Origin of the sequence: Rosenbergiella gaditana, from assembly GCF_018494065.1 — a bacterium.
Lineage (GTDB): Bacteria > Pseudomonadota > Gammaproteobacteria > Enterobacterales > Enterobacteriaceae > Rosenbergiella > Rosenbergiella gaditana.
On record NZ_JABBFR010000002.1, the window covers coordinates 228,872 to 281,832 of the forward strand.

Consider the following 52,961-nt stretch of genomic DNA (forward strand, 5'->3'; position numbering starts at 1 on the left):
AAAACCAATTCCGTAAGCCATGGATCATCAAACAAGGTCAATCCGTTCCGATAACCTTAGTCGGCAATGGTTTTCACATCGCAGGACGGGGTACCGCATTAGATAATGCCGCCATAAATCAATCCCTCAGGATACGCCTTGATAATGGCCAACGTTTAACCGCTACCGTTAATGCGAACGGCGAGTTAATGGTGAAATAATTACCGAATAAAATTTATAAAGTTTTTCGCTTTCTGGCCGATAAAAAAACAGCCCTCATTTAACATTGCTATTTTTTGCAAGGACAGAGTATGAGTATAGAAAAAATGCCACCTATTACAGGGATGAATAATAATACGGTGCATGGCCAAGCGCGCTCCCAAGGCCTGGTTGCAGGACAAAAAAAGTCCACCACGGCTCCTCGCGTCGATAACCCGAGCGACAGCGTTGATATCAGTCATTCACTGTCGCGCGTTGCCCATCTAGACCACGATGATATCGATAGTGCAAAAGTCCAACGCCTACGGCAATCGATCGCTGAAGGGCGTTACCAAACTGATAGCGGGAAAATCGCTGATGCTCTCATTGCTCTTAGGAAGGGAGGCGTGTGATGCACGACCGTTATCAATCGTTAAACACCGTTCTAAACAGCCTTTACCAAGTCTTAGCCTCGTTACACCATGTTATGGATGAGGAGCAACGACAACTCATGATGGCGACCCCTGATGGACGTCGTTTAATGAGTTTAAGCGAAGATAAACAGTCGCTGCTTGTTACCTTGACCTTTGTTGAGCAACGGCGAGCAGAAGCGGAAACACAATTAGCGTTACGTCCCCCCTACAGCGAAAATTCCGCCTTAACTGCGCTGTGGCAGAGAATCGCCCCCTTGGCCCAGCAGCTCGCCGAACAAAACCAACATACGGCATTGATGCTGAACCAACAGCTCACCTGGACAGAGCAGGTGCTGGGTATCTTACAGCCACTGCAAGCCCAGCGTTTTTATGGGCCGGACGGCCATCCGGTCATGGGACGATAAGGATTACGACAAACTCCGACGAGAGAAATCTTTTACACGGAACCCGAGTAGCGCAAGGGTAACAAAGAAACTCACACCGCCTGCGGCACAGACTGCAGTAAGACGCAGTAAGCGTTCAACCATCAACCCTTGGCCCCATGCTGGCATCCATTGCAAAACGCCATAAAGCACGGCGGCCATGACTAAGACGGCCACAATCAATCGGATCAGAAAAGTTGCCCATCCTGCTTGAGGAATAAAGAATTTTTTCTTACGCAGTTGCCAATAGAGCAGCGCAGCATTTAAACAAGCGGCTAATCCGATTGAAAGTGATAACCCCGCATGCTTCAGCGGACCGATAAAGGCTAAATTCATTACCTGCGTCATAATCAGCGTCATGATGGCAATTTTAACCGGGGTTTTAATATCCTGACGTGAGTAAAAGCCTGGCGCAAGCACCTTCACCACAATAAGTCCCACTAGGCCAATGGAGTAAGCCACCAGCGCACGCTCTGTCATTGCCGCATCAAAAGCAGAAAATTTGCCATATTGAAACAGTGCAGAGGTCAATGGCCCCGCTAAAATACCCAGGGCTACTGCACTGGGTAATGCCAGCAGCAAACATAAACGCAATCCCCAATCCATTAGACGGGAGTACTCGTCGAAGTTACCGCTAGAAAAACTGCGGGATAGTGAAGGTAATAAAATCGTCCCTAATGCCACCCCTAACACCCCAGAAGGAAACTCCATCAAGCGGTCCGCGTAATACATCCACGATACCGATCCAGAGACCAAGAAAGAGGCGAAAATAGTATTGATAATCAGGGAGATTTGACTCACAGAAACGCCTAAAATAGCCGGCCCCATCTGACGTAAAACGCGCCAAACGCCTGCATCCTTTAAGTTAATCCGTGGCAGCACTAACATCCCAATTTTTTTAAGATGGGGAAGCTGGTAGCCGAGTTGTAAAATACCCCCTACCACCACCGCCCAAGCCAGCGCCATGACCGGCGGATGGAAATAGCGCGACCCGATAAGGGCAAAACCAATCATACTGACATTGAGCAACGTCGGCGCAAAGGCCGGGACGGAAAAACGGTTCCACGTATTCAGAATAGCGCCGAGTAAAGAGGCAATGGAAATTAACAGGATATAAGGAAAAGTAACCCGTAATAATGCGGTGGTTAACGCAAATTTATCGGCCGTATCCGCAAAACCTGGAGCAGTAACATAAATCACCCAGGGGGCAGCGATAATCCCTGCGACAGTAACTAGCGCTAGCACTAAGGTTAATAATCCTGCCACGTAGGAGACAAAAATCCGCGTTGCCTCCTCACCCTGCTTACTTTTATATTCGGCCAAAATCGGTACGAAGGCTTGTGAGAATGCGCCCTCTGCGAAGATACGACGTAGTAAATTTGGTAATTTAAAGGCGACAAAGAAGGCATCCGTCGCCATCCCCGCACCAAATACACGCGCCACGATAGCATCGCGCGCAAAACCCAGCACCCGTGAGAAAAGTGTCATGGAACTCACGGCCGCTAATGATTTAAGTAAATTCATAAAAGAAAAAAATCCTGAATAATCGACAATTTAGGGTGTGCCACACTATTAATGCTGGCTAGTGTACTGCCATTCCTAGAAATAATCAGTTCCGATTGTTACCAGTCATGACGACTTAGCGCGCAGTAGGGGTGATTAATGCCGTCAATACATGATCTTCCCACTGCCCGTTGATTTTAAGGTAATCTCGGGCATAACCCTCTTTTTCGAAACCCAAGCGCTGTAAGAGTGCCCCACTTCGCTGATTGCGTGGCATATAGTTTGCCATAATTCGATGAATATGCTGCTGCTTTTGTAGATAAGGGATCATGACGGATAAGCCTTCGAACATTAGCCCCTTTCCTTGCTGTGCTGCCGCCAGTGAATACCCTAAATAGCAAGCATGAAAACAACCGCGGATCACTTGGGTAAAGTTCGCCACCCCCCATAGCTGTTGTTGGTTAGGATCCATCAGCAAAAAATAGAACGCCTCGCCCTGTTTTTGTTGTATGCCCATCAACTGTAATCGAGCATCCCAGCCGTGATGCTGGAAATAACTCTCATCGCGTAATGGCTCCCAGGGCCGGAGATAATCACGGTTTTCTTGATAATAATCGGTCAACAACCAACTGTCCCGTTCTGCGACGGTTCTGATATGCATCTTTTCAGAAGTCAGCGATATTCTCGGGCTAGATGAGCGATAGCCAAACATAATGTCTCCAGTGAAACCCAATAAGAGGTGATTATTTGCTAATTAGGTCAATGAGTAAAGTCGTGATGAGTATTTCCCCGTTTGGCAGAAACCGCAGCCTGACGTACAATTATTCTCTATAGAAGATTGATTCCCTTAAGAATAGGACTGACTATGCATCTTTATGTTTATGACCACTGCCCGTTCTGTGTGAAAGCGCGGATGATTTTTGGTTTACATCAGCAGCCGGTTGAACTCTCTTTCTTGCTCAATGATGACGAAGAGACGCCCAATAAGTTGATCGGAAAAAAGATGTTACCTATTTTAGTCAAAGACGATTGCAGTGCGATGGGCGAAAGCTTGGATATTGTCGACTATATTGAGTCGCGCTCAGCCACTCCACGACTCTCCACAACAACGTCTCCGGCTCTGGCTCAGTGGTTAGCAGAAGTGGGAACTTATATTAATAAATTGCTATTACCTATCATGCCGACTACCGACTTTGCGGAGTTCTCGACCCCGTCCTCTCGCGACTATTACTCGGCTAAAAAGCAAGCTTATATTGGGGACTTTGATTCTCTTCGTGAGCAACGCGCTATGCTGGTGGAAAAAATTAATCAGGACCTCATACGTCTGGCAGATATCATAAAGTCGCCTCACGCCGTTAATGGCACACTTTCCTATGATGATATCCACCTGTTCCCGGTTCTGCGCAACCTTACTTTGGTTAAAGCGATCACTTGGCCTGCACCGGTAGCCGCCCTGCGTGATTCGCTCTCGGCGCAAACAGCCGTTCCCTTACTGTTTGATTTAGCACACTAGAGGTTTATTAACATGCGTAAGTGTTTTTCAATTATGGTGATCTGCTGCAGTGTGCTGTTAGCCGGCTGTGATCACTTGGCGTCTTATTCGCTTAGCGAACAGGAAATTAACCAGAGCCTGAGCAAGCATGCAGCGTTTGAAAAAGATATTGGTATCAATGGATTAGCCAATGCGCATATTACGTTGGATACATTGCACACCGAAATTGGCCGAGCCGTCGACAACCAAGTGGTGCTGTCTGGCCATGCCAAGGTTGATTTTGCCTCACTGTTCGGGCAACAAAAAGCCGACCTAAACTTGAAAATGAGTGCGGTACCGGTCTTCAACCGCGAGCAAGGTGCGGTCTACCTTCATGACATCACTATTCTTGATGCGCAGGCCCAGCCGCAAAAAGTCCAAGGCGTGGTTGAGAGTCTTAAACCGTTATTGGCTACATCATTACGCGATTACTTCAATCAGCAACCAGCGTGGATATTGAGTAGCGACCGTTCGAAGGCGGAATCCTTAGCGAAAAAATATGCCACCGGTATTGAGGTTAAACCGGGTGAGTTAGTCATCCCATTAGCGCCCTAACCTCTCCTCACGCCTGCTCTCCCCCGCAGGCGTTTACCTTTACGTCCGGTTTTTATCAATTCTTTAAAGAGTGCCTTATAAGTCCTAATCACTTCCCGTAGTACCACTGTCTTTCAGTCACCCTTCCTCAACGAGCACCAAATGTATAAAAAAGTTAAACTAATGACCTTGCTAAACATATGTATTACAATAACGATACAAAAATATAATTTGTATAACTAATTGTGAGCATAATTACGATGTTGTTGCAGAAACCCACCAGTAGGAGAAAGTTCCTATTAGCCTCATTAATGGCACTGCCGCTAACCGAGTTAGTCCTTAAGGGGCTGACGGCGGCTGAGGCCGCTGAGCTAGCGGCCCCCGATCTAAATGCCTATCAACCGCACTTCTTCTCTACCGAGGAGTGGCAATTTATCCTTGCGGCAACCGATCGGCTGATCCCAGCCGGGGGACAAGGTAAAGCGCCTGGCGCTTTAGAAACCAACGTACCTATCTTTATTGACCAACAACTGCACGATCCCACTTTTGGTAAAGAGATCTACATGCAAGGTCCTTTCCCTGCCAATCTTCCCGCCACCTTAGGCTACCAGATCCCTTGTTACCCACAGCAAATCTATCAATTAGGGATCGCGGCAATCAATCAGTGGTGCCATCAACAGCACGGCAAAAGCTTTGCTCAATTGGCTCACCCCGAGCAACAGCAGGTGCTCTCTTTGGCAGAAAAAGGAACGTTACCTTTTGAGCAGAGCCAAGATAGCGCTTCTCTCAGCGCCTCACAGTTCTTTAGTCAACTGCTTAACGATACCAAACATGGCTATCTCGCCGACCCGATGTATGGCGGTAATAAAGGCATGAAAGCATGGATTGCGATTGGCTTTCCCGGCGCACGCGCCAGCTATCTAGAGTGGGTAAAGCAACATAATGTGCAATACCCTTTAGGCCCAGTCAGTATCCAAAGCGTGCAAGCATAAGCGGAGAGCGTTAACAGATGCCAAAAGTAACTAAGCAAGAAGTAGATGTGGTGGTGTGTGGACTAGGCTGGGCGGGGTCGCTAATGAGTATTGAATTAGCGCAAGCCGGACTGAGCGTTCGTGCCTTGGAAAAAGGCCCCGATCGCGACTATGACGAATTTGCCTACCCTAAACCCGCCGATGAGTACGCCTATGCGGTACGTAATAAGGTGATGACCACCCCCGCAGAGTCAGCGGTGACTGTTCGTTATGGACTCCAAGATACCGCCGTACCGACCCGTAAATGGGGCGCCTTTGTGCCAGGCGGTGGGGTTGGGGGATCCGGTATGCACTGGACAGGGGTATTGATCCGCCCAACCCCGACCGACCTTAAACTAAAAACCTATGCCGACCAAGCCTATAAACCCGGTATTCTGCAAGAAGATATGCGGATTATGGACTTTCCCTTTAGTTGGCAGGAGATCGAGCCTTATTACGATAAATTTGAGCGAATTTGTGGCTTATCCGGCAACACGGGTAACCTACGGGGTGAAATACAGCCGGGCGGTGACCCCTTTGAAGGCCCTCGCTCCCAACCTTACCCACTGCCCGCCTTAGAAGACACGTTAAATAATGTAATGTTCTCCGCTGCAGCCAAAAAGCTGGGTTACCACCCTTTTCCTAACCCCTCGGCAGCGGCCTCACGGGCGTGGACTAACCCCTATGGCAATACCATCACGCCCTGTAATTACTGTGGCTATTGTTCTAAATATCCCTGCTTGAACTATTCCAAGGCCTCGCCGCAAACTGCGGTAATGGATGCACTAAAACGTATGGAGAATTTCTCCTATGAAGTCAATGCCGAGGTGACGCGTGTCGTCTTGCATGACGATAAAAAGAGTGCGAAAGGGGTTATTTATTATGATGTCGACGGTAACGAGTGCTTCCAACCCGCCAAGATCGTCATTCTCAGTAGTTTCCAATATTACAACGTTAGATTGATGCTGCTATCCGGGATCGGAAAGCCCTATAACCCGATCACGGAAGAAGGCGTTGTGGGACGTAACTATGCGTTTCTGAGCAACGGCGGCGCAACACTGTTTTTCAAAGATAAAAACTTTAATCCCTTCGTCGCAGCCGGACCGACGGGGCAGATGTTTAACGACATCTCACCCGGCAATTTTGATGGACCGAGCTTAGGGTTTATCGGCGGCGCGAAAATACACAGTTCACAGGCCACCGGAACACCAATTAGTGCGGCCCTACCTAAAGATACCCCGAAATGGGGCGCTGGCTGGAAAGAAGGATTAGAAACCTGGTACGGGCACTCTATGAAAGTCAGCATTACCACCACGTGTATGGCCTACCGCGACAGTTATCTGGACCTCGACCCAACCTATACCGATAAGTATGGGCAACCTCTGCTACGCATGACGTTCAATTGGAAACGTAATGAATTACTGTTACAGCAACATTTAAAAAGCGTTGTCGGAGATCTGGTCAAAGAGTTAAATCCAGATAATTTCAGCATGAGTTTCCTCCCGATGGACGCTAACTTCGACCTCACGAAATATGTCTCGACCCATAACGTGGGTGGCGCGGTAATGGGCGACAACCCTAACACTTCTGCGTTAAACCGCTATCTCCAAAGTTGGGATGTCCATAATGTCTTCGTGCCTGGGGGTAACGCTTTCCCACAGAATTTCCAAGCTAACCCCACCGATACGATTGGCGCGATAACCTTGATGGCGGCACAAGCCATTAAAGATCATTATTTAAAAAATCCCGGCCCATTGGTAGAGGCTTAAGCTGATGAAATATTCTTTAATTGCCTTAGCATTATGTACTACTGTCTTGGCCAGCCTCCCTGCCAGAGCAGAGCCTGCTTCCTCCACCCTTATCCAGCAGGGGGAGTACTTGGCGCGATTAGGTGACTGTATGGCCTGCCATACCGTCGCAGGTAAAGATAATTATGCGGGGGGTTTAGCAATAAGCTCGCCGCTTGGAACCATTTATTCAACCAATATTACTCCCGATAAACAGCAAGGTATCGGTAACTTTACCGAGCAGCAATTTGCCGATGCGGTACGTAAAGGGGTCTTACCTGATGGTCGCCATCTCTATCCTGCCATGCCTTATCCAGACTATGCGAAGATAAGCGATCAAGATATCAGCGCCCTGTATCACTATTTTATGCAAGGGGTGAAACCAAGCTCGCAACAGCCGCCGAAAACCTCGCTAAGCTTTCCTTTCAACCAACGTTGGGGCCTCGCGCTCTGGAATTGGGCCTTCGTTGATGACCAGCGCTTCACTCCCCTACAAGGTGCCTCGCAGCAGGTGAATCGAGGGGCCTATATCGTTGAGAGCTTGGGTCACTGTGGCAGTTGTCACTCCCCTCGCGGACTCGCCATGAACGAGAAAAGTGTGAAAAGCAGTGAAGAAAGTTTTGTTTCGGGCGGAGAACTTAACGGCTGGGCCGTTCCGTCGCTACGTGGCATTGCCCGCTGGTCGAAACAAGATATCGTTGATTATCTGCAAACCGGTCGTAATCGCCAGGCAGGGGTTGCGGGGGAGATGACCTCCGTGGTGGCACACAGTACCGCTTACCTCACCGATGCGGATGCACAAGCCATCGCCACTTACCTGAAAGCCTTGGGGGGAAACCCTCCATTGGACACTGGCAATCCTCAGGCCGTGCAACAAACGGCGGATAAGTTAACCGCAGCAAAAAATTTAACCGCGGGCGAAACCCTGTATCTCGATAACTGTAATGCCTGTCACTTCGTTAATGGAAAAGGTGCCCCCCATGCCTTCCCCGCCCTTGATCAGGCATCGATTGTCAACGCCGATAATCCGACCGGGCTAATTCATATTATCCTTGCGGGGGCGCAGTTACCTTCCACCGCCAAATCGGCTTCAGCCTTAAAAATGCCAGGATTTTCCCAGCGTCTGACGGATCCGCAGATTGCCGAGTTGGCGACGTTTATTCGCCGAGGATGGAGTAACCAGGCTGACGCGGTAACCGCTGAACAAGTTAAGGCGGTACGCGAACAGTTAGCCAAGCCTTAGTTTTAGGGCACTGTCCTCTTATTCCAGCCTTAATCTAGAGTCACCTCGGGTTAAGGCTGTTCTACTCTCTACTCCCCTTAAGCTTTGCTTACCATTCTAGTGTCTGCCCTTGATAATCAAGATAATGATGTCCCCCTTTATTCGCCGCCGCGGTAATCACTTCTCTTAACCCTGAGCTGCTCTGTTCAACCGTTACGGGGGCCTGCCCACCCCCCATATCGGTCTGCACCCAACCGGGATGCAGCGATAAGAGGGTGACACCGGCTTGCTCCGCGGTAGGTTGTAACGCACGGACCAGCATATTGAGGGCGGCCTTGCTGGCAGCATAAAGCGGCATCTCTGCCTGAGGGTTTTCAGACAAACTGGCCATCTGCGAACTGGTAAAGGCCAATACTCCACCGTGCGAGGCCAATTGTGGTAATAACCGCTGTGCTAAACGCACGGGGGCAAAGCTATTGGTCAGAAATAACTGATTCAATTGCGCATCGGTGGCCTGATCTAACCGCTGCTCGGCCGGTCCATATATTCCAGCATTAATCACAATGGCCGAGAAGGTTTGACCCGCTAACTGTTCAATAAAGTGTTGCTGACTCGCGGGGTCGGTGATGTCCAAGGCTAACCATTGTGCCGAGCTATTTTGCGGAACCGTTCCGCGATAGGTTGCGGTCACTTGCCAACCTTGTGCGGAAAATTGTTCGACCAGCCCAAGTCCAATCCCGCGAGAGGCACCTATAATTAAGATCGTATTTTCATTTGCCATATACCCTCCCAAATAGCGTTAATTTATCCACTATAGCCAAGAAATTAAGGGGAGATGTTATGGATAGTGCGAAAAGGCGCTTTAAGAGTCGTTGAATAGAAAGCGAACGACGGGCGGCTAACAACACAACATCCCCGAAACCGGTAATTAGCCGGGAATCGCTAGGCCTCCTTATTTTTCTCTTCCTGTAGCCAGTTTGCAAACGCCTGCATCATAATATCGCGCTGCCGGCATTGGGTAAGTTATTGAGGGAAGTAATGCCTCGAGCGCTTTATTCTTACAAAGGTGACAATGCCAACGTTGTCACCTAAGGTAGCCGGTGATTTAAGAACAAGTCTTTTATTGTCGTGCCTTGCGATGAGAGGATTTCGGAAAGCAAAGAAAAATAAAAAATAGATAGGGCGCAAACAATACCCCTATAAACAGCCAATGAGAGTAACCCGCATCATTAATTCTTCTACTCGCCAATGAGAGTAATGGCAGTATAAAAAGTAATAAAGGCAAAACCCCAATGGTATTTGGGGTAGAGAATATATGCTTTAAATAAAGAGAAAACCAGAGGGATTGTAACAATAAAAACAACGTGTAAGCTGCCCTTCCTTCAACGCCCCGATAAGTAAAGGTCTTTCTATAACCCCCCAGCACGGCAATGAGCAATGCCATAACAGTCTCAATTTTTTCTATTTTAGACAAGTCAGCGCTTTCATTAGTAATGGAAGCTCATTAATAGGCTCAATAAATTTGAGTTGCTTTGTCTAACTATCATATTTTGCGGTGGGAAGTCTGTACTTATGCGTTAAAAATCTTGGGAGAATCTTTTCCTTAATGCCGGGAAAGCAAAAGGGTATGAAAAAGATTATCGAACCAGCATAATCCTGAGAGAAAATAGTGGAATTATCTAACGAAGGATTTGTAACCAAAGGATGGCCTAATAATACCTTAACCCTTTGCCATAATGAAATGCTCGATCCATTAAGTCTTTTTCCATCAAGGTAAATATCTTCTTTCTTATAGAGCTGATATATTATTCTGTGTACTTGAGTATTTGACATCCCAATGTTGTGCCACGTATTGCTCATGAAATCATACAACCGCTCTACAATAATATAAATCCCGGTCCCTTTAACATTACCAATGTCCATAAAAGCGTCCTTTTCTATTGAGATTTACTGAGCTAGCATTGTAATACATCAACTATTTCAAACCTAGTTGCCTCTTTTTATCGGTTCCTTATTTTTAATTAATTCTGACGCGGATCAATGATGAGAGTCCTTTGGGTTTCCCTCACTCCGTTAAATCACTCACTTCGATCATTTTTTAAAAAAAAGAGTGCAATCTGCAGCAGCGCCCTTTATTCTTGGTTCCCGGCCTGAATGCCCTAATCGTTGACCTTTTAGCCGGAGCCTTTATTGATGAAATCCCCTATTAACACGCTTACCCTTCGTCTTCCCGATGACTGGCATATCCATCTTCGCGATGATGAAATGCTCAACACTGTTCTTCCCTATACCAGTGCGCATTTTGGTCGAGCCATTGTTATGCCGAATCTGGTTCCGCCGGTCACTACCGTTCACGCCGCAGAACAGTATCGTCAACGTATTTTAGCGGCACTCCCTGCCGACCATCACTTTACACCGTTAATGACCTGCTACTTAACCGATAGCTTATCGGCCGACGAAGTAGAACTTGGCTTCACTCGCAAAGTCTTTACCGCAGCAAAACTCTATCCCGCACATGCCACCACCAACTCCAGTCACGGCGTCACCAGTATCGACCATATTGCCGGTGTACTTGAGCGGATGGAAGCGATCGGTATGCCATTACTGATCCACGGTGAGGTGACCGATGCGCATGTTGATATTTTTGATCGTGAAGCAAAATTCATCGACCAAGTCTTGATTCCACTTCGTCAACGCTTTCCTGCGCTGCGTGTTGTGATGGAACACATTACTACACGCGATGCGGCACAATATGTTCAAGAAGGCAACGAGCGACTGGCCGCGACTATTACCCCACAACACTTGATGTTTAATCGTAACCACATGCTAAGTGGCGGTATTCGTCCACATCTCTATTGTTTACCGATTCTTAAACGTAATATTCACCAACAAGCGTTGCGCGATGTCGTCGCCACAGGACATGCACGATTTTTCTTAGGTACTGATACCGCACCGCATGTGCAATCACGCAAAGAGTCGAGTTGTGGCTGTGCGGGTGTCTTCAATGCGCCGACCGCCTTAGCCGCCTACGCCAGTGTGTTCGATGAGCTGGGGGCACTTGAGCATCTTGAAGCATTCTGTTCAATTAATGGCCCGACCTTTTACCAACTGCCAGTGAATGAACAGACCATCACCCTACAACGTCAAGAATGGACCGTGCCACAGCATATTGCCCTAGGCAATGAGCAACTCATTCCGTTCCTCGCGGGGGAAACATTACCCTGGCAGGTCGTGCGCGAATAATCAGCAAGATGTAGAATCCATGCTATACTTCGTTCTTCCTGTGTAGCTAACGGGATACTTGTGACCTCAGTCTTCACACATGTTTGACGATTAAGGAGGTTAAGATGGAAAAAGAAAATAATGTGATCCAAACACATCCGTTAGTCGGTTGGGATATTAGTACTGTAGAAGATTACGATGCGATGATGATTCGTCTGCATTCCATCTCATCAGCCCAACAAACAGAAGAAGAAGCCGATATTGGTCCAGCGTATTGGATCACCACGGATGTGGCCAGGCAGTTTATTTCTCTACTCGAAGCCGGTATTGCTCGAATTGAAGAGTCAGAGACACAACCAATCAGGGCTAAGCATTAACTCTCCAAGGCACCTTTAGGGTGCCTTTTTCTGTCTCCTCCCCCTCGACTCTGCTATGCTGAGAAAAAAATAGCGGAGCAATGCAATGATTTACGATGTCATTATTGTCGGAAGCGGTTCAGTCGGCGCGGCAGCAGGCTGCTACGCCACCATTAATAACCTTAACGTATTAATGATCGATGCTCACCATCCCCCCCACAACCAGGGTTCTCATCACGGAAAAACACGCTTAATCCGCTATGCTTACGCCGAAGGTGATCGCTACGTTCCTCTGCTGCAACGCAGCAAAGTCTTATGGGAAGCGCTGGAAAAAACCTCTGCAACTACCCTATTTCGACGCAGTGGTGTCCTCTCTATAGCTCCTATCGACAGTCCGTTAATCCCAAAATTAGTCGATAGTGCTAAAACTTGGTCAATCGATGTCGAAACGCTAACTGCCAGTGACATTATGCAACGATGGGAAACCTTCGTCATTCCGCAGGAATATCATGGCGTTTTAGATAAAGACGCGGGCTATCTGTACAGCGAAAAAGCCGTAGAACAATGGATCCGCTTAGCACAAGAACAAGGCTGCGCGCAGCTTTTCAACTGTCCGGTCGAGTCAATCAGCCATTATGATGATCTCTATCGTGTCACCACGGCAGACGGTGACTACACTGCGCGTAAAATAATTATTACCGCCGGCAGTTGGGCGAAAAAGCTGTTACCCGATCTCCCTATCTCGCCAGTCCGTAAGGTAATGGCGTGGTTTCAATCAGATGGCCGCTTTAGTCATCATACACATTTTCCTGCTTTTACCGCACAGTTAACCGATGGTAGCCAATATTATGGATTCCCGGCTGAAGAGGATCAGCTCAAGGTGGCACGTTATGATGGTGGTCAACCGCTAAATGATGCCACAGAGTGTTTACCTTTTGGTCAGTATCCAACTGATGGCAGAGAGTGTTTCACCTTCCTCAAACAATTTTTACCGGGACAGAGCGCTTGTTTATTTGGTCAGGCTTGTAGCCATGATAACTCCCCAGACGGTGATTTTATTATCGATTATCTGGACGAGGATAAAACGGGATTAGTCATTAGCGGGCTGAGTGGGCATGGATTCAAATGCGCCCCTGCACTCGGAGAGATTGCGAGTCAATTCGCAATGGGAAATGAAATTGAAACTATCATATCGCCATTTCGTTTAACGCGTTTCGATAAAAGCTAAATTCCACTCCAGCGTTGCCATAAAAGCGTCACGTAACATCGGTATCGTGACGCTAACTTTTTCTTGTTAAGTACAAGGGTAATGCATGAAGTCGAAGAACGGAAACGCTTCCACGTCCCACTCAGCACATTCCACCGCGCCTGAAAATCCACAACGTCGTCGTCTATTGGCTGGTGCTTCGGCACTGGGAGTCAGTTCGACACTGCTTCCCCTTGGCGGGGCACAAGCTGGCCAGACAAAAAGCGCTGCAGCACGGCCTCTGACTGACTACACAGCCGCTAAACAGGCGGAGATCCTGCGTGAACAAGTGAAAAATATCGTGGTAATTTATGCCGAGAACCGAAGCTTTAATAACTTGTTTGCGAATTTTCCCGGCAGCCAACAGCCATTGAACCAACTGCATGAACAGGCTACCACTCAATATGATCGCGACGGCTCACGCCTCCCTCATCTGCCACCGATTTGGAAAGGCCTGGTACCGGACCCACAAGTCGTTAATCATAAACGCTACCAAATTTCACAAGAAGCAACTTACCTGACTGAGCTGCCCAATAAGCCTTTTGCGCTACAGGGGGATGATCAAGAAGCCCTACCACAAGGGGTCATCACCCGTGATTTATGGCATGTTTTCTATCAGAACCAGATGCAGATTAATGGTGGTAAAAATGACCGCTTTGTCGCATGGGCGGACTCTGGGGCATTAACCATGGGCTATTACGCAGATAGTGCTTACAACATGCGTTTATGGCAATTAGCGCGGGAATACACGCTCTGCGATAATTTTTTCCAAGGTGCCTTTGGCGGGTCATTCCTTAACCACCAATATCTGGCTTGCGCCCGAGCGCCCTATTATGCTGACGTCAAAAATTCGCCAGCGAAAGGGTTGGTTGCAGAATTAATGAGTGATGATCCCACTGATACCCGTTTAAAACCTTTAGCCGACTCTCCCACCAGTGCCTTAACCGGGATCCCTAAATTTGGACCCAGCCAAATTACGCCAGATGGGTATGCAGTCAATACTATGCAGCCTCCTTTCTGGCCATCGGCAAGCCGTGACCCCCAACGTCCTGATTATGCAGACGCCAGCAAAGCCAATGTTCTGCCTCCCCAACAACATCCCCATATCGGCGATAAGCTGGTTGAGAAAGGCATAGATTGGGCATGGTATGCAGGGGGGTGGCAGTTTGCTATCGATGACCAGAAGGACAGCATGGAATTTCCGCCACGTCCCGATTTTCAACTGCATCACCAGCCGTTTAACTATTTTGAGAACCTTGGCCCTACCCACCCTGATGCCAGAAAGCACTACTTGCGTGATGGCGGCTTGGGTGATTCCGCCACCACTAACCATTTTCTGGCCGATGTGCAGGCAGGAAAATTACCGCCGGTGACCTTTTATAAACCTCAGGGTAACCTTAATATGCATGCGGGGTATTCGGATGTGGAAGCCGGGGACCGTCATATTGCTCATATTATTGACCAATTACAGCGTAGCCCACAGTGGAAAAATAGCGTAGTGATCATCACCTTCGATGAAAATGGTGGCTGGTGGGATCCTGTCGCACCGCCAAAAGGCGACAGATGGGGACCGGGATCGCGCATTCCGGCACTGGTTATCTCACCTTTTGCGCGACGCGGACACGTTGACAATACTCAATATGACACCGGATCGATCTTACGTTTTATCAGTCGCGTACATGGCTTGCCGCTGCTGGACGGTTTAACCGCTCGCGATCGAGCACTGACGGCGCATGGCCATCAAAAAATGGGCGACTTGACGGCCGCCTTACAATTTTAGCCGTGCCATAATGTAAAAGCCCCTGCTAGGCAGGGGCTACACTTATGCGTCGTCTTTATTTATGGGGGTCGGCAGAGTCATGCGTAATAATCCTCGCGACTTATTGAAGATTTTATTACTGGTCTCACGTCCGGCACGACGTTGACGTTGCTCTTCGGGCGTTAATGCAGACTCCTCCAGACACTCTGGACTACAACAGCCACGGTATTTCACTGCGCACTCGTCACACTGAATAAACAACAGATGGCATCCATCATTTAGACAATTAACATGCGTGTCGCACGATGCACCACACTGATGACAATGGGCTAAGACATCCTCGGAGATACGTTCACCCATCCGCTCGTCAAACACGAAGTTTTTACCTTTGAAGCGCACAGGTAATCCCTGCTCACGCGCTTTACGCGTGTATTCAATAATACCGCCTTCGATATGATAAATATTGTCGAAGCCTTGATGCTTCATCCAAGCGCTCGCTTTCTCACAACGGATCCCGCCGGTGCAATACATCACGATTTTCTTCTCTTTTTGCTCAGCGAGCATCTCTACCGCCATCGGTAATTGATCGCGGAACGTGTCAGCGGGGATTTCCATGGCATTATCGAAATGACCGACTTCATATTCGTAATGGTTACGCATATCGACAAATACTGCGTCAGGGTCGTCTAACATCGTATTCACTTGGTCGGCTTTAAGATAATCCCCAACATCACTCGCATCGAAGCTTGGGTCGTCAATACCATCCGCCACAATACGCTCACGGACTTTCATCCGTAATACCCAGAAGGATTTCCCGTCATCGTCTAACGCAATGTTCATCCGTAAACCGTTTAGCGCAGGATCAAAGTCAAAAATTTGCTGCTTCATCGCCTCAAATTGACTTACTGGTACACTGATTTGCGCATTAATCCCTTCTGCGGCGATATAGACACGACCGAACACCTTAAGCGCAAGGAAAGTCTGATAGAGTCGATCGCGAAAATTTTGTGGATCATCAATGGTAAAATATTTATAGAAAGAGACCGTCGTGCGTGGCTCCGTCTCGTCCATCAGACGCTGCTTTAATTCTTTATTCGAGACAAGGTTATGTAACACTGGCATGGTGTTCGTCCTGTTTAGGGTATTGAAAAGGCGCCTATGATACCCGATAGCCCTACGCATCCCAAGTGTCTATCCCCACTTCATTCAGGAAAAACTGAAAAGTGATGAAAAATTCCCCCCTCCTCCCTCAGGCTGAAAAATATGTTCTATGCTTCATCTATTCCCACAGTGATTGAGGTTACGACAATGGATTTATTCACTACCTTAGACGAAGCAATAAGCGTTGCAAAAGAGACTTTTTTAGCCGATCACCCCGAAGTCGACGAGTTAAGTGCCTCGGTAAGCCAGTTCTCATTACAAAAATATGTGATGCAAGACGGTGACATTATGTGGCAAGCCGAGTTTGCTGATCAGGACGAAGCGCCCAGCGAGTGTCTACCACTCTACTTTGATGAGGCCGCCCAAGCTATCTGGGATAATGAGTATGACGAAGAGGAAATACTGGCCGAGTGGCAACCTGAAAATACGCTACACGAATGGGATGAAGGCGAATTTCAGCTAGCGCCCTCGACCGATAGTGAAGAAGGACGAGTCGCTGCCGAAGAGTGGGATGACGATAATACCGACTCTGAGCGCTGGTAATTACGGGTAATCACCGTGTTTGGCATCGATGGGTAACATAAAGGTGTCGACAATCAATGAAAGCGGTAAATCAAGAATCGTTAAAAAGCGCCAATACCCTTGGCGCAAATCCCATTGCACCCCGGGATAGTACTGATGCCCCTGCCCTTGTCCTGCCACACTGCGACTGATAATACTGCCACAGCCCGTTAGCATCACAATCGAGAGAATAATAAAGAGTCTTTTTATCATGACGGCTTGAACCCATTAAAAAAGGCGGCTTACGCCGCCTCTTTATCAGTTTACTTGTAAAGCGTTAGGATTGAATTCCACCTTGGCATAACTGTCATGCCATTGGCGGTACTTGTCCTGTTGTTGCCACAAGCGGCTGTGTAACCGAGCCAAGACAACGGGATCGCTGATGGCTAACAGACGTTGATTCGCCGTACTTTTCTCCGGAGACTCACTCAGCAACTGGTCAATTTGTCGCTCGCGAGCATGTTCAAGCAGATCGCTTTGCAAGTGACGAGCCGTGGCCAGTGCAGTAGCTAACGCATTGAAAGAAGGATGGAATAGCGCATGCATAAAGCCATTTTCTAACACACGTTGGCGGTTAAGCAGCACATAGCTATCGGTATCAATTAACTCTTGAGGGGGATCAAACTCTTCTGGAATTAAGAAAAGTTTAGCCCGACGAGAAGCCAAGCCGATGGTTGCTCGGCTAGAAATCACGGAGACCAGCGGTGATAAGATCAGTGATCCCACAATCGGCGCTAACCACCATAAGAAATTGAGATCCAAATAGCCCATTCCGGCAGCCCAAACAATCCCCAACAACATCTGAGAACCGTGACGGCGGAACGCTTCACTCCACGGTGTTGAGTCATCATCACGCTGTGGAGAGTCCCATACCGCTTTTAAGCCCAAGAATGCGCTCACCACAAATAGGGTATGGAATAGCATTCTTACCGGGGCCAGCAGTACGGAGAAGAGCATTTCCAGAATTAAGGAGATAAACACCCGAATAAAGCCGCCATAAGGTTTAGCCCCCTTACACCAAATCAACAACACACTCAGCATCTTCGGTAAGAAGAGTAGCACTAAAGTGGTAGAGAACAGCGCAATCGCCAATTCTGGACGCCAGTGCGGCCAGACCGGATAAAGCTGTCGAGGTTGTAAGAAGTAGGTCGGCTCCACCAAGGAGTGAACAACCTGCAAGGCGGTAGAGAGTGCCAAGAACATAAACCACAATGGCGCAGAAAGGTATGACATCACGCCCGTCAGGAATACCGCGCGGTGAACCGGGTGCATCCCTTTCACCATAAACAGACGGAAGTTCATTAAGTTACCATGACACCAACGACGGTCACGCTTAAGTTCGTCCAATAAGTTTGGCGGTAATTCTTCATAGGAACCCGGAAGATCATAAGCAATCCACACACCCCATCCGGCACGGCGCATCAATGCGGCTTCAACGAAGTCGTGCGACATGATCGAGCCAGCAAAAGACCCTTCGCCCGGAAGGGGAGCTAATGCACAATGCTCAATAAAGGGTTTAACCCGAATAATGGCGTTGTGCCCCCAATAGTGGGATTCACCCAACTGCCAAAAGTGTAGCCCCGCGGTAAAAAGCGGACCATAGACACGAGTAGCAAACTGCTGACAGCGTGCATACAGCGTATCCATGCCTGACGCTTTAGGCGACGATTGGATAATCCCTGCATTCGGATTGGCTTCCATCATCCGCACTAGGCCAGATAGACACTCGCCACTCATGACACTGTCGGCATCCAGCACCACCATATAAGCATAGTTTTGGCCCCAACGCCGGCAGAAATCATCGATATTGCCGCTTTTACGTTTTACACGGCGACGACGACGGCGATAGAAAATTTGCCCAGCCCCACCGACATCACGGACCAGTTCCATCCACGCTTTTTGCTCAGCAATCGCGATATCTGCATCATAACTGTCACTCAGAATATAGACATCAAAGTGCTCGCTATTGCCACTGCGAACTACCGATTCCCAAGTAGCCCGTAAACCGGCAAACACTCGCTGCACATCTTCGTTACAGATAGGCATAATCAGCGCGGTTCTATTCTCAGGGTTTAGCGGCTCATCACCCACCGTCCCATAGGAGATGCTGTACTTATCCTTACCGATCAGTAACTGTAAGAAGCCCATCAGCGCCGTCCAGAATCCTGCGGACACCCAGCAGAATAAGATAGCAAACAGGAAGAGAATGCCTGTCTGCAATACATAAGGAAGGATCTGTAACACCGCCTGTTTCCAGTCCGGCGTAAAGAGTTGTGTCGGGTCGATCAGCGTCCATCCTTGGTAAGGCAAAATGGTTTTCATATACCAGGTTGCCACAACAGTTTGCGCTAAGGTAAGGAACAACAGAATATAGCGACGTATTGTTCCAACAACTCGCCATTTCTCTTCTGAGTTGCGCGTTGGCGCATCTTGTAGACGCTCTCGTTGCTTACGCGATTTGCCACGCACTGAGCGCCATGCCCGGGTGATCGGGTTTGTTTCCCAACTGTCTGGGGACATCAGTGCGCGTCGTACCGGTGGCATTGCCTTCAATGTCGTGCGGTGCAGATCATCCTCAGCAAACTGAGTATCGTGATCTGTCGCCGCCGACCAAGCCATTCTCACGCGCGATGTAACTGATGCGAGCGGTGCATCATCATCACGCTCGCTGGCGGTAGAGTCGTTACCCAGTTGATGATGGAGCTGAGCAAAACTCTCTGGTGATGCCTCAGAGGTAAGCAATGAAGACTGTTCTGCCGCATCCAGCGGCAGAGTGTCAACATAGTGTTTGGAATTAAACGTTGATTTATTCATTGGCAGGTAACTGATAGCTCCACGTTTCGGTCAATGATTTTTCGTTGCTGGTTAACGCAGCACGCATCTCGGTCACTTGTTTAGGATCTTTCACACGTAAACGTAGGGTTAAACGCCAGCCTTTAGTCACTGGATTATAACGTACGTTTTGCTCAACGATTTCGCCATTTTTACCGATGCTCACTTGCGGAGCAATCTTCGCATCGCTAGACAGCTTACTTAAGTTTTTGCCCACAAAGTCGACTAAAAATGCAATGCTGCCGTCTGGCTGACGAACCAGATTCGACTGCTTAACATCGCCAGTAGAACGCAGGGTGTCTTGTACCCAAGCTATATTGTTATCGTGTAGCGCAGACTCATCACGAGTGAAATGAAGACGATAGTCGAATTTCATCTCTTTACCGGCTTGCGGTAACTTTTCCGGGCTCCAAAACGCGACGATATTATCGTTGGTTTCATCATTGGTGGGGATTTCAACTAGCTCGATGTGGCCTTTACCCCACTGTCCAATCGGCTCTACCCAGCCACTTGGACGTTTATCGTAGCGATCGTCAAGGTCTTGGTAATGGCTAAAATCGCGATTACGTTGCAGCAAGCCGAAGCCCTTCAAGTTCTCAACTTGATAAGTGCTCACGCCTAAACGACGCGGATTATTGATTGGACGCCAGATCCACTCACCGTTACCGTTGTGAATTGATAAGCCATCTGAATCATGTAATTCATTACGGTAGTTGATAACCGGTGACGGTTGGTTCGCACCAAACAAATACATGCTGGTCAGTGGAGCGATACCCAGTTTTGTGACGTTGTCACGAAGGTAAACACGTGACTGAACATCAACCGTACTCTCTTTACCCGGATGGATAATAAAGCGGTAAGCTCCGGTCGCACGAGGGGAATCGAGTAAAGCATAAATAGTGAGCTGCTTAGCATTCGATGTCGGACGTTCGATCCAGAATTCTTTAAAACGTGGGAACTCTTCTCCTGCCGGAACCGCAGTATCGATCGCTAGCCCGCGCGCGGATAAACCATAGGTTTGACCTGCGCCAATCACGCGGAAATAACTTGCGCCTAAGAAGCTACTGATCTCATCTTCTTTTTTACGGCTGTTGAGAGGGTATAATACTTTGAAGCCTGCGAACCCGAGGTTTTTAAGGCTATCCGCATCGTGCGGGACTTTACCGAAATCAAAGTACGAGGGGTCATAGTTGATTTCATGCACGGTAGATGCCGTAACTTCATTTATTTTGACTGGTTGGTCGAAATACATTCCTTCATGATAAAACTCGAGCTTGAAAGGTGTATGAAGTTTAGACCAGTAAGCTTTATCATGTTTGAATTGAATTTGTTGGTAATCTGCATATTTTAATTCACGGAGTTGTGAAGGCAAATTACTGTTCGGAGCTTGATAGCTTTTCTTCGCTAACGATTTAGCTTGTTTCGCGACATCGTCGATACTAAATGCCCAGCTATTGCTCGTGTAGAGTGCGACAAGTACTGCTGCGCCAACCCATTTGAGCTGTCGTCCTTTATTTGTAGTATCTTTCTTGATGAGCACATCGCCCCCTTAAAAATGTGTACCTAACTGACATAGCTTATAATAATTGATTCCTCAGCATTCTGACAGTCATCTTCGAGTTATAGTTTCTTTTTATTCAGAATGCCGGATTTTTCGGATAGTTTTACAAAACCCGATTTCACGCAAAGTTGTCTGATATACTTATTGTAATCTTAGCCGTAATCGTGCGAAATGCACCCTAGACGATGAGTATAGATGATGTCTACCCAACCCCAACAACGTGAATATTTTCTCGATTCTATCCGCGCTATTCTGATGTTGCTCGGTGTTCCTTTTCATGTCTCACTAATTTATTCTTCACAGCACTGGACGGTCAATAGCCCAACCTCATCGTTAGGGTTGACACTCTTTAATGAATTTATTCACTCTTTTCGCATGCAAGTATTTTTCGTCATTTCCGGCTATTTCTCTTATATGCTATTTTTGCGTTACTCTCCCCATCGTTGGTTAAAAGTTCGCCTCGAACGGGTGGGTATTCCTTTTTTAGCGGCAATCCCATTTATTACGCTGCCGCAATTTTTGCTGTTAAAAAATGTCTCTGATAAGTTTCCTAATTGGTCGCACTTTACGCTCTATGAAAAATATAACACGCTGTGCTGGGAGCTTATTTCTCACTTATGGTTTTTATTAATTCTCTGCTTATTAACGCTGATCGGTTATCGGTTATTCCATTTTCTTAAACACCATACTGAGCAATGGCAGCATAAACAGGTAGGTTGGTGGCAGGTTATTGGTGGACTGACGCTCAGTATACTGGCCTGGTGCTTACTGCGCCGCCTGCTGCTGCTCACCCTTCCGCTGGTAATGAAAGATGCGCTGATGAATATCGTCATCATGCAGGTATTGTTTTATCTGCCTTTCTTTATATTAGGTGCGTTGGCTTGGCAGATGCCGTCCCTTAAAGCGCTATTTATTAAGCCCCATCCGCTATTATGGATCGGTACAGTCGTGGCCTTTTGTGCCTACCACTACAATCAGCATTATAGCTCGGGAGACGGTTGGCTTTACGAACTGGATGCGTTGATCTCAATGGTGATGGGTATCTGCATGCTGAATATCTGCTTTAGCAGTGGTTACCGTTTGTTGAACAATCATTCACCCGCTGTCAGTTACTTAGTCAATGCCTCGCTGTTTATCTACTTAGTTCACCATCCTTTAACCTTGGTGTATGGCTTATATATCAGTCCAGCGATTCACAATAATTTACTCGGCTTTTTTGCAGGATTAATGATGGTTTTTGGCGTATCATTTCTCCTTTATAAGATCCATCTGCGCATTCCTGTGCTGAGATTCCTCTTTTCAGGCAAGAGCAATAAATAATAAGTCTTTAACAAGGTATAATTAATGGAACCCTGTTCTGCAGCAAAAGCTGGGCATGTTAAATCTGTGCTCACCTCCCCCGCCAAACTCATTACCGAGAGTTTAGCGGGTATCGTGACCGCCCTCGCCCTAATCCCTGAAGTCATTTCGTTCTCGGTGATTTCCGGCGTCGACCCTAAAGTCAGTCTTATTGCATCGTTCGTTATCTGCTTAACCCTCTCTTTCATCGGCGGCCGTCCCGCGATGGTGAGTGCGGCGGCAGGTTCCGTGGCACTGGTCATTGGGCCAATGGTGGCCGCTCATGGCGTGAATTACATCTTGCCTACGGTTGTGTTAGCGGGAGGATTGCAAATCTTATTCGGCGGGTTAGGTTTGGCGAGAATGATGCGCTATATTCCTCAATCTGTGATGACCGGATTTGTGAATGCCTTAGGTATCTTAATTTTTATGGCGCAGGTTCCCCATATTATCGGGCATGGTCCGATGGTGTGGCTGTTCTTCGCGGTCACCCTTGCCATCGTATTCGGTTTACCTCGCGTCTTTACGGCTATCCCTGCGCCGCTTATCGCGATTGTTCTACTCACGGCGGTCGTCGCCTATACCGGCATTCGTTTACCGAATGTCGGGGATGAAGGGAGCATGTCACCGGGGCTGCCTGGCTTTAATTCACTGCAGGTGGCACTTAACTGGCAAACGCTCAGTATTATCTGGCCGGCCGCAATCAGTGTGGCCTTAGTGGGACTGATGGAGTCGCTGTTAACAGCGAAACTGGTCGATGAACTGACCGATACCCCATCAAATAAGCACCGGGAATCTTGGGGATTAGGTATCGCGAATATTTTGTCCGCTTTTTATGGTGGGGTTGCGGGCTGTGCCATGATCGGTCAAACCATCGTAAACGTTGAATTGGGTAAAGCCCGAAGTCGCGTCTCAACCGTCGTTTCTGCCTGCGTACTGTTACTGTTAGTCAGTGTACTGAGTCAGGTTATGGCTAAAATACCGATGGTGGTGTTAGCGGCCATCATGGTTATCGTCTCAATTAAAACGGTTAATTGGCATAGCCTGCAACCGAAGACGCTACGTCGGTTACCGGTGAGTGAAACCCTTATTATGCTGTTCACCGTCGTCATTACGGTGTGGACCAGTAATCTTGCCCTCGGGGTAGTGGTCGGCGCGCTCTTTGCGACCCTACTTTTTGCAAGACGTATCAGTCATATTATCGTTGCTAAACGGTCACTTTCTGAGGATGGTCAACGCGTAACTTACCAAGTACAGGGACCCCTTTTCTTCGCCAGCAGTAACGACCTCTATGAGCACTTTGATTACGCTAACGATCCTAAACACGTCATTATCGACCTCTCCGCCGCGCAGGTGTGGGATGCCTCTAGCGTAAGCGTGCTTGATTCCATCGAACATCGCTATCATCGACACGGTTGTCAGGTGACATTGGTGGGACTTGCTGGACGCAGCGAAGCCATTCATCAACGCGTTTCCACTCATCGGCAATAAGACTGTGCGGTAAGTCACTTTGGCTTACCGCTGCTTTCGTTAATCCTCAATCAATATAAAATTTTTACATTTAAGACGTATTTCACTATATTACGTGAACTTTATCACACTCCGTTTTAAGACCATGACTCCTAACCTACCTCACTCAAATTGTGACGCCACTGGTACCGATACCAATCGCCGTCGATTCCTGAAAAACTCGCTTATTGTTACTGCAGGCTGCTTTGTCACCTCACTGCCTCTTAGCGGACTTGCGCAGAATACTTCCTCCTCTGGTGATGTTTTGCGTGCCTTTATACGTGTCACACAAACCATTACTGAGCATAAGCAAATCAATGCCGAACTCGCGGCACATTTCTACAATGCCTTCGTCAAAAAAATGCCTGAGTTTGCTCAACAGATGCATCCGTTAGTGCAGCTCATCAACGATGGCATGAGTGCCACCGCCTTTGCAGAGCAAGCACATCGTGCAGGTCTACAGACACTGCTGCAGCAAATTGTGACCGCGTGGTACACCGGTACAGTCGGCGATGATTACCACGGCATCTTGGTCAGTTACCAGCAAGCTTGGATGTATCGCACGGTGAGTGATGGATTGGTTGTTCCAACCTATTGTGGTAATGGCCCGCTATGGTGGACCGCCCCGGTACCCGACGCGAACAATATGGCCGTGATCGACGCGCTGTAATCCCTTATTCGTACAACCTATAACAATAAAATTAATGATTATGAAAAAACCAGAATTTACTGCAAGCGGCGATGTGAGCGCCGATGTTGTGATCGTCGGATCAGGCATTGTCGGCGGTATGATGGCCGATCGACTGGTCGCACAGGGTTATTCCGTCTTGGTACTTGAAGCAGGGTTGCGGATTACCCGCGCCCAAGCGGTGGAAAATTGGCGCAATATGCCGTTTGCGAATCGTGCGGGTTCCGATTTCCAAGGGCTTTATCCGCAATCACCGCTTGCGCCGGCCCCGCTCTATTTTCCACCGAACAACTACGTCAATGTCACCGGTCCTAGTGCGGGGAGCTTTCAACAAGGCTATTTGCGCACAGTCGGGGGAACGACATGGCACTGGGCAGCCTCTTGCTGGCGTCACCACCCCAGCGATTTTGAAATGCAACGTAAATATAACGTAGGACGAGATTGGCCGATCTCCTATCACGAATTTGAGCCTTGGTACTGTGAAGCAGAATATGAGATTGGCGTCGCTGGACCACAAGATCCGACTATGCAATCCCCTTCTGAGCGTAGTCGCCCTTATCCCATGGATATGGTGCCTTTCGCCCATGGCGATAACTATTTTGCCAGCGTGGTAAACCCCCACGGTTATAACTTAGTCCCCATCCCGCAAGGACGTAGCACGCGCCCTTGGGAAGGTCGTCCAGTCTGCTGTGGCAACAACAACTGCCAGCCTATCTGCCCGATTGGCGCAATGTATAATGGTATTCATCATGTGGAACGTGCCGAACGCCAAGGCGCTGTCGTACTGTCGGAATCAGTCGTTTATAAAATCGATACTGACAGCCAAAACCGCATTACCGCCGTACATTGGCTCGATAACCAGAAAGCGTCACATAAAGCGACCGCCAAAATGTTCGCCCTTGCGTGTAACGGAATTGAAACTCCGCGTCTGTTACTGTTAGCCGCCAACAAGGCTAACCCTACTGGTATTGCCAATAGCTCCGACATGGTCGGCCGTAATATGATGGATCACTCTGGGTTCCACTGTAGCTTCCTTACCGAGGAGCCCATGTGGCTAGGCCGTGGACCGGCACAGAGTAGCTGCATGGTGGGGCCTCGTGATGGTGATTTCCGTCGTGATTACTCGGCGAACAAGATGATCCTTAACAATATTTCGCGCGTAGTCCCTGCGACTAAGCAGGCATTAGCCAAAGGGTTAGTCGGCAAAGCGTTAGATGAAGAGATTCGTTACCGCTCAACACACGGCGTCGACCTATCGATAAGCTTAGAACCGTTACCCGATCCCGATAACCGGCTCACGCTCAGTGCTGATCGTAAAGATGCACACGGCCTAGCCTGTCCGGATATTCACTACGATGTCGGCGATTATGTACGTAAAGGTGCAGAAGCGGCTCATGACCAATTACGTCACATCGGTTCACTGTTCAATGCGAAAGAGTTCAACATCACCACCAGCCTTAATGCGAATAACCACATTATGGGTGGCACCATTATGGGCGATTCAGCGAAGAATGCGGTGGTAGACAGTAATTGTCGCACCTTCGACCATGAGAACCTCTGGTTACCGGGTGGCGGCGCAATCCCTTCAGCCAGCGTGGTAAACAGTACCCTCACAATGGCCGCGCTAGGATTAAAAGCCGCCCATGATATGGCTCAGCGTTTGAAGGGGGGAGTATAACCATGCGGCTCAATAAAACATTGGCGTGGTTACTGACCTTAATGGCTATCAGTCCGTTAACTTACGCACAGGTAGCACAAGATAACGGCGCAGCGCTGATCGCACAGGGCGAGAAAGTGGCCATCGCCTCAGACTGTCAAGCCTGTCACACCGCTCCAGGAAGTAAAACTGCTTTTTCCGGTGGCTACGCCATCGCTTCACCGATGGGAGCTATCTACGCCACCAATATTACCCCGTCAGCGCAAGGCATTGGTCAGTATAGTGAACAACAGTTCGCTAAAGCCGTGCGGGAAGGCGTTCGGGCAGACGGCGCACATCTCTACCCGGCAATGCCTTATACTTCCTATCATTTAATGACCGACCAAGACGTGCATGCGCTCTATGCTTATTTTATGCATAGCGTCAAACCTGTGGATCAGGCGAATACGCCGACTCAACTGACTTTCCCATTTAACCTTCGCTTTAGTATGGGGATGTGGAATGCCGTCTTGGGTCGTACTGATAGCTTTAAGGTTGATCCGAGTAAAAGCGATGAATGGAATCGCGGTAATTACCTGGTTAATGGCCTTGCACACTGTGACACCTGTCATACCCCGCGTAACTTTATGATGGCGGAGAAACAGGATCAGCCGCTTGCTGGCGCACCTTTGGGCAGTTGGTATGCACCAAATATTACCGCAGATCCTATCAGTGGTATTGGCGGATGGCGAGAAGATGAACTGGTAAGCTACCTCAAAACGGGACGCGCTGTAGGTAAAAACCAAGCGGCAGGTGGCATGGCAGAAGCCGTAGAGCACAGCTTGCAATACCTACCGGATAGCGATTTGAAAGCTATTGCCGTCTACCTTAAACACACGACACCGATCCGTACTGAAGGGGAGGCGGCGCCCGCTTACTCTTATGGTCACCCGGTCAGCGTCGAGCAGGAAATCCGTGGCAACGCGGCGAATAATGCGTACAACGCCCTGGACAATGGTGCCAAGCTGTTTAGTGGTAACTGTGCCAGCTGTCACCAGCCGGATGGTGCGGGCAGTCCAAATCAAGCCTATCCATCGTTGTTCCATAATACGGCTACTGGAATGATCCACCCAGATAACTTGGTCTCTGCCATTTTATTTGGTGTGAGACGGACGACTAAAGACCACGATGTCTTAATGCCCGCGTTCAGTTCACCGACTTACGTCGATCAACTGAGCGATCAGCAAATTGCCGATATCAGTAATTATGTGCTGCATAATTACGGTAATCCGCAGGTAACCGTGCAAGCGGGCGATGTAGCGTGGATGCGTAAAGGAGGACGTTTACCTTTCTTGGCGGCAGCACAACCTTACGTTGTACCGGGAATTGCCGTGGGAATTGTCGTCGTTATCTTGCTAATAATTGGCATTCGATTACGGCGGAGTCGTCAAAAACATAAGTCTTAATCGTCTTTCCCGGCCCCCCTAGGGGGCCGGGATGATGAAAAGGCGAATGCTACTGCTTCACCCGCAACGACAGTAAGAAGATAATCAGCCCCATCACCGCTAATGCCGTCCCGACCCATGCCGTTGAGACCCACCCCAAGCCTGCATCAATCACTACACCGCCAAGGAACGCGCCTAAGGCATTGGCCATATTGAGCGCCGAATGGTTCATTGCTGCGGCCAGCGTTTGTGCTTCACCTGCCACATCCATCAACCGTATTTGCAAAGACGGGATAAGTAAGCCGGCAGTACCGATAAGAAAAGCGGCTAAGAAGCCGGTCAGCACATACTTGGAGAGGAAACAGAACAGCACCATGATGGCGATATTCCATAACAAAGAGAGTCCTATAGTTTTACCGACACTCCAATCGGCAAACTTTCCACCCAAGGTACTGCCGACAATCATCCCTAAACCAAATGCGGCCATCACCCATGGAATTTGTGCTTCACTCATCCCTGCGTAGTGGATCATGGTAGGGGTGATATAACTGAAGACGGCAAACATTCCGCCAAATCCTGTGGCCCCGATAAGTAAGGTCAATAAGACTTGTGGTTTTTTGAGCGCGGTTAACTCCCGTAAAGGGTGCGCCGAGCGGTCCCCTTCGCTGAAAGGGACATAACGGATAATCATGATCAGTGACGCTAAGGCACAGGTCCCGACAAACCAAAAAGCCAGTTGCCAGCTTAAGTGGTGACCAATCCATGAGACGACTGGAACGCCGAGTAGCGTAGCCACGGTTAAGCCTAACATCATTCGACCAATCGCTTTACCTCGCTGATGCGCGGGCACCATGGAGGCCGCCACCAGTGAGGCCACACCAAAGAAGGCACCATGAGGTAGACCAGTAATAAAACGCATCAGCACAAAAGAGAGATAACCCGGCGCCAGTGCGCTGGCCACATTTCCCAAAGCGAACAGCCCCATTAACGCAATCAGTAAACGCTGACGTGACACGCGTGAGAAGAGTACGGCGATAAGGGGTGCACCCACTACTACACCCAATGCATAGCTACTGATTGCATCGCCCGCTCGCGTTATTGAACTGTGTAAACCGTGCGCCACGTCCGGCAGCAATCCCATTATCACAAATTCACCCGTACCAATGGCAAAGCCGCCAAGGGCTAATGCAAGCTGGGCTAATCCGAGATGTTCAGTTTTCGTTTGTGACACAACGACCTCATTACGTTTCTGTGTGAATAAAAGCTAGGCAGATTTGCCACATAAAAAAAAAGCAAGCCACTAGTATGGCATGCTGATCACATTTCTGAAAATTAAGGTGAAAATTTTATGTTGGACTAACTGTAAAAATAATCTTGCCCTTGATGTCGGACAAACCATCCTGTCAATGCCATCCGTTCAACATGAGTGGGCAGGACTTCGTGCAATATTTGTTCGGAGAGGAAACAGATCATACTACCCGCTACCGGCTCAATCACCTTCTGACCTTCAGGAAGGTGCAAACAGAGTTGACCACCATTTTCAGGTCGCCAGTTTTGGTTAATATAGAAAATGAGTGTTACTGCGCGACGTTTATCTTGAGCAAAGCAGTCATAATGCGGTTTATAGAATGCACCTTGAGGATAGCGCGAGAAGTGCCCCTCAAACCCATTCAACCCCAGATAGAATTCTTGGTTAAGCAGTTGCTGTATCTCGTCAACTAACGATAAGTAATAGACGATAGCCGGGTCGGTTTCGCGCGAATCAATCCAACTGATACTGTCTGATCGAATGGCTTCATTGATAATATTTTTTATCCCTTGGCCAATGCCTGCTTGTAAGAACGTCCGTTTATGACAGAGATCCGCTAAGGCAGTGACCCATTCGCCCGGAATAACATTTTGTTGGGCGTACCAACCGTGCTCACATAACTGCTCAATAAGATCGCTTGAGTTAACCATAATCGACTGCGACATCCACAACCTAAGGGATGCGCAGTATACCTTCAGTTTCGATTAGGCACTATGTCTTCGCCGTAAAGAATCAGGATTCTTTACCTGCGACTAAACTTGATAACGCCGATGACTGTGGGGCGCGGACTTCACGCGGATGCAATATAAAATGCGCCCCCCCGGCAATCCCGACACCAATAAACCAACTAAAATTCGCCACAGCATGTAAGCTCGGAATAAAACTGATCACTAAGCCGATGACTACCGCTGGCACCAATGCCGCGACGGCACGCAGATTCACCCCACCTTGGTACCAATAACGTCCTTGTTTTGAGGCAGTGAACAGATCATCAACATCAATATTACCGCGTTTTATCAGATAAAAATCGCAGAGCAAGATACCAAATAGCGGCCCGATAAAGGCACCCAGAACATCTAAGCTATAGTGGATCAATTCTGGAGATTGGAACAAATTCCAAGGTGTCAGCAGCACAGATCCGACTGCTGCAATCATCCCGCCCATCCGAAAGCTAATTTTTTGCGGGGCGCAGTTAGAAAAATCGAAGGCTGGGGAGACAAAATTCGCGACAATATTGATACCCACAGTGGCGGTAATCATCGTTAATAATGCCAGCGCCATCACCACCCCATTTCCTGTATGGGCGACCGTCTCAATCGGGTCAGTAATCATCTGACCATATAAACTTTTGGTACCGGAAACAATAATGACCGTAATGACCGAGAACAGTAAGAAATTGAAAGGTAGCCCCCAACGATTTCCGCGACGTACCTCTTTCATTGACTTACCGTACCGAGCAAAGTCACCAAAGTTAAGTAACGGACCCGAAAAATAGGAGACCACCAGCGACACCGCAGTGATCATCTGCCAGGTCTGTTGCGAAGTACTGAGTGCTTTATCCGATAAGGTTAATGAGATCCCTTTCCAACCGGTTTGCGAAATAATCCATACCGCTAAGGCCAACATGACGATATACACCGCAGGACCTGCAATATCGATAAAGGCTTGAATGGTCCGCATTCCGCGCCAGAATACCAGCGCTTGTAAGCACCACATTACCGCGAAACAGATCCAGCCTAGCGCCGATAAGCCGACAAAATGCGGCACAGTCAGCGGCGTTAGGTTTGGCCAAAATTTAAGCAACACCAAGAGTAAGGCATTGGAGGCTAACCAGGTTTGGATCCCGTACCAAGCGAAAGCAATCAGTCCGCGGATGACAGCAGGGATATTGGCACCGAATACGCCGAAGGCTTGACGGCAAACTACGGCATAGGGCACCCCTGTAAGTTGGCTAGGTCGCGCGATTAAATTAGCGGCCACCTGCACAATACCGATCCCGACCAGTAAGCAGAGCAATACTTGCCAGCCTGCTAAGCCCAATGCAAAAAAACTGGCAGCGACCACATAACCGCCCATGCTATGGATATCCGACATCCAGAACGAGAAGATATTATACCAAGACCAGTGCGGGTTTTTGACCGGAGCCAAATCATCGTTAGTCAATTTTGGGCTGTAACTGGCCGGGTAACTGTGCTGTGTTGTCGAATCTTGCTGCGCCATAGTGCCATCCTCGTGAACGAAATCGAACTGATGACTCTAGGCTGCAAATAACATACCAATTCTTTTTTTCTTGAAACAATAATTTCACTGCCGTACGCTTGGCCTGTTCCGGCCTCTCTTCTATTCAGTGGCTGAGATCAATTACACCTTGCCGTCACACCCGAAGATTCATTAGAGTGCACTAACGCCCGGGCTGCACAGTCAGCGTGCAACCCCCCTTTCCTATGGAGACTTTATGCGCCGCCACCGTATTCAATTGATTAACCCTAATACCAGTCAAGCCATGACAGAGACAATGGCAAACACCGCACGCAGTATTGCGGGATCGCGTCTGGATATTGACGCCGTATGCCCTAAAGAAGGTGTCCCTTCCATTGAGGGGCATTTCGATGAGGCCGTAGCAACACTGGGCATTTTGCAGCAGATCCGTGCTGGCGAAGATCGCGGTGTGGACGGCCATATCATCGCCTGCTTTGGCGATCCGGGGTTACTGGCGGCGCGTGAGCTGGCGAAAGGCCCAGTGCTGGGGATTGCTGAAGCGGCTATGCATGTTGCAAGCTTAGTGGCGACGCGTTTTTCCATTGTCACTACCCTGCCGCGTACCGTTATCATTGCCCGTCACCTTCTTCATCGTTACGGCTTCAACGAGCAGTGCGCCGCCGTTCATGCCATCGATCTGCCGGTATTAAGCCTAGAAGATGGAAGTGGGTTGGCGCAACAGAAAGTCCGTGAATACTGCCTAAACGCTAAACATAACGATAGCGTCGGCGCGATTATTTTAGGCTGTGGCGGAATGGCTGATCTGGCAACGCAACTAAGCGAAGAATTGCAGATACCGGTTATTGATGGCGTGGGCGCAGCGGTCACATTATTAGAATCGCTGCTAAATTTAGGCGTCACCACCAGTAAATGGGGTGATCTTGATTTTCCCCGCAACAAAGGCATTACCGGTCCTTATGCACAATGTTTGGTCCCTGCGCCGAACAGCTAAGTGTTGGTTTTTATGCAACGCTTAGCTCGCTGCGACCATCATGGGCGTCGCAGCCGCGTAGTCATTACAAGTCACTTCTAAGGGGTTCCCGCAGAGGTCTTCGAAGTAAATCGACCAGGTCAAGTGATGGTCGACCACAGAATAAGCCACCTTGTACTTCTGTAATCTATCCACTAGTGTGGCTACCTTTATCGCCTGAATCACGAACGCAATAGTGTTACCGGGTTTGGGCGATTGCCGTTGAAAGAGAGAGAGCGAAGCGGCCGCACAGCGGATAACAAAGGGGCCTCCTTGTTGATACCACAGGGCAAAAGTAGGATCATGTTCAAAGCCCAAAAGTTGCCGATACCACGCTGCTGCCGCAGGGACATCCTCAACATAAACATGCACGTGGTCTAACGCATCAATCATCGTCTTTTCTCCTCAAATCCTTACCCTGCCGCAGGAAACAAAAAGTTTCAACCAACTGCGCACTGGCGGATAAAATGCCCCTCGCTTTTTGGTGCCGGGCATTGGATAATCGGTGATTATCCCTGATGCATGGAGCACACCATGGCACTCCCTTGTTTATCGACGTTACTCTCCTTCAAACGTTGGGCCGACCAGCAAACCTTAGCCGCTATCGCGACAATAGATGACCGGCAGTATGCTGAACAAAAAAAAATTATGATTAGATTGATGAATCATATTTATGTAGTTGATGCAATTTTCAAGGGAAACCTGCAAGGCATCGACCACGGTTATCAAGCGTTAAACACCGTTGACACCCCAACGATTACCGACCTTTCCCAAGCGATGGATCACTGTAGTGAGTGGTATCTCTCCTATGTCGACCAGTGGTCAACCCCTACCCACCCAATCTTATTCACCTTTGTCGACGGCGGGCAAGGTTCGATGAGCGCAGTGGAGATGGTCGAGCACATTCTGCATCACAGCAGCTATCACCGTGGTGCTGTTGGCTGGCTGATTTCTCAGGCCGGTGGCGTTGCCCCCAAAGATGTCCTCAGTGTTTTTCTGCGCGACCATGCTCAATGCTCCGAGAGTAATCCGTATTAAGTTGGCTGACTACCCCGCATCGGTGGGAGTAGCTCACCGATAATTCGTGCACACGATAAAAAAAATAAATCGCCACAAAAAAAACTTCATTTTTTGATATCGATCATACTTTCACTTTTTTACGAAAAGCGTAATATAACTTTCACGCCAACTTGTGGAAACGCCACCATGTTTTCAACTGTCTAATTTCTCTTCTTACCGAGTATTGCCAGTAGGCATCAACCCTATTTTCTCCCTTTTTTAGACCGTAAAACCATGCATAACTCACTTATTTACCGGCTTCGTTTTGCCTGTAAGACCACCTGTGCGCTACTCCTCGCACTGGCGTTAAGTTTTATACTGCAATTAGACACCCCTAAATGGTCAATGATGACCGTCGCCATCATCGCCGCATCGCCGGCCTTTGCCAGTGGCGGGGAACCGATGAGCGGTGTATTACGTTTTCGAGGTTTTTTACGCTTGATAGGAACAGCGGTTGGCTGTATCGGCGGCGTGTTAATCATGACCTGTTTTAGCCGGGTACCGATACTGCTACTGCTGGCCTGTTGTACTTGGGCGGGTTTCTTCTCGTGGCTCTTTACCGTCGTAAAGCAAGAGATCAGTTATGCTTTCGGCTTAGCCGGATACTCGGTATTTATTATCCTTGTCACTGCCTGGCAGACCCCCCACGATGTGTTACAAATTGCGCTCTATCGCTTTTTTGAAATTACCTTAGGACTGCTCTGCCTGATATTTTCTGACTTACTGTTTTTACCCCGTTCGGTAAAGCGTTCCATCGACCAGCGGGTCGCGGAGTTACCTCATAACTGTTATCAACTGCTGTCACACTGCTTTACCAGTGATGATACCCAGCAATTTGAGGAGATTTTCCGGGAACGCCTGACACAGGCAAAAGCCCTGCAAGCGATGCGTCAAACGCTACGCATGGAGTCCAGCCATTATTCAGTAATGATGCATCGTCGTCTTAAAGGCATCAACGGCATCCTTTTTCACCTGCTCACCTTAACCTATGAGACACAACAGTATTTCCAGCAACGCCCTGATAAACGTAGCAGCCATTGGTACTTTTTGTTTCAAGGTGAATGTCACACCCCTGAACAGGTAAATCAAAAATTACATCAGTTCACCTATCTCATTCATCAGTTGCCTGCCACGCAAACCCCGTATTCATTAAGTGCTTGGCTAAAAGCGATGAAAGAGTTACGGATTTTATTACGCGGACTCCACTCTCACCAACCGTTGCACCAGGTTGAGAAAGAGATTATAGAGCGTTATACCCTCTCCACGGCGCCCACCGCGCAGCGTAAACATGCCTTTATCAATGGAATGCGAACCTTTGTCACCACCGCTGTAGGCTGTTTACTCTGGTTAGTGATGGACCCTACTGCGATCAGTGGCTTTCTAATTATCGCCAGTATTGTCACCACCTTGGCAATGCGCGCAGAAAGTCCTAAAGCGTTAGGGCTCGATTTTATCTACGGCATGATCTACATCATTCCAATCAGTATGGTGTTTTATCTACTCATTTTGCCCGCTACCCAGCAGAGTTTCTTATTATTATTGGTGGCATTAGGGGCTCTGGTATTTATTCTGTCATTGGCGGTGCAGTACAAAATCGTGGGGAGTGGCGCATCATTAATGTTTATTTTTAATTTAATCCCTATCACCAACCCCGAAACCTTTGATTTTAGTCATACCTTCGACAGTGGATTGGGGCAGATCCTGGGGGCGATTATTTCCATGGTAATTATTGCGGTGATCCCAGACCTGCATAAAACACATCTCGCTAACACATTGATTCGTAATATCTTGGTCACCGCATTACAAACATTAACCACCAATCCTCTGCGACGTAAAAAAAATCGTCTCAGCGCACTCTACGATCAACTTTTATCCTTGATCACCTTGGATAGTCGATCTCTGCATCGCTACCAATTAGCGATCAATCTGATCATTATTTATCGGCGAATTAATGCTATCACGATTCATAATTTTCCGGGCTTAGCCGAGTTTCACCAAGAGATCCGTGACTGTGCAACACTACTCTCTACCAGCAAGCTTGCACTGCAACGCGAACGGGCTTTTGAGCAGTTACAGACACTTTTGCAACGTTACCGAGAGGAAATTAGTCGTTTACCGACACCGGAAAAACTTACGTTAGTGGTAGAAGATTTACAGCAACTGTTAGCACAACACAAAGCGCCATTAATTGCCGGTTAGGTAACGGCTCTAGCAAGATAAGACGCTGAGAATCCTTACCCTAAAGATGAGATGGGTTCTCGGGGGGAGCCTCATTGTCTCCCCCCCCTTTAGCGAGCGCCGGACTGGGGCGATTCAGGGTATCGCCGGTAAAGTCGGCGTGATGAAAAGGTGGCATCACGGCACGGCGGTAGGCAATTGCTTCTACCCCGCTCGCCAACAGCGATATGTGGCTCCACGCTGATTTCCCAAGCCTGGCACACCGCTGGGTCGTATCCTTAATGCTGGCTTCCGCGATGGAGCAGCCGATTGATCAGGCGTCTGTCGCGGAGGAAGGTCAAGATAAAGCTGGCGATACTGTAGATCGCACACAGCAGCAGCAACATACAGATATCCGGCAGGGCTTCTCGCAACGATAATCCCATCTGATTAACCCCAGCGATCGCTTTAATCGCCCATGTAGAGGGAAACAGACTGGAAATAAACCTCACCGCATCCGGCATTGCCTGTAAGGGCCAGATCGTTCCCGAAATATAAAATACGGGTGTCGTAATAAACGATAGGGTCAAATAGATCATTTCGACACGACGGATACATTCAGTCAATAATCGTCCAAGCCCCAATACCGCGAGTAAGAAGGGGAAGGTTAGCAGTAAAATTTCAGGAATGGATGCCGTTTGCTTATAACCTAATACCCATGGCCACAGGGCGAACAGTACAATCGATAAGAATAGCCAAATAGGGATTAATGCCGATAATGCACCTAATACCACTGGAAGCTTAGGCCGCCCTTCTGTGCTCATCATCAAACAGACCCTTACGCTGGCAATAAGCAGGGAGTGCTGTAATAACATCACCAATAAGCCTGGAAAGATAATCGCGGCAAAGCTAATGCCGGGGTTAAATAAGGGTAATGTTAGGCCAGTCATCGGGGTTAACACCACGTTAGCTTCCGACTGAGTGAATTGACTTTTCATCATCAATTCAACTTCATACTGACTCAGCATCTGTTGGTAAGCTGCCGCAACATTCTGCTGGATTTGCCCATTGGGTAAGCGATTGGTGGCATCACCAAATACAGGAATGGAGACACTTTTTCCCGATAACATCTTTTTTTCAAAATCGATCGGGATCTCCACCACTGCGAACAATTTACGATACCCCATATCCCGCTCGGCTTGACCAAGCTGATCGTAGGTGACCACATTTAATTTGGGGCTGGCATCAAGGTTACGGGTTAATAAATGACTGGCCGAGCTGTGGTCAAGATCGACCACCGCCACAGGCATCTCCCATACGGTACCTTTGGCATACACCATACTGATAATACAGAGCGATAACAGCAGCATCGCCCACATCGGCTTTTCAAGCATCCCTGCGAGCACCTTCTTAAAGGTGGTCCAATAGCTACTCATACCATCGCCTCTTGATCGCGTAAGCGTTTTGGTAAACGCCGAAATACTAACAACCCGACCACAATCGGGTAGACGGCCAACAGTGCACACACCCCAATTACAGGTTGAGCTGGGACTTTGCGAATAAAGAGATCAAACATCGCGTAGAGTGCATGAGTCAGGGGTTCCATATTGGCAATAAATTGTGCCGGCAACGGCATCGACAATTCTGGCATCCCGAGTCCCGAAAAAGCTAAGGCAATGGTGACAAATATGGCCATCAAGGTGTAAGCACTGATTGCCGTGCGCGTGAAAGTAAAGAGCATCAACCCTAGGCTTTGCGCCGCCATGATGTAAAAGAAGGCCACGAAAAACATATAATAAGGATTGCCAACAAATCGGGCGGAGAACACCCACACTAATAGCGCAATTTCCCCCATTAAAATGGTGGTGTAAACCAACGTATAAGGCGCAAGTTTACCTAACAATGCCCAACCAAAACGGTCGGCATAGATCAGCGGTTTGCTGCGCGATAATACATAAATCATGCTGGTCACCACAAATAGCTGAATAAGGTGGATGGTGGCGGCAAATTGTTGGTAATAGATATAGCTTCCACTAGCATTAAACAGACTGCGATAAACCAAGGAGACCGAAGGTAGTGTTGGGGCGGTTTTACCTATCTTCGCCTCGACGGCACTACGGTACTCACTGTTTATAGCAGTGACCAGCCCAGAAAAGTCTTGGGTTGAGTACAACCCAGCACCGTAATAAAGTGCATTGTAATAGAAGGCGACTTTGGGTTGTTTAGCGGAAAGGAGGTGTTTTTCGAAGTCCGGCGGGATATAGAGCAAGCCATAATCTTGCGCTGTGCGCATCTTATGCAGGGCCTCATTCAATCCCCCTTCCCATTCAGTCAAGGTTGCATGAGGACTTGCGTCCAACTTGCGGATCAATTCACGGGACAATTGGCTATGGTCGTTGTCAACCACCGCCACCGGTAAATTCATCAGCGTTCCTTCAGAGAAGTTACTGCTCAGTAGCCAAAAGAGCAGTAGTGGAAAACACCAGGTCAACCAGTGGATAGCCGGTTTACGCGCACTGATGCGGATCTCTTTATTAAAAGCTCGACGAAAGGCCCGAAAGCCTGTTCTTAACGTTTCCACTGCCATAACGCGCTCATCCCCTGACGTAGACCAGTGACGGGTTTGGTGGGCCATAGGCGCACTTCAAAGGTTTTGAGATCGAAGTCACCGGTTGCCCGCGTCGCGCTCTTAGTCGAAAAATCACCTAACGGGGCGATATAATGGACTCGTGCTTCAATGACTTGATTATCCAGCGCAGGCACACGCAAGTGAATCACATCACCTTTACGCACATGGGCCAAGATATCCTCACGTAAATTAAACACAAAATAGGCTTGGGGTAAGCGAACCAGAGTCACTAGAGGACTCGATGCGCTCAGTAAATCGCCGACTTCAGCCGGGATAGGGCCGACCTCGCCATCAACCGGCGCTTTCACATTGAGATCGTCGGTCTGGACTTTAATTTCCGCTAATTGCTGTTCGGCTTGTTGCAATTGTGCGCTATAAACATCGCGTTGCTCCCAACGATCGCCGTGTTTAGCCTCATCCAGATTCGCCTGAGCACTTTGCATACTGTGCAGCGCGGTATCTCTGGTGTTGCGGGCATTATCTAAATCTACAGCAGAGATATACCCTTTGGCTGCCACACTTTGGTTTCGGCGATAGGTCGCTTCGGCGGTTTGGTAGTCAGCCCTGGCACCCGCAAGTGTTGCGGTCAGTTGGCGAATACTTTCTTCACGCGTCCCGTTCTGTGACATTTCTAAGGTAAATTTCGCTTGATCGCGCGCCGCTTCTGCGGCTTTAAGCTGAGCGATTAATTCTGGGGCGTCTAAACGGATAATGACTTGTCCCGCTTTGACATCATCACCGCGTTCAATCAGTCGTTCAACGACCCGCCCTTTCGCCTTCGACGCGACGATCACTTCCGGCGCATCGACTTCACCTTGTAATAATAAATCTTGGTTTTGTACTCTAAAGAAAACAGCCAGTGAAACAATTGCTATCATCACTAAAACAGTAAAAATGATTTTTTTACTCATCAACCTACTCCAGAATTAATCAGCCGGGCACTGATTTCCCTCTTATGTTGTTATAAGCGTAATGTACTCATTAAGAAAATGCACTGCGCAGACCATTAAATCTCACCAAACGGCATACTATAGCCGAACTGCCAACGATAAATTTTGATTAAGAGAGGGTTTCATTTAGCAAATCTTCGATTTAAAAGTGTGAGATATCGCAAAGTTTTACCCATTACAGTAATTATCTAAACCAATTTTATTTTGTACGGTAGCGAGCCTACACTTGTCTCCATCAACTAGAGGAGCCCGCTTATGTTTTCCACACAACGTTTTACGGCGAAAGAACTGGCCATTGCTTATGCTTCAAAACAGGATAAAAACTATACCCCCGCACAGTTTCTGATCGTGGTTGAAAAACTGGAAGTCGAGTTTGCCCGTTTACTCAAAGCCCCACGTAGCAGTGAACACGCCTCTACGACGATGGTTTTTGAAGGCTAAGTCGTGCAGCCCACTGCTTAAAATCATTAAGCTCTTGCTCATTAATACCATGGACGAGATCAGCATAACGATGAAAGGTCAGCGAATATCCACGCTGTTGGGCGATGGAGGCGGCCTGTTCATCTAATGCTAGCGCAATACGTTGATCGCGCTGTCCGTGTCCAATAAAGAGTTCGGGTAAGGTAACCTTACCCTGACGCGTCGCCGTAATGCCTTGAGACTCAGGCAGACGACCACTGAAGATGGCAGCGGCACCGATGGTTTCAGGTGAGTTTAAGACTAGGCTCCAACTCATTACCGCACCTTGGCTGAATCCGGCCAGTAGCGTCTTATTGGGTGAGATTTTAAGTTGTCGTTGTAATTGAGTGATACGGTTAAGGATTTGTTGGCGTGCCGCGGTAATATCAGCCTGCGCTCCTGAACCGTTGCGATACCACGCAAAACGGTTGTTCCCTAAGGCAATGGGGGCTTGCAAGCTGACAATGGCATAATCGTGAGCGATATAGTCGGCCAGCGGCAGCAAATCTTGCTCATTACTGCCATAACCGTGTAACAGTACCACCAGTCGCTGAGCGGGTTGCCCTGATTGCGGCGCAAGCAATATTCCTTCCAGTGCGGCCTTCGTCGACATTGAGACCAGTAACACCATACTGGTGATAATGCCCTTCATCTTTCTTGTTGTCAGAGATTTCAGCATAGTGCCACCGTAATAGAGATGAGAAAAGGAGCCGCCAGCGTCAATAATAGACCGCTAAAGATGGCATACGGAATGTAGTAGGCATCACAATTTTGTTTAATAAAGGGCAGTGCGGAGTCCATCGCCGCGGCACCACTTAAGCCCACTGCAGCAAGAGGCTGGCGACGGCCAAGGAAATAGAGAAAGACAATACTTAACAGTTCGCGGAAAAAATCGGTCATAAAAGCGATTGCGCCCATTTCCGCACCTGCCAATTGATGGACCATCGGGCCTGACAGCGAAAACCACCCTAACCCACTGCCTAACACCAATGATTGTTGCCAACTAAAGGGCGTTAGCAGACTAAATAGCCCTGCAGCAGCGACATACCCGACCACTGCGGCCACCGGTACACTGGCACATTGACGGGTGACACGACCGAAACGAAAGCCTACCAGATCAACCCCCACACAAAATAACATGACATAAAGCACAGCATTACTGGAGAGGCCAAGCGTATTCAGGCTGAAATGAGTGAAGTACCCTAATGTTAGCCCAGCGATAAACGCGGCAATCGCCTTAAAACAGCCACCGAAGGCCGAGAATAATGAAGGCAGCGGGGTTTCATTCGTTAGTACAGCGGGTTTACGTAGCAATAATACTGCGGTGAATAGCGTGATTAATCCCGAAAGCAGCATCGCATGCAGCATGATTGCGCCGCCCAGTTCACCTTGAGTCAATACTTCCGCAAAATCTAGCCCCATACTGAATAATAAGAGTAGGACAATGGTACTTAAGGATTTTACCACCGATTGCCGAGTCTTCAACGAACATTGCGACCCCGCAAACCATCCGCAGGCTAATGTCGCCAGTAAGGTTACTATCGAAATTAAGGCGTGTTGCATAGTCAGTCGTTTCTTAGTGTCAGCCGATAATAAAAGCCAATACCCTACCATTAAATTACCCTTTTAGCATACTCATTATCTGGCTGATAGCCTTATGAAAATTAAGGTTTCTATAGGTCCTCAATGAGTTTTAGAGTAATATAGCGCCGCACTTAGGACTGGGGATTTACCGTTTTGCAACGATTCGCAAAATTTTACCGTTTTGCCGCACAGTTAGCGATTTTTTCAATCGCTATGCTGTTTATCGCCCCGATAATCTCTAAGACCCTACAACATTCAACACATCCAGCGTCTGCCATGCAGTCAATGGAGCGTATGCATACCCCACCAAGCGACGATTGTCCAATGATGTCGCCATCGCTCGCCTCTCACGCCCCTGCCATCGACACTAAAATGCTCGACGATATGGCCTGTGGCTACTGCCAATTATTAGTGCATTTCCCCTTTCTTCAGCTGATTATTCTACTCGCTCTGGTCATCGTTTATTGCCCGCTGCGCTGCCTCAGTATTCTCCCGCCGATCACCCGACCCTTGACCGGCTATTGGTCATCAAGCCAAGCTCGCGCTCCCCCTTCCTTCTAAAACGCCATCCCTTATTTATTGTGGCCTGATAAGTCGTTATCTAGGCCGATTTAGCGTTTTTAGCGCTAGGCATTGTCACGCCTGCGCATTAAGGAAGTTATTATGTCTTACCCATCAGCGTTATCACCGATTACCCTGGCTTTACTGCTGGCCTATAGCCAGCAAGTATCAGCCGCTTTACCGTCTGAGAAGGCTGCCAGCGACTCAACCATTATTGTTAGCGCCCCCGTCAACTCGCCGTTGGAGGTCGTTAGCTCACCGAAAACCCCTCGCCAACCGCTCCCTGCCAGCGATGGCTCCGACTACTTAAAAACCATTCCCGGTTTCGCCCAAATTCGAAACGGTGGCACCAATGGTGAACCCGTGTTTCGCGGCATGTTCGGTTCGCGCCTGCGTATGCTGATGAATGACAGTGAGATGCTTGGCGCTTGCGGGGGCCGCATGGATTCGCCCTCTTCTTATCTCTCCCCAGAGAATTTTGATCTGATGACCTTGATCAAGGGGCCGCAGACTGTGTTATGGGGGCCGGGGAACTCAGCAGGGACCTTGCGGTTTGAACGACTTCCGCCCTCTTTCTCGGCCCCCGGCATACAAGGGGATGCCAGCCTAGTGACCGGCTCGAACCAGCGTAATGACCAAAATGCCGATATCAGCATGGGTAATCAGCAAGGCTATATTCGCTTAACAGGTAATCATGGACGGGCAAACGATTATCAAGACGGTGATGGGCGTAACGTGCCGTCGCAATGGAAAAAATGGAACAGTGATATCGCCATTGGCTGGACCCCAGATGCCGATACTTTGCTTGAACTCACCGCGGGACAAGGTAATGGCAATGCGCGTTATGCCGGCCGGGGAATGGACGGCTCACAATTTAAGCGCCAAAACCTCGGGCTGACCTTTAAGAAAGAGAATATTAGCGAGACTTTTACCCAACTGACCAGCCATCTCTATTACAACAATGCCGATCATGTTATGGATAACTTCTCGCTGCGCCACCCCACTGCTGGCATGTCGAGGCCAATGCGCTCGGAGGTTGGCCGCAAAACCCTTGGCGGTCGTGTCATGGGCACTTGGGAATGGACCTCTACAGAACTGCGCAGCGGTGTCGATATGCAGCACAACAGTCATCGTCGTAAAATTTCAGGTAATTGGCGGGAAGATGCCAGCTTTAGCGATTATGGGATGTTTAGTGAGCTGCGCTATGCCCTTAATCAGGATGATCACCTTATCAGTGGGGCCAGAGCCGATCTAAGCCAGGCCCATGATAAACGCATCACTTCCTCTAGGCATCGTCATAAGGTTATGCCCGCGGGATTTTTACGACTTGAGCATCACCCTGAACACTCCCCAGTCATGCTCTATGCTGGCTTAGGCTATACCGAACGATTTCCCGACTATTGGGAACTGTTCTCGCCGACTTATGGCCCAGACAACGTTCACTCCGCCTTTACGCAAGCGAAACCGGAAAAAACCACCCAGCTGGATATCGGTGCAAAATACCAAGATAAACAATTAGATGCTTGGGTATCGGCTTACGTGGGATGGGTGGATGATTTTATCCTGTTTCGCTATCGGCCGACTCAAAAACGAATTAGCCAAGTCGACAATGTTGATGCGCTGATTTTTGGAGGAGAAATGGGGGCCAGCTATCAACTCTCTGACCACTGGAAACTGGAAAGCAGTATCAGCTATGCCCAAGCCAACAACCGCCAGCAACATCGACCTCTGCCACAAATCCCGCCGCTCGAAACACGCATTGGTGCCACTTGGCATACTGGTCCTTGGAGTACCACGGGGTTAGTACGGTGGGTCGCTGCCCAACATCGGGTGGCAAAAAATGAAGGTAATGTGGTGGGGAAAGATTTCGGGCCCAGTGCTAGCTTCTTGGTGCTCTCTGCTAACAGCCGTTATCAATTTACGGATAAACTGGCCTTAACGGTGGGGATTGATAATCTGCTTAACAAAACCTATAGCGAGCATCTTAACTTGGCGGGAAATGGGAGCTTTGGCTATTCCACCAATACGCGTATTAATGAGCCAGGTCGCAGCTATTGGGCGAAGGTTAGCCTAACATTCTAAGCGCAAAGTTCGATCGTTAACGTAAAGAGGCTTAACCCTTGTTAGGCCTCTGCTTCTCTGCCGATGACCCGCCAGACTGTGCGTCACACCAGTGCGTCACTGCACTGATTGCTCGTTTTTTTAACGCCATACTTAACAATAATTAAAAAAAATCATTAATAATGAGTGAGATAACCATCTGGCATAGTTATTGCTCAAGAATTCCGTATCTTGTATACCACTTGGGATTCAACTATGTCAGCAACCTTTGGCTACACGCTTCAAGATTGGCAACAGCAGGCGAAACAGGACCCGCACCATCTAAAATCATTATTGATAGCCCACTTCCAAGCACTCGATCCTCAGGATAATGCATGGATCTATCTGTGTAGTGTTGAGCAACTCCACGCACAAATAGACGACCTTTTTGCCCAAGACCTAACATCGCTTGATGCCCTGCCGTTATTCGGTGTGCCATTCGCGGTGAAAGATAATATAGATGTTGCTGGCTGGCCGACGACTGCTGCCTGCCCGGCAGCGCGCTATATTGCCGAGCAAGATGCACAAGCCGTTGTACGCTTAAAGGCAGCGGGCGCTATCGTGGTAGGAAAAACCAATCTGGATCAATTCGCCACAGGATTAGTCGGTAGCCGCTCGCCCTTTGGCGCAGTCAGTAACACCTTTAATCCAGACTATATCGGTGGTGGATCGAGTTCAGGTTCAGCCTCAGTGCTAGCACGGGGATATGTCGCCTTTAGTTTGGGAACCGATACTGCGGGTTCGGGTCGTGTCCCCGCCGGCTTTAATAATATTGTGGGTCTTAAGCCCACCAAAGGCTGGATCTCGGCACGGGGCATTATTCCCGCCTGTCGCTTAAATGATACTCCCTCTGTCTTTGCCTTAACGGTGGCTGATGCCTATCTCGTTGCCTCACTGGCCAGCGGCTATGATGAAAAAGAGGCCTATTCACGCCAGCATCCGGCTACTACGCCAGCGCAATTTCCACCACGCGCCCACTTTGCCATACCTGACACGCTAACCTTTTATGGTGACCAGCAGGCTGAAGCCGCATGGCAACTCTCGTTGGCAGCCTTACAGGACAGTGGCGTGACCCTGACACCTATCGATTTCACCCCCTTTCAGCAACTAGCCGAGCAACTGTATGCCGGCCCATGGGTCGCCGAAAGAACGGCTGCCGTTGGCGCGTTACTTGACCATCCCGAAGAGATGGATCCCACCGTTTATCACGTGATCCGTCAAGGTCTGGATTTCACCGCGGTGCAGACCTATCAAGCGGAGTATTTACGTGCCGAATTAAGCCGTACGATTCAGCAAACTCTCGCGGATGTCGATGCCTTGCTGGTGCCGACCACCCCGACCATCCATACCTTAGCAGCCCTTGAGCAATCCCCCATCGCATTAAATTCACAACTTGGCACTTATACCAACTTTACTAATCTTGCTGATTTAAGTGCATTAGCTCTCCCCGCGCCGTTTCGCGCAGATGGCCTTCCAGCCGGTATCACATTATTAGCCCCCGCTTGGCATGATCGCGCCCTGGCCGAATTTGGTTGCCGTTGGCAGTCATTACTTGCGCTTCCCTTAGGGGCTACCGGTCGCTCCCTTCCCGCGACGCCGCTCTCCCTCGCTGTATCCAACACGCATGTCCGGGTGGCGGTGGTGGGTGCGCACCTGACCGGTATGCCGTTAAATTTTCAACTTACCTCGCGAGACGCTGTATTCATCGAAGAGACAAAAACCGCTGCCAACTATCGTCTTTTCGCCTTACTGGATGGCCCAATCAAGAAACCCGGATTATTACGCGATCAACAGGGGCAAGCGATCACCGTCGAGTTGTGGGATATCCCCCTGGCACGTTTCGGTGAATTTGTCGCAGAAATTCCAGCACCGCTAGGTATAGGAAGTCTGACGCTGCTAGATGGTCGGACAGTAAAAGGGTTTATCTGCGAACCAGAGGTGCTCAAAACGGCACTGGAAATCACTGCATTCGGCGGCTGGCGTAATTGGATCACTGCTTAAGAGGAACACGACTATGTTTACCACTGTACTGATTGCTAACCGCGGTGAAATTGCTTGCCGTGCAATAAAAACCCTTAAACGCTTGGGGATCACTAGCGTTGCCGTCTATTCCGATGCCGACCGAAATGCGCGTCACGTGAAAGAAGCCGATATCGCCATCGCGCTGGGTGGCGATAAAGCCAGCGACAGTTATTTACGTATCGATAAAATTCTCTCCGCCGCCAAAAAGAGCGGCGCGCAGGCCATTTGGCCAGGCTACGGATTTCTCTCTGAGAGTGTTACTTTTGCCTCGGCGTGTGAAGAACAAGGAATCGTCTTTATTGGCCCCACAGCACAACAAATTGGCGAGTTTGGCTTAAAACATCGTGCCAGAGAATTGGCGGCTGAAGCGGGCGTCCCGATGACACCCGGGACAGCGCTGCTTACGTCATTAGACGAAGCCTTAGCTGCTGCCGAAAACATCGGCTACCCGATAATGCTTAAAAGTACTGCAGGTGGAGGCGGGATTGGACTAACTCACTGTCCTGACGCCAAAGCACTTTGCGGGGCATGGGAAAGTGTCCGCCGCCTCGGCGAGCAGTTTTTTAGCGATGCTGGGGTTTTTCTTGAGCGTTACATCGAACATGCGCGCCACATTGAGGTACAAATTTTTGGCGATGGCAAGGGTAAGGTTATCGCCTTGGGTGAGCGAGATTGTTCTTTGCAACGTCGAAATCAAAAAGTCGTTGAGGAGACCCCTGCGCCACACCTCCCCCCCGCCATTCGTGAGGCATTACTCGCTTCAGCGATTCGCTTAGGGGAGCTTGTCGACTATCGAAGTGCAGGCACTGTGGAATATATTTACGACCCCCTGCAACACGCCTTTTACTTCTTGGAGGTGAATACCCGACTGCAAGTCGAGCATCCGATCACCGAAGCGGTGACTGGCGTCGATTTCGTCGAGTGTATGTTACGCGTGGCGGCGGGCGATGCCCTCGACTGGCAACGCTTGCAACAGCCCCCACGAGGGGCAGCGATAGAGGTCCGTCTGTATGCCGAAGATCCATTAAAAAACTTCCAGCCCAGCCCAGGGATACTGACTGCGGTGCAATTCCCTCAAGGTGTACGGATTGATAGTGGCATTGAACAAGGCAGTGACGTTTCTGCTTTTTATGACCCGATGATAGCAAAATTAATCGTCAAGGCTGAAAGCCGTGATGCGGCTATCGATACATTACAACAGGCCTTGGCGGCCACCCAATTACAGGGTATTACCACCAATCTGGACTACTTACGCCAAGTCATTGCCACCGAGGTCTTTCGTGAGGGAAAAGTCTCTACCCGCTTCCTCGACAGTTTTATCCCTGTCGCCAAGGTAGTCGAAGTGCTACAACCCGGTACCTTTAGTAGCGTACAAGACTATCCTGGACGTTTGGGTTACTGGCATATTGGCGTTCCCCCCTCGGGGCCGATGGATGATTATGCTTTCCGTTTGGCCAATCGTATTGTCGGCAACCATCCTGATGCGGCAGGATTGGAGTTCACCTTACAAGGGCCAACACTTCGCTTCCATTGTGACACCGTGATCAGTTTAACCGGCGCCGATTGCCCTGCACTGCTTGATGATAAGCCGATTGACTATTGGCAGCCCATTCAGATTAAAGCCGGTCAAACACTCACCTTGGGCCGGGCACAACAGGGGTGTCGAACCTACCTTGCCCTACGTAATGGTTTCGATGTGCCAGAGTATTTGGGCAGTCGATCAACCTTTGTGTTGGGTCAGTTTGGTGGGCATGCGGGGCGTACCTTACGCGCCGCCGATATGCTGGCCATCTCACAACCGGAGCTTGCAGCCTGCACGACACCCGCCCCGATCAGTGATCCTGTCGGGCTAGATCCTGCGATGATCCCCCAATACGGTACAACCTGGGAAATTGGCGTATTATACGGTCCACACGGCGCACCAGACTTTTTCACAGAAGAGAGTATTGACCGTTTTTTTGCCAGCGAGTGGCAGGTTCATTATAACTCGAATCGTCTTGGTGTAAGGTTAATGGGCCCTACCCCGAGCTGGAGTCGACTCGATGGCGGTGAAGCGGGTCTACACCCGTCGAATATTCATGATTGCGAATATGCACTAGGAGCGATCAACTTCACTGGCGATTTCCCGGTCATTCTCACCCACGATGGACCAAGTTTGGGGGGGTTTGTCTGTCCGGTCACTATTGCCAGCGCTGAATTATGGAAAGTCGGCCAATTGAAACCGGGTGATAGGATTCGTTTTTACCCCATCAGCCATCAAGAAGCGGTGACACGAGAACAGGCACAACAGGCTGCTATCACGGACTTATGCCCTCGTTCAGTCCCTAGCGTTGTTCCCCCCTCCTTAGCCGCGACAGAGTTAGGCTCGGCAACCCTGCTGGCGGTACGTCCAGCCACTCCGACCACCCCAGATGTCTATTACCGACAAGCCGGTGATCACTATATCTTGATAGAGTACGGCGATAATATCCTCGACCTCGCCTTACGTTTACGCGTCCATTTACTGATGGAAGCGCTGGAAGCCCATGCAATTGAAGGTCTTGAAGAGCTCTCTCCCGGTGTGCGTTCATTGCAAATCCGTTACAACAGTTTACGCCTCACACAGCGTACTTTACTTAAACGCTTGCTCGATATAGAGAATAAGTTGGGCGATGTCAGTCAGTTAACCGTTCCCTCAAGGATAATTTGGTTACCGATGGCATTCGAAGACAGTGCAACCCTGGCGGCGGTCGAACGTTACCAAGAAACCGTCTGCAGCCAAGCGCCTTGGCTACCCAATAATGTGGAGTTTATCCAGCGAATTAATGGTCTACCTCATCGAGATGAGGTGCGCGATACCCTCTTTTCTGCCAGCTATCTGGTATTGGGGTTAGGCGATGTCTACCTTGGCGCGCCTTGTGCGGTGCCGCTTGATCCGCGGCACCGACTGCTTAGCTCAAAATACAACCCTGCCCGAACCTTTACCGCCGAAGGGACAGTAGGCATTGGCGGAATGTATATGTGTATCTATGGCATGGACTCCCCAGGGGGATATCAGCTGGTCGGCAGAACATTACCGATTTGGAATAAGTTCTTAAAAAATAGCCAATTTAGTGATGATCAACCGTGGCTACTGCACTTCTTTGACCAAGTCAGGTTTTATCCGGTCACCGAAGAAGAACTGATCGCAGAACGAGACGCTTTTCGTGAAGGCCGTTCCTCAATCCGTATCGAAGAGAGCGTTTTTGATTTCGCTGAATACCAACAATTCCTCAACGACAATGCTCAGTCGATCAGTGATTTTCGGTCGCGTCAACAGCAAGCTTTTTCACAAGAAGTCAGCTTGTGGGCGTCGCAAGACCAGCATGGCCCACTTGTTCAAGCACCTGTGCTTGCCGATACAGTAATCTCAACCGACACCCCTATTTGCGCAGAACTGAGTGGCAATATTTGGAAAGTCCTGGTTAACGCCGGTGATTACATCGAGGTTGGGCAACCATTAATTATCGTCGAGGCCATGAAAATGGAGCTGTCGATTACCGCTACCCTTGCGGGAAAAATTACTCAGGTGAGCGCGCAACCGGGCCAGCAAGTGACCCCTGGGCAGATTCTATTGAGGCTGGCGGAAGAAGGAGTGGCGCATGCATAACGCTCCCCCCGCTGCCGGACGTGAAGCGCTTGCGGCAAAGGTCTATCAGGCGGTCAAACAGGCTATTTTTGATTTTCAGCTATTACCCGGCGAACGCTTTAGCGAAAACGAACTTGCACAACAATTACAGGTTAGCCGTACGCCAGTACGCCAAGCCCTCTTTAATTTAGAGCGGGAAGGCTATGTAGAAGTCTTGTTCCGTAGCGGCTGGCAGGTCAAAGCCTTTGATTTTGATTATTTCGAAGAGCTTTACGATTTACGTATTGTGCTGGAATGCGAAGCAGTGCGTCGATTATGCGCGATCTCTTCTGCGGATTGCCGCATAGCCTTGACAGCCGAGCAATACTTTTGGTCGGAAAGTGCGCCCTTAACGCAAGGAAAACCCGTAGCCTTAGCCGATGAAGCTTTTCATCGCGCCTTAGTGTCTGCCACGAATAACCGACAATTCCTGCTGTTACATACAGAGCTGACTGAAAAGTTGAGCATTATTCGCCGTCTTGATTTTACTCGTGATGATCGCATTCAGGCGACTTATCAGCAACATCACGCCATTCTACAGGCTCTCTTCGCGCAGCGCTGCGAACAGGCATTGCGCCTGCTCACCCTGCATATCTCCGAAAGTAAAGCGGCGGTGCGGAAAATAACCTTACATCGCCTGCATCAAGCGCGCCTCACTTTACAGACATCCGGCATTCAAAAGGAGGCACTGCGAACAGCCACTCGCTGAGTGGCGACTCACTGCTACCAATTCCTCCACGGCGTCTAGCGCCCAGTTAACTTAAAGAGGTGAATAATGAATGAATACAGTGTAATAGAGGGAAAATCCCCCTCGAAAAAATCCCTTTCCGTCAATGAAACATTAGAGGATTACACCTTACGTTATGCGCCGTATAGCTTTCGTCGTTGGGGAACCGCCACGGTAGCCATTACCGCCTTAGGCGGCATTGCTTACTTAGCCGATTTTTCTATTGGCGCGAGTATCGGGCTGACCTATGGCACCACAAATGCCTTACTCGCGATTCTGTTCGCAGCCATTGTTATTTTCTTCACCGGTATCCCCCTCGCCTATTACGCGGCACGTTACAATATCGACTTAGATTTGATCTCGCGCGGGGCTGGGTTTGGCTATTATGGTTCGGTGGTCACCAGTCTCATTTTTGCCAGTTTTACCTTTATCTTCTTTGCGCTGGAAGGATCGATTATGGCGCAAGGCTTACAACTCGGCTTACATATCCCCTTGTGGCTGGGCTATCTCGTCTCGACATTGATGGTGATCCCCTTAGTGATTTACGGGATGAAGGCCTTAAGTCATTTACAGATTTGGACCACACCCATTTGGTTAGTCTTGATGATCGGGCCGGTACTGTATCTCGTATGGCAACAACCGACCTTAACTGATCAGTTTTTCAGCTTTCAGGGCAAAAATGGAACACATAGAGCGGATCTCGCCTCAGTGATGTTAGGTGCCGGAATTTGCTTATCGTTGATTATGCAAATTGGCGAACAGATCGATTACCTGCGCTTTATGCCAGCGAAAACCCGCCAAAATAGCCGCTCATGGTGGCTAGCCGTCATTTCAGCAGGGCCAGGTTGGGTCATTTTGGGCGCATTAAAACAAGCTATCGGCGCTTTCCTGGGGTTCTATTTACTTACCCTAGCGCCGGGTATCAATAGTACCGAACCGGTCCAGCAATTTAACGCGGCCTTCCATCAAATGTTACCTGGAGGGTTAGCCTTAACCCTTGCCGTAATTTTAGTGGTGATTTCGCAAATAAAGATTAACGTCACCAATGCCTATTCCGGTTCGTTATCTTGGACCAGTGCCTATACCCGAGTACGCCGCCACTATCCGGGGAGAATTGTCTTTGTGATGATTAATCTTGCCATCGCCTTGGCACTGATGGAAGGCGATATGTTCTCGGTGCTGGGGAATATTCTCGGTTTCTACTCCAATTTCGCCATTGCTTGGGTGACGGTTGTCGCAATAGATATTGCGGTGAATAAATACCTGCTAAAGCTATCGCCTAAGTTACCGGAATACCGTAAAGAGATGCTTTATAATGTGAATCCCGTGGGGATGGTGGCATTTTTAGCTGCCGCAGGGCTATCAATAGCGGCCTTTTTTGGTTTTCTCGGCCATTTCTTAATGCCTTACTCCCCATTAATAGCCTTAGCCGTCGCGGCGGTGTTGACTCCCACTATGGCACTGATCACTGGTGGAAAATATTACCGTAAACAGATGGATGACGGGATCGCTGAACCCCGTTACGACCATTCTGGTGCACCAGTCAGTACCTTGTACCATTGTGTTGCTTGCCAGCAATCTTACGAGCGTCCAGATGTGATGTTCTCCTCACACCATAATGGGGTGATTTGCTCATTATGTAAGACTCTTCATTGATCAACGATAGGCTCATGGAAGAGCCTTTTTCGTGCTGGCAGTAAGTATCCTAGCCTTCCTACCTGTTGAGGGTTAACCCGTTTAGCCAGCCGTAAAAGAGACGCTAGCGATTCGCTTTCGCTCTTTACGTTTATCTGGATAGTCTGGTCGCTAACTCTGTACTCTGCTTGATAAGCGAAAAGAGTACTCGAACTCACCCTTAGCCTAGATACCTATCAACATGACTCTCTTAATAGGGATAAAACCTACTATAAAGAGTGTAATGTCAACGATCAGTTATCCGCTGCAGGCTCGCCAAAGACCGGCATATCTTCTTCGTTCCAATTGAAAACTTTAATACGTGTATGTCGATTTGGGTCGTAAAGGGGATCCCCTTCAATATCTGAATAATTGCGGGCATGGTAGACTAATACGTCTTCATCTTGCTCATTACGCGTAAAACTATTATGTCCGGGCCCAAATTGCTGATTTTGTCGATGAGTCGTAAATACTGGGTGTGATAATTTTTGCCAGCTTGCCGGATCTATAAGGTTGCTCGCTTTATCAGCCCAAAGTAATCCAATACAGTAATTTTCATCTGTCGCGCTGGCTGAATAGGTGATGAAAACTCTATTTCCATGGGCGATAAATGCTGGGCCTTCATTGACCGAGAATCCTCTTGTTTCCCAAGGAAACTCAGGTTTACTTAACATTACTGGTGCTGTTTTTAATGTCCAGGGATTCGCCATCTCAGAGAGGTATAAATTTGAATTACCTTCAATCGCGGGATCCTTCTGCGCCCAAAGATAATAGTTTTTTCCCTGATGTCTAAAATAGGTAGCATCTAAGGAAAAGCTATCGATCGGTGTCAAGATTTTACCCTTTGTAGTGGCACAGTAAATTTGGCCACCTGATCAAAGGTGATATTCTCACCACAACATAAAACAGGTGACTTGATGA

47 protein-coding genes and 1 pseudogene (1 of these 48 cut by a window edge) are annotated in these 52,961 nt (G+C 48.8%); 29 read left to right on the forward strand and 19 right to left on the reverse strand.

Going from position 1 to position 52,961, the window contains the following annotated elements:
• From flgA to HH682_RS02600, 3 genes are all read left to right on the forward strand, one after another.
• Positions 1-200 carry the 3' portion of a flagellar basal body P-ring formation chaperone FlgA gene (flgA, locus tag HH682_RS02590; RefSeq protein WP_214235947.1) on the forward strand. The gene continues 445 nt to the left of window position 1, outside the view, so 200 of the gene's 645 nt are visible here — the last part of the coding sequence; its start codon lies beyond the left edge, outside the window; it ends in the stop codon at positions 198-200.
• A gap of 90 nt (positions 201-290) precedes the next feature.
• Positions 291-590 carry a flagellar biosynthesis anti-sigma factor FlgM gene (gene flgM / locus HH682_RS02595; RefSeq protein WP_214235948.1) on the forward strand — a complete coding sequence of 100 codons (300 nt, stop codon included), beginning with the start codon at positions 291-293 and terminating at the stop codon, positions 588-590.
• Positions 590-1,015, forward strand: coding sequence for a flagella synthesis protein FlgN (locus tag HH682_RS02600; protein ID WP_214235949.1), 426 nt, complete (start codon positions 590-592; stop codon positions 1,013-1,015). Before flgM ends, HH682_RS02600 begins: the two co-directional genes overlap by 1 nt.
• Positions 1,016-1,018: 3 nt before the next feature.
• Here HH682_RS02600 and murJ read toward each other — a convergent pair whose 3' ends face one another.
• Positions 1,019-2,557, reverse strand: coding sequence for a murein biosynthesis integral membrane protein MurJ (gene murJ / locus HH682_RS02605; RefSeq protein ID WP_214235950.1), 1,539 nt, complete (start codon positions 2,555-2,557; stop codon positions 1,019-1,021).
• 115 nt (positions 2,558-2,672) lie between these two features.
• Positions 2,673-3,248: a ribosomal protein S5-alanine N-acetyltransferase gene (gene rimJ / locus HH682_RS02610; RefSeq protein ID WP_214235951.1), complete on the reverse strand. Its 576-nt coding sequence runs from the start codon at positions 3,246-3,248 to the stop codon at positions 2,673-2,675.
• A 153-nt stretch (positions 3,249-3,401) separates the two neighbouring features.
• Between rimJ and grxB the strand changes: the two genes are divergently transcribed.
• The 5 genes from grxB (at position 3,402) to HH682_RS02635 (ending at position 8,641) form a co-directional block, all read left to right on the forward strand.
• Entirely contained in the window at positions 3,402-4,049 is a 648-nt protein-coding gene (gene grxB / locus HH682_RS02615) for a glutaredoxin 2 (protein ID WP_214235953.1), read from the forward strand.
• 12 nt (positions 4,050-4,061) lie between these two features.
• Complete coding sequence (locus HH682_RS02620) at positions 4,062-4,622, forward strand: lipoprotein (protein ID WP_214235955.1); 561 nt, start codon at positions 4,062-4,064, stop codon at positions 4,620-4,622.
• Positions 4,623-4,861: 239 nt separating this feature from the next.
• Positions 4,862-5,593 carry a gluconate 2-dehydrogenase subunit 3 family protein gene (locus HH682_RS02625; RefSeq protein WP_214235957.1) on the forward strand — a complete coding sequence of 244 codons (732 nt, stop codon included), beginning with the start codon at positions 4,862-4,864 and terminating at the stop codon, positions 5,591-5,593.
• Positions 5,594-5,610: 17 nt separating this feature from the next.
• Positions 5,611-7,380, forward strand: a complete 1,770-nt coding sequence (locus HH682_RS02630; protein ID WP_214235959.1) for a GMC family oxidoreductase — start codon at positions 5,611-5,613, stop codon at positions 7,378-7,380.
• Between the two features lie 4 nt (positions 7,381-7,384).
• Positions 7,385-8,641 (forward strand): c-type cytochrome, encoded by a 1,257-nt coding sequence (locus HH682_RS02635; protein WP_214235960.1) that lies wholly within the window; start codon positions 7,385-7,387, stop codon positions 8,639-8,641.
• Positions 8,642-8,729: 88 nt separating this feature from the next.
• Here HH682_RS02635 and HH682_RS02640 read toward each other — a convergent pair whose 3' ends face one another.
• The 3 genes from HH682_RS02640 to HH682_RS02650 form a co-directional block, all read right to left on the reverse strand.
• Positions 8,730-9,401 carry an SDR family oxidoreductase gene (locus HH682_RS02640; RefSeq protein WP_214235962.1) on the reverse strand — a complete coding sequence of 224 codons (672 nt, stop codon included), beginning with the start codon at positions 9,399-9,401 and terminating at the stop codon, positions 8,730-8,732.
• 339 nt (positions 9,402-9,740) lie between these two features.
• Positions 9,741-10,094, reverse strand: coding sequence for a DUF805 domain-containing protein (locus HH682_RS02645; RefSeq protein WP_250318508.1), 354 nt, complete (start codon positions 10,092-10,094; stop codon positions 9,741-9,743).
• Between the two features lie 62 nt (positions 10,095-10,156).
• Positions 10,157-10,543, reverse strand: coding sequence for a hypothetical protein (locus HH682_RS02650; protein ID WP_214235964.1), 387 nt, complete (start codon positions 10,541-10,543; stop codon positions 10,157-10,159).
• A gap of 270 nt (positions 10,544-10,813) precedes the next feature.
• On the opposite strand from HH682_RS02650, the gene pyrC reads away from it, so the two are divergent.
• From pyrC to acpA, 4 genes are all read left to right on the forward strand, one after another.
• A complete protein-coding gene (pyrC, locus tag HH682_RS02655; protein ID WP_214235966.1) occupies positions 10,814-11,863 on the forward strand; it encodes a dihydroorotase in 1,050 nt (349 codons plus the stop codon).
• Between the two features lie 104 nt (positions 11,864-11,967).
• Positions 11,968-12,219 (forward strand): biofilm formation regulator BssS, encoded by a 252-nt coding sequence (bssS, locus tag HH682_RS02660; protein ID WP_214235967.1) that lies wholly within the window; start codon positions 11,968-11,970, stop codon positions 12,217-12,219.
• Positions 12,220-12,304: 85 nt separating this feature from the next.
• Complete coding sequence (gene solA / locus HH682_RS02665; protein WP_214235969.1) at positions 12,305-13,426, forward strand: N-methyl-L-tryptophan oxidase; 1,122 nt, start codon at positions 12,305-12,307, stop codon at positions 13,424-13,426.
• Positions 13,427-13,511: 85 nt separating this feature from the next.
• On the forward strand, positions 13,512-15,224 hold the full coding sequence (acpA, locus tag HH682_RS02670) for an acid phosphatase (RefSeq protein ID WP_214235971.1): 1,713 nt from the start codon (positions 13,512-13,514) through the stop codon (positions 15,222-15,224).
• Between the two features lie 42 nt (positions 15,225-15,266).
• Here acpA and trhO read toward each other — a convergent pair whose 3' ends face one another.
• Complete coding sequence (gene trhO, locus HH682_RS02675) at positions 15,267-16,325, reverse strand: oxygen-dependent tRNA uridine(34) hydroxylase TrhO (protein WP_214235973.1); 1,059 nt, start codon at positions 16,323-16,325, stop codon at positions 15,267-15,269.
• A 186-nt stretch (positions 16,326-16,511) separates the two neighbouring features.
• On the opposite strand from trhO, the gene HH682_RS02680 reads away from it, so the two are divergent.
• Positions 16,512-16,907, forward strand: coding sequence for a MysB family protein (locus HH682_RS02680; RefSeq protein ID WP_214235974.1), 396 nt, complete (start codon positions 16,512-16,514; stop codon positions 16,905-16,907).
• Here the strand turns inward: HH682_RS02680 and HH682_RS02685 are convergent, their stop codons facing one another.
• From HH682_RS02685 to HH682_RS02695, 3 genes are read right to left on the reverse strand one after another with little or no spacing between them, the layout of a single operon-like run.
• The gene (locus HH682_RS02685) at positions 16,908-17,138 is read right to left on the reverse strand and encodes a YceK/YidQ family lipoprotein (RefSeq protein ID WP_214235976.1); all 231 of its coding nucleotides are present in this window, start codon (positions 17,136-17,138) and stop codon (positions 16,908-16,910) included.
• Between the two features lie 45 nt (positions 17,139-17,183).
• Positions 17,184-19,739 (reverse strand): glucans biosynthesis glucosyltransferase MdoH, encoded by a 2,556-nt coding sequence (gene mdoH / locus HH682_RS02690; protein WP_214235978.1) that lies wholly within the window; start codon positions 19,737-19,739, stop codon positions 17,184-17,186.
• Entirely contained in the window at positions 19,732-21,297 is a 1,566-nt protein-coding gene (locus HH682_RS02695; RefSeq protein WP_214235979.1) for a glucan biosynthesis protein G, read from the reverse strand. Before HH682_RS02695 ends, mdoH begins: the two co-directional genes overlap by 8 nt.
• A 219-nt stretch (positions 21,298-21,516) precedes the next feature.
• On the opposite strand from HH682_RS02695, the gene mdoC reads away from it, so the two are divergent.
• From mdoC to HH682_RS02720, 5 genes are all read left to right on the forward strand, one after another.
• Positions 21,517-22,638 (forward strand): glucans biosynthesis protein MdoC, encoded by a 1,122-nt coding sequence (gene mdoC, locus HH682_RS02700; RefSeq protein WP_214236059.1) that lies wholly within the window; start codon positions 21,517-21,519, stop codon positions 22,636-22,638.
• Positions 22,639-22,662: 24 nt separating this feature from the next.
• Positions 22,663-24,147: a SulP family inorganic anion transporter gene (locus HH682_RS02705; protein WP_214235981.1), complete on the forward strand. Its 1,485-nt coding sequence runs from the start codon at positions 22,663-22,665 to the stop codon at positions 24,145-24,147.
• 124 nt (positions 24,148-24,271) lie between these two features.
• Complete coding sequence (locus tag HH682_RS02710; RefSeq protein ID WP_214235983.1) at positions 24,272-24,835, forward strand: sugar dehydrogenase complex small subunit; 564 nt, start codon at positions 24,272-24,274, stop codon at positions 24,833-24,835.
• A gap of 40 nt (positions 24,836-24,875) precedes the next feature.
• Positions 24,876-26,531 (forward strand): GMC family oxidoreductase, encoded by a 1,656-nt coding sequence (locus HH682_RS02715; protein WP_214235985.1) that lies wholly within the window; start codon positions 24,876-24,878, stop codon positions 26,529-26,531.
• Between the two features lie 2 nt (positions 26,532-26,533).
• Positions 26,534-27,955: a c-type cytochrome gene (locus HH682_RS02720; protein WP_214235987.1), complete on the forward strand. Its 1,422-nt coding sequence runs from the start codon at positions 26,534-26,536 to the stop codon at positions 27,953-27,955.
• Positions 27,956-28,004: 49 nt separating this feature from the next.
• On the opposite strand, the gene HH682_RS02725 is transcribed toward HH682_RS02720, so the two are convergent.
• The 3 genes from HH682_RS02725 to HH682_RS02735 form a co-directional block, all read right to left on the reverse strand.
• A complete protein-coding gene (locus HH682_RS02725; protein WP_338049298.1) occupies positions 28,005-29,165 on the reverse strand; it encodes an MFS transporter in 1,161 nt (386 codons plus the stop codon).
• Positions 29,166-29,290: 125 nt separating this feature from the next.
• Entirely contained in the window at positions 29,291-29,908 is a 618-nt protein-coding gene (locus HH682_RS02730; RefSeq protein ID WP_214235989.1) for a 2OG-Fe(II) oxygenase, read from the reverse strand.
• 67 nt (positions 29,909-29,975) lie between these two features.
• The gene (locus HH682_RS02735; protein WP_214235991.1) at positions 29,976-31,463 is read right to left on the reverse strand and encodes an NCS1 family nucleobase:cation symporter-1; all 1,488 of its coding nucleotides are present in this window, start codon (positions 31,461-31,463) and stop codon (positions 29,976-29,978) included.
• Between the two features lie 235 nt (positions 31,464-31,698).
• Here HH682_RS02735 and HH682_RS02740 point away from each other — a divergent pair, with 235 nt between their 5' ends.
• Positions 31,699-32,454, forward strand: a complete 756-nt coding sequence (locus HH682_RS02740) for an aspartate/glutamate racemase family protein (protein WP_214235993.1) — start codon at positions 31,699-31,701, stop codon at positions 32,452-32,454.
• Positions 32,455-32,475: 21 nt separating this feature from the next.
• Here HH682_RS02740 and HH682_RS02745 read toward each other — a convergent pair whose 3' ends face one another.
• On the reverse strand, positions 32,476-32,865 hold the full coding sequence (locus HH682_RS02745) for a VOC family protein (protein ID WP_214235995.1): 390 nt from the start codon (positions 32,863-32,865) through the stop codon (positions 32,476-32,478).
• 141 nt (positions 32,866-33,006) lie between these two features.
• Between HH682_RS02745 and HH682_RS02750 the strand changes: the two genes are divergently transcribed.
• The 3 genes from HH682_RS02750 to HH682_RS02760 all read left to right on the forward strand — a co-directional run bounded on the left by HH682_RS02750 (position 33,007) and on the right by HH682_RS02760 (position 35,953).
• Positions 33,007-33,510, forward strand: coding sequence for a DinB family protein (locus HH682_RS02750; protein WP_214235996.1), 504 nt, complete (start codon positions 33,007-33,009; stop codon positions 33,508-33,510).
• A gap of 255 nt (positions 33,511-33,765) precedes the next feature.
• Positions 33,766-35,730 (forward strand): FUSC family protein, encoded by a 1,965-nt coding sequence (locus tag HH682_RS02755; RefSeq protein ID WP_214235998.1) that lies wholly within the window; start codon positions 33,766-33,768, stop codon positions 35,728-35,730.
• A 46-nt stretch (positions 35,731-35,776) separates the two neighbouring features.
• Positions 35,777-35,953 (forward strand): hypothetical protein, encoded by a 177-nt coding sequence (locus HH682_RS02760; RefSeq protein ID WP_214236000.1) that lies wholly within the window; start codon positions 35,777-35,779, stop codon positions 35,951-35,953.
• Positions 35,954-35,987: 34 nt separating this feature from the next.
• Here HH682_RS02760 and HH682_RS02765 read toward each other — a convergent pair whose 3' ends face one another.
• From HH682_RS02765 to HH682_RS02775, 3 genes are read right to left on the reverse strand one after another with little or no spacing between them, the layout of a single operon-like run.
• Positions 35,988-37,124 carry an ABC transporter permease gene (locus HH682_RS02765; protein ID WP_214236002.1) on the reverse strand — a complete coding sequence of 379 codons (1,137 nt, stop codon included), beginning with the start codon at positions 37,122-37,124 and terminating at the stop codon, positions 35,988-35,990.
• The gene (locus HH682_RS02770) at positions 37,121-38,275 is read right to left on the reverse strand and encodes an ABC transporter permease (RefSeq protein WP_214236063.1); all 1,155 of its coding nucleotides are present in this window, start codon (positions 38,273-38,275) and stop codon (positions 37,121-37,123) included. The genes HH682_RS02765 and HH682_RS02770 overlap by 4 nt, the downstream gene beginning before the upstream one ends.
• Positions 38,257-39,228 (reverse strand): HlyD family secretion protein, encoded by a 972-nt coding sequence (locus HH682_RS02775; protein WP_214236004.1) that lies wholly within the window; start codon positions 39,226-39,228, stop codon positions 38,257-38,259. Before HH682_RS02775 ends, HH682_RS02770 begins: the two co-directional genes overlap by 19 nt.
• A gap of 294 nt (positions 39,229-39,522) precedes the next feature.
• Here HH682_RS02775 and HH682_RS02780 point away from each other — a divergent pair, with 294 nt between their 5' ends.
• The gene (locus HH682_RS02780) at positions 39,523-39,708 is read left to right on the forward strand and encodes a YdiH family protein (RefSeq protein WP_214236006.1); all 186 of its coding nucleotides are present in this window, start codon (positions 39,523-39,525) and stop codon (positions 39,706-39,708) included.
• Here the strand turns inward: HH682_RS02780 and HH682_RS02785 are convergent.
• Complete coding sequence (locus HH682_RS02785; RefSeq protein ID WP_214236007.1) at positions 39,683-40,405, reverse strand: alpha/beta hydrolase; 723 nt, start codon at positions 40,403-40,405, stop codon at positions 39,683-39,685. The two genes, HH682_RS02780 and HH682_RS02785, sit on opposite strands and share 26 nt — an antisense overlap.
• Entirely contained in the window at positions 40,399-41,340 is a 942-nt protein-coding gene (locus HH682_RS02790) for a LysO family transporter (RefSeq protein WP_214236009.1), read from the reverse strand. The genes HH682_RS02785 and HH682_RS02790 overlap by 7 nt, the downstream gene beginning before the upstream one ends.
• 123 nt (positions 41,341-41,463) lie before the next feature.
• Here HH682_RS02790 and HH682_RS02795 point away from each other — a divergent pair, with 123 nt between their 5' ends.
• The 6 genes from HH682_RS02795 (at position 41,464) to HH682_RS02820 (ending at position 52,022) form a co-directional block, all read left to right on the forward strand.
• Positions 41,464-41,871: a DUF2946 domain-containing protein gene (locus tag HH682_RS02795; RefSeq protein ID WP_214236011.1), complete on the forward strand. Its 408-nt coding sequence runs from the start codon at positions 41,464-41,466 to the stop codon at positions 41,869-41,871.
• 102 nt (positions 41,872-41,973) lie between these two features.
• Positions 41,974-43,953 carry a TonB-dependent copper receptor gene (locus HH682_RS02800; RefSeq protein WP_214236013.1) on the forward strand — a complete coding sequence of 660 codons (1,980 nt, stop codon included), beginning with the start codon at positions 41,974-41,976 and terminating at the stop codon, positions 43,951-43,953.
• A 234-nt stretch (positions 43,954-44,187) separates the two neighbouring features.
• Positions 44,188-45,972, forward strand: a complete 1,785-nt coding sequence (gene atzF / locus HH682_RS02805) for an allophanate hydrolase (protein ID WP_214236015.1) — start codon at positions 44,188-44,190, stop codon at positions 45,970-45,972.
• Between the two features lie 13 nt (positions 45,973-45,985).
• Positions 45,986-49,621, forward strand: a complete 3,636-nt coding sequence (uca, locus tag HH682_RS02810) for an urea carboxylase (protein ID WP_214236017.1) — start codon at positions 45,986-45,988, stop codon at positions 49,619-49,621.
• Positions 49,614-50,348, forward strand: a complete 735-nt coding sequence (locus tag HH682_RS02815; protein ID WP_214236018.1) for a GntR family transcriptional regulator — start codon at positions 49,614-49,616, stop codon at positions 50,346-50,348. The genes uca and HH682_RS02815 overlap by 8 nt, the downstream gene beginning before the upstream one ends.
• A gap of 66 nt (positions 50,349-50,414) precedes the next feature.
• Complete coding sequence (locus HH682_RS02820) at positions 50,415-52,022, forward strand: purine-cytosine permease family protein (protein WP_214236020.1); 1,608 nt, start codon at positions 50,415-50,417, stop codon at positions 52,020-52,022.
• 272 nt (positions 52,023-52,294) lie between these two features.
• On the opposite strand, the pseudogene HH682_RS02825 reads toward HH682_RS02820, so the two are convergent.
• A pseudogene (locus HH682_RS02825) lies at positions 52,295-52,885 on the reverse strand (glycoside hydrolase family 43 protein); the annotation flags it as partial.
• Positions 52,886-52,961 lie beyond the last annotated feature (76 nt).

What these genes read in the sequence shown, in the direction of transcription:
- flgM (WP_214235948.1), top strand. Translation starts at nt 291, where the DNA reads ATGAGTATAGAAAAAATGCCACCTATTACAGGGATGAATAATAATACG.
- HH682_RS02600 (WP_214235949.1), top strand. Translation starts at nt 590, where the DNA reads ATGCACGACCGTTATCAATCGTTAAACACCGTTCTAAACAGCCTTTAC.
- murJ (WP_214235950.1), bottom strand. Translation starts at nt 2,557, where the DNA reads ATGAATTTACTTAAATCATTAGCGGCCGTGAGTTCCATGACACTTTTC.
- rimJ (WP_214235951.1), bottom strand. Translation starts at nt 3,248, where the DNA reads ATGTTTGGCTATCGCTCATCTAGCCCGAGAATATCGCTGACTTCTGAA.
- grxB (WP_214235953.1), top strand. Translation starts at nt 3,402, where the DNA reads ATGCATCTTTATGTTTATGACCACTGCCCGTTCTGTGTGAAAGCGCGG.
- HH682_RS02620 (WP_214235955.1), top strand. Translation starts at nt 4,062, where the DNA reads ATGCGTAAGTGTTTTTCAATTATGGTGATCTGCTGCAGTGTGCTGTTA.
- HH682_RS02625 (WP_214235957.1), top strand. Translation starts at nt 4,862, where the DNA reads ATGTTGTTGCAGAAACCCACCAGTAGGAGAAAGTTCCTATTAGCCTCA.
- HH682_RS02630 (WP_214235959.1), top strand. Translation starts at nt 5,611, where the DNA reads ATGCCAAAAGTAACTAAGCAAGAAGTAGATGTGGTGGTGTGTGGACTA.
- HH682_RS02635 (WP_214235960.1), top strand. Translation starts at nt 7,385, where the DNA reads ATGAAATATTCTTTAATTGCCTTAGCATTATGTACTACTGTCTTGGCC.
- HH682_RS02640 (WP_214235962.1), bottom strand. Translation starts at nt 9,401, where the DNA reads ATGGCAAATGAAAATACGATCTTAATTATAGGTGCCTCTCGCGGGATT.
- HH682_RS02650 (WP_214235964.1), bottom strand. Translation starts at nt 10,543, where the DNA reads ATGGACATTGGTAATGTTAAAGGGACCGGGATTTATATTATTGTAGAG.
- pyrC (WP_214235966.1), top strand. Translation starts at nt 10,814, where the DNA reads ATGAAATCCCCTATTAACACGCTTACCCTTCGTCTTCCCGATGACTGG.
- bssS (WP_214235967.1), top strand. Translation starts at nt 11,968, where the DNA reads ATGGAAAAAGAAAATAATGTGATCCAAACACATCCGTTAGTCGGTTGG.
- solA (WP_214235969.1), top strand. Translation starts at nt 12,305, where the DNA reads ATGATTTACGATGTCATTATTGTCGGAAGCGGTTCAGTCGGCGCGGCA.
- acpA (WP_214235971.1), top strand. Translation starts at nt 13,512, where the DNA reads ATGAAGTCGAAGAACGGAAACGCTTCCACGTCCCACTCAGCACATTCC.
- trhO (WP_214235973.1), bottom strand. Translation starts at nt 16,325, where the DNA reads ATGCCAGTGTTACATAACCTTGTCTCGAATAAAGAATTAAAGCAGCGT.
- HH682_RS02680 (WP_214235974.1), top strand. Translation starts at nt 16,512, where the DNA reads ATGGATTTATTCACTACCTTAGACGAAGCAATAAGCGTTGCAAAAGAG.
- HH682_RS02685 (WP_214235976.1), bottom strand. Translation starts at nt 17,138, where the DNA reads ATGATAAAAAGACTCTTTATTATTCTCTCGATTGTGATGCTAACGGGC.
- mdoH (WP_214235978.1), bottom strand. Translation starts at nt 19,739, where the DNA reads ATGAATAAATCAACGTTTAATTCCAAACACTATGTTGACACTCTGCCG.
- mdoC (WP_214236059.1), top strand. Translation starts at nt 21,517, where the DNA reads ATGTCTACCCAACCCCAACAACGTGAATATTTTCTCGATTCTATCCGC.
- HH682_RS02705 (WP_214235981.1), top strand. Translation starts at nt 22,663, where the DNA reads ATGGAACCCTGTTCTGCAGCAAAAGCTGGGCATGTTAAATCTGTGCTC.
- HH682_RS02710 (WP_214235983.1), top strand. Translation starts at nt 24,272, where the DNA reads ATGACTCCTAACCTACCTCACTCAAATTGTGACGCCACTGGTACCGAT.
- HH682_RS02715 (WP_214235985.1), top strand. Translation starts at nt 24,876, where the DNA reads ATGAAAAAACCAGAATTTACTGCAAGCGGCGATGTGAGCGCCGATGTT.
- HH682_RS02720 (WP_214235987.1), top strand. Translation starts at nt 26,534, where the DNA reads ATGCGGCTCAATAAAACATTGGCGTGGTTACTGACCTTAATGGCTATC.
- HH682_RS02730 (WP_214235989.1), bottom strand. Translation starts at nt 29,908, where the DNA reads ATGTCGCAGTCGATTATGGTTAACTCAAGCGATCTTATTGAGCAGTTA.
- HH682_RS02735 (WP_214235991.1), bottom strand. Translation starts at nt 31,463, where the DNA reads ATGGCGCAGCAAGATTCGACAACACAGCACAGTTACCCGGCCAGTTAC.
- HH682_RS02740 (WP_214235993.1), top strand. Translation starts at nt 31,699, where the DNA reads ATGCGCCGCCACCGTATTCAATTGATTAACCCTAATACCAGTCAAGCC.
- HH682_RS02745 (WP_214235995.1), bottom strand. Translation starts at nt 32,865, where the DNA reads ATGATTGATGCGTTAGACCACGTGCATGTTTATGTTGAGGATGTCCCT.
- HH682_RS02750 (WP_214235996.1), top strand. Translation starts at nt 33,007, where the DNA reads ATGGCACTCCCTTGTTTATCGACGTTACTCTCCTTCAAACGTTGGGCC.
- HH682_RS02755 (WP_214235998.1), top strand. Translation starts at nt 33,766, where the DNA reads ATGCATAACTCACTTATTTACCGGCTTCGTTTTGCCTGTAAGACCACC.
- HH682_RS02760 (WP_214236000.1), top strand. Translation starts at nt 35,777, where the DNA reads ATGAGATGGGTTCTCGGGGGGAGCCTCATTGTCTCCCCCCCCTTTAGC.
- HH682_RS02765 (WP_214236002.1), bottom strand. Translation starts at nt 37,124, where the DNA reads ATGAGTAGCTATTGGACCACCTTTAAGAAGGTGCTCGCAGGGATGCTT.
- HH682_RS02770 (WP_214236063.1), bottom strand. Translation starts at nt 38,275, where the DNA reads ATGGCAGTGGAAACGTTAAGAACAGGCTTTCGGGCCTTTCGTCGAGCT.
- HH682_RS02775 (WP_214236004.1), bottom strand. Translation starts at nt 39,228, where the DNA reads ATGAGTAAAAAAATCATTTTTACTGTTTTAGTGATGATAGCAATTGTT.
- HH682_RS02780 (WP_214236006.1), top strand. Translation starts at nt 39,523, where the DNA reads ATGTTTTCCACACAACGTTTTACGGCGAAAGAACTGGCCATTGCTTAT.
- HH682_RS02785 (WP_214236007.1), bottom strand. Translation starts at nt 40,405, where the DNA reads ATGCTGAAATCTCTGACAACAAGAAAGATGAAGGGCATTATCACCAGT.
- HH682_RS02790 (WP_214236009.1), bottom strand. Translation starts at nt 41,340, where the DNA reads ATGGTAGGGTATTGGCTTTTATTATCGGCTGACACTAAGAAACGACTG.
- HH682_RS02800 (WP_214236013.1), top strand. Translation starts at nt 41,974, where the DNA reads ATGTCTTACCCATCAGCGTTATCACCGATTACCCTGGCTTTACTGCTG.
- atzF (WP_214236015.1), top strand. Translation starts at nt 44,188, where the DNA reads ATGTCAGCAACCTTTGGCTACACGCTTCAAGATTGGCAACAGCAGGCG.
- uca (WP_214236017.1), top strand. Translation starts at nt 45,986, where the DNA reads ATGTTTACCACTGTACTGATTGCTAACCGCGGTGAAATTGCTTGCCGT.
- HH682_RS02815 (WP_214236018.1), top strand. Translation starts at nt 49,614, where the DNA reads ATGCATAACGCTCCCCCCGCTGCCGGACGTGAAGCGCTTGCGGCAAAG.
- HH682_RS02820 (WP_214236020.1), top strand. Translation starts at nt 50,415, where the DNA reads ATGAATGAATACAGTGTAATAGAGGGAAAATCCCCCTCGAAAAAATCC.